The organism is Burkholderia sp. BDU5 (genome assembly GCF_001522845.1).
In the GTDB taxonomy this organism is placed as follows: Bacteria; Pseudomonadota; Gammaproteobacteria; order Burkholderiales; family Burkholderiaceae; genus Burkholderia; species Burkholderia mayonis.
Genome location: NZ_LOWC01000050.1, coordinates 1 through 56,586, shown reverse-complemented (window position 1 = coordinate 56,586; position 56,586 = coordinate 1). Strand labels below are relative to the sequence as shown.

The window sequence follows — 56,586 nt, the reverse complement described above, 5'->3', positions numbered from 1 at the left end:
TCCGTCACGTGCGCTCCTTCGGCTCCCGCAGCCCGAACAGCACCTTCGAGCGCACGGTGATGACCGTCTCACCCTGCTCGTTGACGCCTTCCCATTCGGTCGTCACGATCCCGCGATCGGGCCGGCTCGCGGACAGCCGCTTGTCGAGGACCTTGTTGTACATCGTGATCGTGTCGCCCGAGCGCACCGGCTTGATCCAGCGGATCTCCTCGATGCCGGGCGAGCCCAGGCTCGTCGAGCCTTGCAGCACGTTGCGCACGAGCATGCCCATGAACACCGAGCACGTATGCCAGCCGCTCGCGACGAGCCCGCCGAACATCGACGACTTCGCCGCTTCCTCGTCGACGTGAAAAGGCTGCGGGTCGTACGCCTGCGCGAACGTGACGATCTCGTCGGACGTGAATCGATGCTTGCCGACTTCGGTTTTACCGCCGACTTCCAGGTCTTCGTAACTGATACCCATCAAGCTTCTCCGTGAAATGAGTCGGGCGAGCGCGCCCGCTCAGGCATCCTGCAATGCCGCGAAATCCGGCAGCGACGCAAAGCGTGCGAGATGATGATCGACATCGCCGAGCGTCGTTTCGATGATCGACAGACGCTTGAACAGATGCGCGGCCGCGACCTCGTCGGTGACGCCCATCCCGCCGTGCAACTGCACCGCCTGCTGGCCGACGAAGCGCGCTGCCTGGCCGATGCGGACCTTCGCCGCCGACACCGCCTTGCGACGCGTGTTCGCATCGCCGCTCGCATAGCGCACCGCGGCGAGATACGCGAGCGAGCGCGCCTGCTCGACATGGATCAGCATGTCGACCATTCGGTGTTGCAGCGCCTGGAAGCGTGCGATCGGCATGCCGAACTGCTGGCGCGTCTTCGTATAGTCGAGCGTCGCGCGATTGAGCGCGTCGAGCGCGCCGATCGCCTCCGCGCACAGCAGCACGATCCCGTAGTCGGCGATCTTCTCGAGCGCGGCCGCGTCGCGCTCACCGCCCGCAAGCGCGCGCGCCGGCGTGTTCGACAGGCGGATCGTCGCCGCGCGCTGGCCGTCGATCGTCCGATAGTCGACGACGTCCGCGCCCGCTGCACCGCGCGCCACCGCGAACAGGCCGAGCGCGCCGTTCGGCAGCCGTGCGGGCGCGATCAGGACATCCGCCTGCGCGCCGTGCTGGACGATCGATTTGACGCCGTTCAGCGCGAATGCATCGCCGTCGGGCCGCGCGGTCGTCTCGATCGCGAACAGGTCGTAGCGCGCGTGCGGTTCGTGGAACGCGACCGCGAGCTTCGCGTCGCCCTGCGCCACGCGCTCGAGGAGCGCGGCGTCTTCGCCGCTGCCCGAGCCCGCGACGCGCACCGCCTCGATCCCGGCCGCGGTCGCCCAATAGGGCTCGACGACGAGCGCTCGCCCGAGTTCCTGCATCGCGACGAGCATGTCGACGGCGCCGCCGCCGAAACCGCCGTGCGCTTCCGGCACGGGCAGCGCGGTGAGGCCGAGCTCGGCGAACGCGCGCCACTGGTCGGCCGACACGCCGGCATCCGAATGGACGATCGCGCGCCGCGCGTCGAAGCCGTAGCGCTCGTCGAGATAGCGGCGCAGCGCGTCGGCGAATTGCTGTTGTTCTTCGCTGAAAGTGAAGTTCATGGCGCCGCTCCTCACAGTCCGAGAATCATCTGCGCGATGATGTTCTTTTGGATTTCGTTCGAACCGCCGTAGATCGACGTCTTGCGGTAGTTGAAGTAATACGCGGCGAGCGGCGCCGCGTCATCGTCGCCCGCGACGCTGTGCTCGCGCTCGCCTTCGAGGAACGGTGCGTCGAACGGCGCGGCGAGCGGCCCGATCGCGTCGATCATCAGCTCGGTCAGCGCCTGCTGGATCTCGGTGCCCTTGATCTTCAGCATCGACGCCTCCGGCCCCGGCCCGCGCCCGCTCGCCTCGCTGCTGACGACGCGCAGCACCGTGACTTCGAGCGCCATCAGCTCGATCTCGAGCGCGGCGATCTTCGCGGCGAAAACGGGATCGGCGATGAGCGGCTTGCCGTTCTTGCGCTCGCGCGACGCGATGCGCTTCAGGAAATCGAGTTCGCGCTTCGACGCGCCGACGCGCGCGATGCCGGTGCGCTCGTGTCCGAGCAGATATTTCGCGTAGGTCCAGCCGCGGTTTTCTTCGCCGACGAGATTCTCGACGGGCACCTTCACGTCCTCGAAGAACACTTCGTTGACTTCGTGATCCTCGTCGAGCGTGATGATCGGGCGAACGGTGATGCCGGGCGACTTCATGTCGATCAGCAGGAACGAGATGCCCTCCTGCTTCTTCGCCGCGGGATCGGTGCGCACGAGGCAGAACATCATGTTCGCGTACTGGCCGAGCGTCGTCCAGGTCTTCTGGCCGTTGACGACGTAATGATCGCCGTGTCGCTCGGCGCGCGTGCGCAGCGACGCGAGATCCGAACCCGAGCCGGGCTCCGAGTAGCCCTGGCACCACCAGTCGGTGCCATCGAGAATCCGTGGCAGATAATGCCGCTTCTGCGCTTCGCTGCCGTACTTCATCAGCACCGGCGCGACCATCGATACGCCGAACGGCAGCACGGGCGGCGCGCCGATCCGCGCGCACTCCTCTTCCCAGACGTGGCGCTGCGTCGCGTTCCAACCGGGACCGCCGTACTCGACGGGCCACGCGGGCGCGGACCAGCCTCGCGCGCCGAGCAGCCGATGCCAGCTCGCGAAGTCGTCGCGATTCAGACGCTTGTGATCGAGAACCTTGGCGCGCAGCGTGCGAGGCAGATTCGCCTCGAGCCATGCGCGGACTTCGGCGCGGAACGCGTCGTCGGCGGGGGAATAATCGAAATCCATGCGCAGTGTCTCCTCTGACCGCGCCGGCGGCCGCCGACGGCCGCGCAGCGATCAGCGATCGATCACTGCAAAGGCTCTTTCAGCGCGGCCGGAACCGGCAGCGGCATCACGTCGATGCCTTCTTCGGCCAAGGCTTGCGCGTCTTCGGGCGTGGTTACGCCGCGAATGCTGCGCGCGGGCGCTTCGTTGTAGTGAATGCGCCGCGCTTCCTCGGCGAAGCGCTCGCCCACGTTCTCGGTCTTCGCGAGCACCTCGCGCAGCGCACGCATTGCCTGCGCCTGCAGTTCGCGCGGATCGGCCGGCTGCGCCTGCGTCGCGCCCGACAGATTCAGGCGCGGCGCGGACGGCATGCGGCTGACCTCGGTCGCACCGCAAACCGGGCATTCGACCAGCTTGCGGGACAACTGCGCTTCGAACTCATCGGCCGAAGCAAACCAGCCTTCGAACCGATGGCCATCCGGGCATTGCAAATCGAGGACCTTCATGCTGAATCAGGGCGTGCTGCCAGTGTATCGCAAAAAGAAATTTTGTGAACGGTCGTGCTAAATCAAGTCTGAAAAAGGACGCGATCGAACGAACCGACGGCACCGATTGTATCCCTTCGCAAAGTCTCCCGCTCGGCCCGGCTTACGGCCGAATCGCATCGCCGAGCGGCCACGCGCCCGACATCGCCTTCTCGAGCCACATCGTGCCGATGATCGTCTTGACGTCGCTGATCTGGCCGGCGCGCACCCATTCGAGCAGATCCGGCAGCGTCGCCGTGAACGTCTCGAGGAACTCGCCATCGTCGAGCTTGCGCTCGCCCGCCGTCAGGCCGCGCGCGAGATAGATGTCGATGAATTCGGTCGAATACGAAATGATCGGATGAATCCGCGTGAGAAATACGTACTCGCGCGCGGTGTAGCCGGTTTCCTCGCGCAGCTCGCGGATCGCGCATGCGAGCGCGCCTTCGTCCGGATCGAGCTTGCCCGCCGGAAATTCGGCCATCACCTTGCCGATCGGATAGCGATATTGGCTCTCCATCAACACGCGGCCGTCGTCGAAGAGCGGAATGACCATCACGGCGCCCGGATGCGTCACGTATTCGCGCGTCGCATGCTTGCCGTCGGGCAGGCGAACCGTGTCGCGCTTGACCTTCAGGAACGAGCCGTCATACACGGGCTCGCTTTCGATGCAAGTTTCGGTGAGGGTGGCGTCGTGATTCGGCAAGTCGGCCATCGGCGGCTCCGCAGTGGGGCGCGACGGCCTACGCCGTCAGCGCCGTTTGACCAGATACTGGAACGTGAAGCCGGGAAACGCAAACACCACAAAAAGACTGAAGGTGATCGCGTAAAACTGCCAGCCCTGTTCGAAGCGATTGCCGGCGCGCGATTCGAGCCAGAAGCCCAATGCGCCGACGACGAAATACAGCACGATCAATTCGCCGATCCGGATCCACGCGCTCTTTTTCGCCGTCGCCCCGCTCTTGAGCGGCACGACGGCGAACAGGCGCTGGTTCAGGAACGGCAGGTTGGCGCCCGTGAGCGCCAACAGCACGATGAACCAACCGGCTGCCGACATTACAGCGGCAGCGTATGGCTGATCGCCTGCAGGCAGATCGTCATCAGCGGGCCCGGCACGATGCCGAGCACGACGACTGCGAGGCCGTTCAGCACGAGCACCGTACGCTTGCACGCGTCGCCCGCGATCGGGGTCGTGTCTTGCGGCGCGTCGAAGTACATCAGCTTGACGATGCGCAGATAGTAGAACGCACCGAACAGCGACGTGATGACGGCGAGCACCGCGAGCCATGTGAGGCCGGCGTTGACCGTCGCCTCGAGGACCGCGAGCTTCGCATAGAAGCCGACCGTCGGCGGAATGCCGGCGAGCGAGAACATCATCACCATCATCACGAATGCGAACACCGGGCTGCGCTTGTTGAGCCCCTTGAAGTCGTCGAGCGTTTCGGCTTCGAAGTCGCGGCGTGCGAGCAGCATCACGACGCCGAACGAGCCGAGCGTCGTCACGAGGTAGACGATCGTGTAGAACATCGCCGAGCTATACGCGCTCGCCGCCGACGACGGGTTGCCGTTGACGACGCCCGCGAGCAGTCCGAGCAGCACGAAGCCCATGTTCGAGATCGCCGAGTACGCGAGCATCCGCTTCACGTTGCGTTGGACGATACCCGTGATGTTGCCGACGATCAGCGACAGCGCCGCGAGGATCACGAGCATTTCCTGCCAGTCGACCGCGAGCGGCAGCAGACCCATCACGAGGAAGCGCAGGCCCCACGCGAACGCCGCGACCTTCGGGCCGCCGCCGACGAAGAGCGTCATCGCGGTCGGCGCGCCCTGGTAGACGTCCGGCACCCACATGTGGAACGGCACGGCGCCGAGCTTGAACGCAACGCCCGCGACGACGAAGATCACGCCGAACAGCAGCACCGCGTCGTTGATGCGACCCGATGCGACCGCCTTCAGCACTTCGTTGAGCTCGAGCGAGCCCGTCGCGCCATACAGCATCGAGATCCCGTACAGCACGAAGCCCGAAGCGAGCGCGCCGAGCACGTAGTACTTCATCGCCGCTTCGCTCGACTGCGCCGCGTCGCGACGCAGCGCGATCACCGCATACAGCGACAGCGACATCAGCTCGAGGCCGAGGTACAGCGTCAGGAAGTTGTTGCCCGAGATCATCACGAGCTGGCCGAGCAGCGAGAACATGCCGAGCAGGAACACGTCGCCGCGGAACAGATCGCGATCTTCAAGGTACTTGCGCGAGTAGACGAGCGTCACGGCGAAGCCGAGCGACACCACCGCCTTCATCACGCTCGCGAACGAATCGACGACGACCATCCGCGAGAAGAAGTAGTACTGCTGCGGATCGAGGGCTTGCAGCGCAAACCACACGCCGGCCGCGGCCGATGCGACGACCGCGATCAGGTACGTGAGGCGGCGGCCGGCCGCGCCGACGAAGGTGTCGTTCAGCCACGCGACGATGATGGCGACCATCACCAGCGCATCAGGCAACAGGACATTCATAGGTGCGTTTTGCATGATCTTTGTATCCTCCGCTCGCGCTTACTGGGCCAGCGGCAGTTTCGACTGCGCGACATGGGAGAGGAGGTTTTCCACGGAAACGTGCATCACGTCGGTGAAAGGCTTCGGATAGAGGCCCATCAGCATCGTGAACGCGGCGAGCACGGCGAGCATCACGAACTCGCGGCGGCTGATGTCCTTCAGCTTCGCAACGTGATCGTTCGCCACCGCGCCGAAGTACACGCGCTTGTACATCCACAGCGTGTACGCCGCACCGAGAATCAGCGTGAACGCCGCGCCGAACGCGATCCAGAAATTGAACTGGACGGCGGCGAGAATCACCATGAACTCGCCGACGAAACCCGACGTGCCCGGCAGACCGCAGTTGGCCATCGAGAACAGCATCGCGAACGCGGCGAACTTCGGCATCACGTTGACGACGCCGCCGTAGTCGGCGATCTGACGCGAGTGCAGGCGATCGTACAGCACGCCGATGCAGAGGAACATCGCGCCCGACACGAAGCCGTGCGAGATCATCTGGACGATCGCGCCTTCGACGCCGAGCTGGTTGAAGATGAAGAAGCCGAGCGTGACGAAGCCCATGTGCGCGATCGACGAATACGCGACGAGCTTCTTCATGTCCGCCTGCACCATCGCGACGAGGCCGATGTAGATCACGGCGATCAGCGACAGCGCGATCACGACGGGCGCGAAGAAGTGGCTCGCGTCCGGCGTGATCGGCAGCGAGAAGCGCAGGAAACCGTATGCGCCGAGCTTCAGCATGATCGCGGCCAGCACGACCGAGCCGCCCGTCGGCGCTTCGACGTGCGCGTCAGGCAACCAAGTGTGGACGGGCCACATCGGCACCTTCACCGCGAACGCGAGGAAGAATGCGATGAATAGCAGCACCTGCGGCGTCATCGCGATCTTCGCGTTCTGCCACGTGGCGAGGTCGAACGAATGCGTCTCCGTGTACAGGTAGATCAGCGCGACCAGCATCAAGAGCGAGCCGGCGAGCGTGTACAGGAAGAACTTGAACGCCGCGTACACGCGGTTCGGGCCGCCCCAGACGCCGATGATGATGTACATCGGGATCAGCGTCGCCTCGAAGAACACGTAGAACAAGAGGCCGTCGGCCGCAGAGAACACGCCGATCATGATCCCCGAGAGAATCAGGAACGCGGCGAGGTACTGCGACACGTGCTCGGTGATCACCTCCCAGCCGGCGATCACGACGATCACCGTGATGAGCGCGGTCAGCACGACGAACCACATCGAGATGCCGTCGACGCCCAGGTGATACGTGATGTTGAAGCGTTCGATCCAGGTCGTTTGCTCGACGAACTGCAGCGCAGCGGTGCTCGAGTCGAAGCCCGTGATCAGCGGGATCGTGACGGCCAGGCCCGCCAGCGAGCCGATCAGCGCGATCCAGCGCGCCGCGCCCGGATTCTTGTCGGAGCCGACCGCGAGCACGATGAGGCCGAAGACGATCGGCAACCAGATCGCGGTACTGAGAATCGGAAAAGAGTGCATTAGTCGTCCCCGCCTTATTTGCCGCCGAGCGTTACAAACAGGGTCAGGAGCCCCAGCATGCCGATGATCATGGCGAACGCGTAGTGATAGATGTAACCGGATTGGAGGAAGCGGATCACGCCGGCGAACCAGCCGATGAAGCGCGCGCTGCCGTTGACGAGGCCGTCGATCACCACGACGTCGCCCTCCTTCCACAGACCGCGGCCGATCGCGATCGAGCCCTTCGCGAACACGACCTCGTTGATCTTGTCCATGTAGTACTTGTTGTCGAGCAGCGTGTAGATCGGGCCGAACGCGCGACGGATCACGGTCGGCAGACCCGGGCGCTTCAGGTACAGGAACCACGCGGTCACGACGCCGGCGAGCGCGAGCCAGAGCGGCAGCGACGAGATCGAGTGCAGGCCGAGCGCCGCCCAGCCGTGGAATTCCTCCGCCATCTCGGCAAGCGCCGGGTGGTTCTGGCCGATGAAGATCACCTTGTCGAACGCGACGCCGTGCTGGAAGAAATCGCCGTACAGCATCGGGCCGATCGCGATCGCACCGATGACGACCGACGGAATCGCGAGCAGCACGAGCGGCACCCAGACGACCCAAGGCGTTTCGTGCGGCTCGTGCGCGTGGCCGTGGTCGTCGTCATGGCCGTGATGCGCAGCCGACTCGGCGCCGTGGTTGTTGCCGAATTCCTTCGGATGACGGAAGCGTTCTTCGCCGTGGAAGACGAGGAAGTACATCCGGAACGAGTACAGCGCGGTGACGAACACGCTCGCGACCACCGCGAAGTAAGCGAAGCCCGAGCCCGGCAGGTGCGACAGCTTCACCGCGTCGATGATCGAGTCCTTCGAGTAGAAGCCCGAGAAGAACGGCGTGCCGATCAGCGCGAGCGAGCCGACGAGCGACGTGATCCACGTGATCGGCATGTACTTGCGCAGGCCGCCCATGTTGCGCATGTCCTGATCGTGGTGCATGCCGATGATCACCGACCCCGCGCCGAGGAACAGCAGCGCCTTGAAGAACGCGTGCGTCATCAGGTGAAACACGGCGACCGGGTACGCGGACACGCCGAGCGCGACCGTCATGTAGCCGAGCTGCGACAGCGTCGAGTAAGCGACGACGCGCTTGATGTCGTTCTGGACGATGCCGAGGAAGCCCATGAAAAGCGCCGTGATCGCGCCGATCACCGTGATGAACGACAGCGCGGCGTCCGACAGTTCGAACAGCGGCGACATCCGCGTGACCATGAAGATGCCGGCCGTCACCATCGTCGCCGCGTGAATCAGCGCGGAGATCGGCGTCGGGCCTTCCATCGAGTCCGGCAGCCACACGTGCAGCGGGAATTGCGCGGACTTACCCATCGCGCCGATGAAGAGGCAGATGCACGCGACGGTCAGCAGGCCCCATTCGGTGCCCGGGAAATGCAGCGACGCGAGCTCTGCGCGCTTCGCGAACACTTCGCCGTAGTTCATCGAGCCGGCGTACGCGAGGATGAGGCCGATGCCGAGCAGGAACCCGAAATCGCCGACGCGGTTCACGAGGAACGCCTTCATGTTCGCGTAGATCGCGCTCTCACGTGTGAAGTAGAAGCCGATCAGCAGGTACGACACGAGACCCACCGCTTCCCAGCCGAAGAACAGCTGCAGGAAGTTGTTGCTCATCACGAGCATCAGCATCGAGAACGTGAAGAGCGAGATGTACGAGAAGAAGCGCTGGTAGCCGTCCTCTTCCGACATGTAGCCGATCGTGTAGATGTGCACCATCAGCGACACGAACGTGACGACGACCATCATCATCGCGGTCAGCGTGTCGACGAGGAAGCCGATTTCGAGCTTCAGCGAGCCGACGTTCATCCATTCGTAGACGGTCGCGTTGAAGCTCGCGCCGCCCATCACGTCGAAGAAGACGATCGCGGAAAGAATGAACGAGATCGCGACGCCGAGAATCGTGATCCGGTGTGCGCCCTTGCGCCCCACTGCGTTGCCGAACAGCCCCGCAATCAGCGAGCCGGCCAGCGGAGCGAGCGGAATCGCCAGCAGCAGGTTTTCATTGAGTGTCGTTGACATAACAGCGTTGCCTGAAATTAACCTTTGAGCTGATCGAGATCCTCGACATTGATCGTGTCGAGCTTACGGAACAGAGTCACCAGAATCGCGAGGCCGATTGCGGCTTCCGCCGCCGCGACCGTCAACACGAAGAACACGAAGATCTGGCCGTGCACGTCGCCCAGGTAATGCGAGAACGCGACGAAATTGGTGTTCACCGCGAGCAGCATCAGTTCGATCGCCATCAGGATCACGATGATGTTGCGGCGGTTCAGGAAGATCCCGACGATGCTGATCGCGAACAGGATCGCGCCCAGCACGAGGTAATGAGCCAAGGTCAACATAGATTCTTCTCCTCCGCTTAGCCGTTGTTCCCGCCCGACGCGGCGTCGCTCGCGGCGGTTTCCGGCTGCGGCTTGTCGGCTTGCATCTTCACGAGGCGCACGCGGTCTTCGCGGCGCACCTTCACCTGCTCGGACACGCGCTGGCGCTTGCTGTCCTTGCCCTTCTGCGCGGTCAGCGCGACTGCGGCGATGATCGCGACGAGCAGCACGAGGCCTGCGATTTCGAATGCGAAGATGTAATCGGTATAGATGACCTTGCCGATCAGCTTCGTGTTCGGCATGCCGGCGAGCGCGCCCGCGGCGATGTCGCGCACGGGCGAGGCCGTCGCGCCGTAGCCGCGCCACAGGATCAGGGCCGTCTCGACGATGATGATCGCGCCGACCGCGGTCGCCATCGGCACGAAGCGCTTGAAGTCTCGGCGCAGCACGTCGACGTTGATGTCGAGCATCATCACGACGAACAGGAAGAGCACCATCACCGCGCCCACGTAGACGAGCACCAGCAGGATCGCGAGGAACTCGGCCTCGAGCAGCATCCAGATCGCGGCCGCATTGAAGAACGCGAGCACGAGGAAGAGCGCAGACGCCACCGGGTTGCGCGAAGTGATCACCTTCAGCCCCGACACCACGAGGAGCAGCGAGAAGATGTAGAAGAGTACGGTCGTGAAGTCCATGATTACCGGTTCATCATTAGGCCATTGTCAGGCGCGGTTGGCTGGCACCGCCGGGCGTGCCGCGGCATCGCCGCGGCTTGGGCCGACCCGTCTTCCGGGCCGGCGCACGTCAATCACCGATACCGCGCATCGGCGGCCTTTGCGGCCGCGATCTCCTTCTCGTAGCGATCGCCCACCGCGAGCAGCATTTCCTTCGTGAAGTACAGATCGCCGCGCTTCTCGCCGTGGTACTCGAGGATCTGCGTCTCGACAATCGAATCGACCGGGCAGCTCTCTTCGCAGAAGCCGCAGAAGATGCACTTCGTCAGGTCGATGTCGTAGCGCGTCGTGCGGCGGGTGTTGTCCGCACGCGTCTCCGACTCGATCGTGATCGCCAAGGCCGGGCACACCGCCTCGCACAGCTTGCACGCGATACACCGCTCTTCGCCGTTCTCGTAGCGGCGCAGCGCGTGCAGCCCGCGAAAACGCGGCGAGATCGGCGTCTTCTCTTCGGGGAACTGCACGGTGAACTTGCGCTTGAACGTGTAACGTCCCGTCAGCGCAAGCCCCTTCAGCAGCTCGGTCAGGAAGAAGGTCTTAAAGAATTGTTGGATTGCCGTCATGATTTCGTCCGCCCCTTATTGCCAGATATTCAGCGGCGACATCATCCAGAAACCGACCACGACCACCCAGATCACGCACACCGGCAGGAATATCTTCCAGCCGAGGCGCATGATCTGGTCGTAGCGGAAACGCGGGAACGTCGCACGGGCCCAAATGAACACCGACAGCAGCGCGAAGACTTTCAGCACCAGCCAGAAGATGCCCGGAATGAACGACAGGAATCCGAACGGCGCATCCCAGCCGCCGAGGAACAGCGTCGCCGCCATCGCCGAGATCACGATCATGTTGATGTACTCGGCGAGGAAGAACAGCGCAAACGCCATGCCCGAGTAATCGATCATGTGACCCGCGACGATCTCCGACTCCCCTTCCACCACGTCGAACGGGTGGCGGTTCGTTTCGGCGATGCCGGAGATGAAGTAGATGACGAACACGGGCAGGAGCGGCAGCCAGTTCCACGACAGGAAGTTGACGCCGTGGCCCGCGAAGAAGCCGTGCTGCTGCGAGCCGACGATCTCCGACAGGTTCAGGCTGCCCGCCGTCATCAGCACGAGCACGAGGGCGAAGCCCATCGAGATTTCGTACGACACCATCTGAGCGGCCGCGCGCATCGCGCCGAGGAACGCATACTTCGAGTTCGACGCCCAGCCGGCGAGAATCACCGCGTAGACGCCGACCGACGAGATCGCCATCGCGTACAGCAGACCCGCGTTGACGTTCGCGAGCACCGCGCCCGCCTGGAACGGAATCACCGCCCACACGGCGAACGCCGGCACGACCGTCATCACCGGCGCGATCAGATACAGCCAGCGGCTCGCCGCCGTCGGATGAATCACTTCCTTCAGCAGCAGCTTCAGCACGTCGGCGATCGGCTGCAGCAAACCGGCGGGGCCGACGCGGTTCGGACCGAGACGCACGTGCATCCAGCCGATCAGCTTGCGCTCCCACAGAATCAGGTACGCGACGCTCAGCAGGATCACGACGGCGACGACGATGATGCGCACGAGCGCCCACACCGTCGGCCATGCGACGCCGAGAAGCTGGGCTCCGCCCGAGTTGATCGTATCGAACAAGCTCATTTACGCCTTCTCCACCACCAGTTCACCGGACAGGCTGCCGAGCGCTGCGCCGGCAGGCGTGGCCGCCGACACGCGAACGACCGTCTCCGCAAGGTTCTCGTCGCGCACGGCCGGCAACTGCACCGTGCGATCGCCTTGACGCACGCGCACCGCGTCGCCGTTCTTCAGGCCGAGCTTGTCGAACAGCCCGGCAGGCAGGCCCACCTTGTGTGCGACCTTCGACGCGGCCGTCAGGTGCAACGCGCCCGCGCGGCGCGACAGCGCGTCGGCGTGGTAGATCGGCACGTCGGCGAGGCGCTCGAGGCCGCCGTCGGCCGCCTTCGCGGCGGCGCGTGCGGGCGCTGCCGAAGTCTTGTTCGACAGGCGCGGCGCGATGTCCTCGTCGCCGAGCGCGGCGACGCGCACTTCTTCCGACGTCTCGTATTCGAAATTCGGCAGGCCGAGCAGGCTGCCGAGCACGCGCAGCACCTTCCACGCAGGACGCGTGTCGCCGAGCGGACGCACGACGCCGTTGAACGACTGCGCGCGCCCTTCCGCGTTCACGTACGTGCCGGCCGTCTCGGTGAACGGCGCGATCGGCAGCAGCACGTCGGCGTAGTCGAGGCCATACTTGAACGGCGACAGCACGACGACCGTCTCCGCCTGCTTCAGCGCGGCGAGCGCCTGCGCCGGATCGGCGGTATCGAATTCGGGTTCGACGTTGAGGAGCACGTAGCCCTTGCGCGGCTGCGCGAACGCGTCGCGCGCGTTCAGGCCGTTCGCGCCCGGCAGCGCGCCGACGAGGTGCGCGCCGACCGTGTTCGCCGCTTCCGTCAGGAAGCCGAGCGTCGCGCCCGCGGCATCGGCAATCCATTGCGCGGTTGCATGGATCTGCGCGAATTGCGGATGCCGGACCGCGCTGTTGCCGAGCAACACGACGCGGCGCTCGCCGTTCACGAGCGACTGCGCGACCGCTCGCGCGGCGCTCGACGCCTCGACGCCCGCGAGCGCATCCGGCAACGCGACGCCGCGCGCCTGTGCGACGGCGGCCGCGATGCCCGCGAGCTCGTCGAGCCATGCCGACGGCGCGGCGACGATGCGTTGCGCGGTCGGGATCAGCGAATCGTCGCCCGTCGCATGCAGGAAATGCAGCGTCGCGCCGCTCTTCGCCGCCTGGCGCAGGCGCGCTGCGAAGAGCGGATGATCGCGGCGCAGGAACGAGCCGACGACGAACGCGGCGTCGACGCCCGACAGATCGGCGATCGGCATCCCGAGCCACGGCGCGCCCTGGGCGGCCACCGAGAAATCGGTTTGACGCAGACGGAAATCGAGGTTCGGCGTCTTCAGCTCGTGCGCGAGCTGCTTGAGCAGGAACAGTTCCTCGACTGTGCTGTGCGCGCTGGCGAGCGTGGCGAGCGCGGACGCGCCGTGCTCGTCGCTGATGCCCTTCAGGCCGCGCGCGACGTATTCGAGCGCAGTCTGCCAGTCGACTTCGCGCCACTCGCCGCCCTGCTTGATCATCGGCTTCGTCAGGCGATCTTCGCTATTCAGGCCTTCGTACGAGAAGCGGTCCTTGTCCGAGATCCAGCACTCGTTGACGGCTTCGTTCTCGAACGGCAGCACGCGCATCACGCGGTTGTTCTTCACCTGCACGACGAGGTTCGCGCCGACGGAATCGTGCGGGCTCACCGATTTGCGGCGCGACAGTTCCCACGTGCGGGCGCTGTAGCGGAACGGCTTGCTCGTCAGCGCGCCGACCGGGCACAGATCGATCATGTTGCCCGACAGTTCGGAATCGACCGTCTTGCCGACGAACGTCGTGATTTCGGAATGCTCGCCGCGCCCCAGCATGCCGAACTCCATCACGCCGGCGATTTCCTGGCCGAAGCGCACGCAGCGCGTGCAGTGGATGCAGCGCGACATCTCTTCCATCGAGATGAGCGGGCCGACTTCCTTGTGGAACACGACGCGCTTCTCTTCCGCGTAGCGCGACGACGACTTGCCGTAGCCGACCGCGAGATCCTGCAGCTGGCATTCGCCGCCCTGATCGCAGATCGGGCAGTCGAGCGGATGGTTGATGAGCAGGAACTCCATCACCGACTGCTGCGCCTTCACGGCCTTGTCAGAGTTGGTGTGGACGATCATGCCGGCCGACACGGGCGTCGCGCACGCGGGCACCGCCTTCGGCATCTTCTCGACTTCGACGAGACACATCCGGCAGTTGGCCGCAACCGACAGCTTCTTGTGATAGCAGAAGTGAGGAATGTACGTGTCCGCCTTGTGCGCAGCCTGGATCACCATGCTGCCTTCGGGCACCTCGACCTTCTTGCCGTCTATTTCAAGTTCAACCATGATGGTGAATGGTCCTTAACCTATTACCGCTCGCCCGCGTCCGCTCGACCGGGCGCTCGAATTCTGCAATCGGGTTGCGCCGTCAGGCCGCGGCCGCATGCGCGTGGCCGCCGACCATGCAGTGCTTGTGCTCGACGTGGTACGCGAATTCGTCCCAGTAGTGCTTGAGCATGCCGCGCACCGGCATCGCCGCCGCGTCGCCGAGCGCGCAGATTGTGCGGCCCATGATGTTCTCCGCGACCGAGTTCAGCAGATCCAGGTCTTCCTGGCGACCTTCGCCGTGCTCGATGCGGTTCACGACGCGGTACAACCAGCCCGTGCCTTCGCGGCACGGCGTGCACTGGCCGCACGACTCTTCGTAATAGAAGTACGACAGGCGCAGGAGCGAGCGCACCATGCAGCGCGTCTCGTCCATCACGATCACCGCGCCGGAACCGAGCATCGAGCCCGCCTTCGCGATCGAGTCGTAGTCCAGATCGGTCTGCATCATGATGTCGCCCGGGATCACCGGCGCCGACGAGCCGCCCGGGATCACCGCCTTGATCTTCTTGCCGCCGCGCATGCCGCCGGCGAGTTCCATCAGCGTCGCGAACGGCGTGCCGAGCGGCACTTCATAGTTGCCAGGACGCTCGACGTCGCCCGACACCGAGAAGATCTTCGTGCCGCCGTTGTTCGGCTTGCCCATTTCGAGATAATTCTGCGGGCCGACTGCGAGCAGGAACGGCACCGCGGCGAATGTCTCGGTGTTGTTGATCGTGGTCGGCTTGCCGTAGACGCCGAAGCTCGCCGGGAACGGCGGCTTGAAGCGCGGCTGGCCCTTCTTGCCTTCGAGCGATTCGAGCAGCGCTGTTTCCTCGCCGCAGATGTACGCGCCGTAGCCGTGATGCGCGTGCAGCTGGAACGAGAATCCCGACCCCATGATGTCGTCGCCGAGGAAGCCGGCGCGGCGCGCTTCCTCGAGCGCGTCCTCGAAGCGTCGATACACTTCGAAGATTTCGCCGTGGATGTAGTTGTAGCCGACGGTGATGCCCATCGCGTACGCGCCGATGGCCATGCCTTCGATCAGCGCGTGCGGGTTCCAGCGCAGGATGTCGCGATCCTTGAACGTGCCCGGCTCGCCTTCGTCCGAGTTGCAGACGAGATACTTCTGGCCCGGGAACTGACGCGGCATGAAGCTCCACTTCAGGCCGGTCGGAAAGCCCGCGCCGCCGCGGCCGCGCAAGCCCGACGCCTTCACGTCGGCGATCACCTGCTCGGGCGGAATCTTTTCTTCGAGGATGCGGCGCAGCTGCGCGTAGCCGCCGCGCGCGACGTAGTCTTCGAGATGCCAGTTCTCGCCGGTGAGGCCGGCGAGGATCAGCGGTTTGATGTGACGATCGTGGAGGGACGTCATTTCGAGAGCTCCTCAAGCAGCTGGTCGATCTTCTCGCGGCTCATGAAGCTGCACATTTTGTGATTGTTGAGCAGCAGCACCGGCGCATCGCCGCACGCGCCGAAGCACTCGCCTTCCTTCAGCGTGAACTTGCCGTCCGGCGTCGTTTCGCCGAAGTCGATGCCGAGCTTCTGCTTCAGATATTCGGCCGTCGCTTCAGCGCCGCCGTGCGGCCCGAGCTGGCACGGCAGGTTCGTGCAGAGCGTGATCTTGTGCGTGCCGACGGGCGCGAGCTCGTACATCGTGTAGAACGTCGCGACTTCCTGCACGGCGATGGCCGGCATGCCGAGATAATCCGCGACGAACTGCATCAGTTCGGGCGACAGCCAGCCATGCTCTTCCTGAGCGACGGCCAACGCCGACATCACAGCGGACTGTTTCTGATCGGCGGGATACTTCGCGATCGCTCGATCGATTTCTTTCAGGCCTTCAGCTGAGATCATTTTCAGACACGACTCTTTCAATTCCTACCGCACGAACAACCTGCCGCATGACCGATGCGGCAGACCTGGCGCTCACTGTTGACAGCTTGTTGCGACGGCGCGCCCGAGGCGCGCGCCGCGTGTGACTCGCCGCGCGCGGCCCGGCCGGGCCGGCGAGCGGCGCGACCGTCAGCGGTCGACTTCGCCGAACACGATGTCCTGCGTACCGATGATCGTGACGGCGTCGGCGATCATGTGCCCGCGCGCCATTTCGTCGAGCGCAGACAGATGGGCGTAGCCCGGTGCACGGATCTTGAGGCGATACGGCTTGTTTGCGCCGTCCGACACGAGATAGATGCCGAACTCGCCCTTCGGGTGCTCGACGGCTGCATACGTCTCGCCTTCGGGCACGTGAAAACCTTCCGTGAAGAGCTTGAAATGGTGGATCAGATCCTCCATGTTCGTCTTCATGCCGACACGCGACGGCGCCGCGATCTTGTGATTGTCGGTGATCACGGGACCAGGATTCTTGCGAAGCCACTCAATACACTGTTTCGCAATACGCGTCGACTGGCGCATCTCCTCGACACGCACGAGATAACGGTCGTAGCAATCGCCGTTCACGCCGACCGGGATATCGAAGTCGAGGCGGTCGTACACTTCGTACGGCTGCTTCTTGCGCAGGTCCCATGCAATGCCGGAGCCGCGGATCATCGGCCCCGTCAGGCCGAGCTGCAGCGCACGTTCCGGCGTCACGACGCCGATGCCGACGAGACGCTGCTTCCAGATCCGGTTGTCGGTCAGGAGCGTTTCGTATTCGTCGACGCACTTCGGGAAGCGCGTGAAGAAATCGTCGATGAAGTCGAGCACCGAGCCCTGGCGCGCTTCGTTCATCCTCGCGAGCGCCTTCTCGTTGCGGATCTTCGACGCCTTGTACTGCGGCATCGCATCCGGCAGATCGCGATAGACGCCGCCCGGACGATAATACGCCGCGTGCATGCGCGCGCCGGACACCGCCTCGTACACGTCCATCAGGTCTTCGCGCTCGCGGAACGCATAGAGGAACACCGCCATCGCGCCAACGTCGAGCGCGTGCGCGCCGATCCACATCAGGTGGTTCAGCACGCGCGTGATCTCGTCGAACAGCACGCGGATGTATTGCGCACGCTCCGGCACGTCGATGCCGAGCAGCTTCTCGATCGCGAGCACGTAGCCGTGTTCGTTCACCATCATCGACACGTAGTCGAGACGGTCCATGTACGGCACCGACTGGATGAACGTCTTGTTCTCGGCGAGCTTCTCGGTCGCGCGATGCAGAAGGCCGATGTGCGGATCGGCGCGCTGGATCACTTCGCCGTCGAGTTCGAGCACGAGGCGCAGCACGCCGTGCGCGGCCGGGTGCTGCGGACCGAAGTTGAGCGTGTAGTTCTTGATTTCAGCCATGACGCCCTCTCAATGTTTCAGACCGCCATAGCGGTCCTCGCGGATCACGCGCGGCGTGATTTCGCGCGGCTCGATCGTCACCGGCTGGTATACGACGCGCTTCTCTTCCGGGTCGTAACGCATTTCGACATAGCCCGAAACCGGGAAGTCCTTGCGGAACGGATGGCCGATGAAGCCGTAGTCGGTGAGGATGCGTCGCAGGTCGGGGTGGCCTTCGAACACGATGCCGTAGAGGTCGAATGCTTCGCGCTCGTACCAGTTCGCCGAGTTCCAGATGTCGACGACCGACGGCACGATCGGCAGATCGTCGTCCGGCGCGAACACGCGCACGCGCAGACGCCAGTTGTTCGCGATCGACAGCAGGTGCAGGACAGCGGCAAAGCGCGGGCCGTCGTAAGCACCGTCGCCGTAGGTTTGATAGTCGACGCCGCAGAGGTCGATCAACTGCTCGAAGCCGAGCGTGCGATCGTCGCGCAACGCTTTCGCGACTTCGAGATAATCGCTCGCCTTCACGACGAGCGTGAGCTCGCCAACCGCTTCTACGAGGCTCACCGCGCGCGCGCCGAGCGCGGCTTCGAGGTTCGCCTTGAGGGTCTCGATTTTGCTTGCCATGTTGTGGGGTGCTCGATGCTTTATTGACGGGCGATGGTGCTCGTGCGACGGATCTTCGCCTGCAGCTGGATCACGCCGTAGACGAGCGCCTCGGCAGTCGGCGGACAGCCCGGCACGTAGACGTCGACGGGTACGATCCGATCGCAGCCGCGCACCACCGAATACGAGTAATGGTAGTAGCCGCCGCCGTTCGCGCACGACCCCATCGAGATCACCCAGCGCGGCTCGGCCATCTGATCGTAGACGCGGCGCAGCGCGGGCGCCATCTTGTTGCAGAGCGTACCCGCGACGATCATCACATCGGATTGACGCGGGCTGGGACGGAACACGACGCCGAACCGGTCGAGGTCGTAGCGGGCGGCTCCCGCATGCATCATTTCCACAGCGCAGCACGCGAGCCCAAACGTCATCGGCCACAACGAGCCGGTACGCGTCCAGTTGATCAGCTTGTCAGCCGTCGTGGTGACAAACCCTTCCTTCAAGACCCCTTCGATACTCATTTGCTTTCCACTCCAGACAGGCGGCGACGCGTGGCCGCCCATGCAAACCGGCGATTAGCCCGTCACTCCCAGTCGAGGCCGCCCTTCTTCCAGATATAGGCAAAGCCCAGCAGGAATTCGAGCAGGAAAATCATCATTGCGATGAAACCGGGCCAGCCGATCTCGCGCAGGGCGACGCCCCACGGAAACAGGAATGCGGTCTCGAGATCGAAGATGATGAACAGAATCGCAACGAGGTAGTAGCGCACGTCGAACTTCATGCGCGCGTCCTCGAACGCCTCGAAGCCGCACTCGTATGGCGCGTTCTTGTCGCTGTCGGGCTTGTTGGGACCGAGGATCTTGCCGATGCTGACCAGCGCTATACCTAAACCAGTGCCCACCAGGAGGAACAACAAGACGGGGTAATAGGCTGCGAGGTTCAAGGCAATCCTCTATTGGTTGGTTCCAAGCGTTCCGGAGAATAACACCGATCCGGGGAAAGGATCATTTCGGACTACCGTAGAACCCAAGCTGAGCGCAAGGGTAGCCCAGAAATGAAAAATGCCAGCCACATGAAGCGGCTGGCATTGAGTAACTTTGGTGCCGACGGCGAGACTCGAACTCGCACAGCTTTCGCCACTACCCCCTCAAGATAGCGTGTCTACCAATTTCACCACGTCGGCACTGCATGCAACCCGGGAAGAACTTTGCATCCCGCGAATCGCTTCAAGAATTAAATTCTAACCCGGCTCTTCAAATTGTTCAACGCACAAACGCGAAATTTTTGAAAATTTATTTCGGCACATCCTGACCGGGCGCAGACGCGGCCGACACGGCAGCCGGCGCGGACGCCGCAGGCGCTTGCGGCGCAGCAACCGACGACGCAGGCGCGGGAGCCGCGCCGAGCAGGCCGACCGACGGTGCCGACTTGTACGAACCGAGATACGTCAACGCGAGCGTCGCGACGAAGAAGATCGTCGCCAGGACCGCTGTCGTGCGTGACAGGAAATTTGCCGAGCCAGTCGCGCCGAAGAGACTGCCCGACGCACCGCTGCCGAACGCCGCGCCCATGTCGGCACCCTTGCCATGCTGCAGCAACACGAGGCCGATCACGCCGAGTGCGGACAGCAGTTGGACCACAATGATCAAGACTTTAAAATACGGCATACATTCACCTGTTTGGTTTAAGCAACCGGCGCACCTGCCGGCTGCCCCGATATCCTTCGCGCGCTCGCGTTGTGCGAACGCCTACTGCGCTGCCCGGCAGATCGCCAGAAAATCCCCGCTCTTCAACGACGCGCCGCCGATCAGGCCGCCGTCGATGTCCGGCTGACCGAACAGCTCGGCCGCATTGTCGGCCTTCACGCTGCCGCCGTACAGCAGCGACACGTGCTCCGCCCCTTTCGCGGCAAGCCGTGCGCGCAGGAACGCGTGTACCTGCTGCGCCTGCTCGGCCGTCGCGCTCTTGCCCGTGCCGATCGCCCAGACCGGCTCGTACGCGACGACAATGCGCGCCGCGTCGTCCGCCGACAACACCGCAAGCACTGCGTCGAGCTGCGCGCCGACGACCTGCTCGGTCGCCCCCGCTTCGCGCTCGGCGAGCGTCTCGCCAACGCAGACGACGGGCGTCAGGCCCGTGGCGAGCGCACGCTGCGCCTTCGTCGCGACGGCCTCGTTCGATTCGCCGTGATACGCACGGCGCTCCGAGTGCCCGACGATCGCGTAAGCCGCACCGAACTCCGCCACCATGCCGGCCGCGACTTCACCCGTGTAAGCGCCCTGCTCATGCGCGGATACGTCCTGCGAGCCCCACGCGACGCGACCGCCCTGGAGCTGCGCCTGCGCCTGCGCGAGATACGGGAACGGCACGCACACGCCGATGCCGACATTGTCGTGCACCGCCTGCGCGCCTTGCGCGACTTCGTTCAGCAATGCCTGGTTGCCGCTCAAGCGACCGTGCATCTTCCAGTTGCCGATCACCCGCTTGATTCTTTGTTTCGACATCGTTTGTCTCGTCGTTGACGCGCCGAAGCCGGGCGTCGTGTTCATCTGGCGAAGCGAACCCGCGATTTTACTGCGGCGCTCTAGAACCGGTCAAACCACGGGTGTCAAGCGTTCGCACCCCAATCGAGCATGATCTTGCCGACGTGCTCGCTGCTTTCCATCAGCGCATGCGCGTCCGACGCCTGCGCGGCCGACAGCACGCGGTATATGACGGGCTTCACGCGTCCGTCCTCGATGAGCGGCCACACGTGCTCCTTCAGCTGCGCGGCGATGCGCGCCTTGAACTCGACGGGACGCGGCCGCAGCGTCGAGCCCGTGACCGTCAGACGGCGGCGCAGGATCTCGCCCAGATTGATCTCCGATTTCGCACCGCCGAGAAGCGCGATCACGACGAGCCGGCCGCCGTCGGCGAGCGCCGTCAACTCGCGAGGCACGTACGCGCCCGCGACCATGTCGAGAATCACGTCGACGCCGCGGTCGTGCGTCAGCGATTTCACGACTTCGACGAAATCCTCAGTCTTGTAGTTGATCGCGCGCTCCGCGCCGAGCTGCTCGCATGCGCGGCACTTGTCGTCGGTGCCCGCCGTCGCGAACACGCGAAAGCCGAGCGCATGCGCGATCTGGATCGCCGTCACGCCAATGCCGCTCGAGCCGCCCTGCACTAGAAACGTTTCCTGCGCACCGCCCTCGCCCGCCCCCAGTTGCGCGCGATCGAACACATTGCTCCATACCGTGAAGAACGTCTCGGGCAGCGATGCGGCCTCGACGTCGGTCAGCCCCTTCGGCGCCGGCAGGCACTGCGCGAGCGGCGCGGCCACGTACTCGGCATAGCCGCCGCCCGCGAGCAGCGCGCAGACGCGGTCGCCGAGCTTCAGGCCGAACGGGTTCGTCGCGAGGTCGGAAAGGTCGCCGCCGACGATCTCGCCGGCGACCTCGAGGCCCGGCAGATCCGACGCGCCGGGCGGCGGCGCATAAGCGCCCTTTCTCTGGAACACGTCCGGACGGTTGACGCCGGACGCCGCCACCTTGATCAGCACCTCGCCGCGCTTCGGTTCCGGCTGCGGGCGCTCCGTCAGCTTCAGCACGTCGGGCGCGCCGAATTCGGTGATTTCGATCGCTTTCATGCACGTCGCTCCCAGAGCGTGACGGGTTTGCGCGCGCGATGCGCGCCCCGCAAACCGGTCCATCCTATGAAAAAACGGCCGGCGCGCATTCGCGCTGCCGGCCGTTTCATCGCCGCTTACTGCTGCGGCGGCGTATCCGACTGACCCGCCGCTTCGTTCAGCAGCGCCTTCGCCGACAGACGCACGCGTCCCTTCTCGTCCGTCTGGATCACCTTGACCTTCACCTGCTGACCTTCCTTCAGGTAGTCGTTGATGTCCTTCACCCGCTCGTTGACGATTTCCGAGATGTGCAGCAGGCCGTCCTTGCCTGGCAGCAGGTTCACGATTGCACCGAAATCGAGCAGCTTCAGCACCGTGCCCTCATACACCTGGCCGACTTCGATCTCGGCCGTGATGTTCTCGATGCGCTTCTTCGCTTCGGCCATGCCTTCGCTGTTCGTGCTCGCGATCGTCACGACGCCGTCGTCCGAGATGTCGATCGTCGTGCCGGTTTCCTCGGTCAGCGCGCGGATCACCGAGCCGCCCTTGCCGATCACGTCGCGGATCTTTTCCGGGTTGATCTTGATCGTAATCATGCGCGGCGCGAATTCGGACAGTTGCGTGTTCGCACCTGCGACCGCTTCCTTCATCTTGCCGAGGATGTGCATGCGGCCTTCCTTCGCCTGCGCGAGCGCAACCTGCATGATTTCCTTCGTGATGCCCTGGATCTTGATGTCCATCTGCAGCGCCGTCACGCCATCTGCCGTACCGGCCACCTTGAAGTCCATGTCGCCGAGGTGATCTTCGTCGCCGAGGATGTCGGTCAGCACCGCGAACTTGTTGCCTTCGAGAATCAGGCCCATCGCGATGCCCGCGACGTGCGCCTTCATCGGCACGCCTGCGTCCATCAGCGCGAGGCAGCCGCCGCACACCGACGCCATCGACGACGAACCGTTCGACTCGGTGATTTCCGACACGACGCGGATCGAGTAGCCGAATTCGTCTGCGCTCGGCAGGCACGCGACGAGCGCGCGCTTCGCGAGGCGGCCGTGGCCGATTTCGCGGCGCTTCGGCGAACCGACGCGGCCCGTTTCGCCGGTCGCGAACGGAGGCATGTTGTAGTGGAGCATGAAGCGTTCGCGGTATTCGCCTTCGAGCGCGTCGATGATCTGCTCGTCACCCTTGGTGCCGAGCGTCGCGACGACGAGCGCCTGCGTCTCGCCGCGCGTGAAGAGCGCCGAGCCGTGCGTGCGCGGCAGCACGCCCGTGCGGATCTCGATCGGGCGCACGGTGCGCGTGTCGCGGCCGTCGATGCGCGGCTCGCCGTTCAGGATCTGCGAGCGAACGATCTTCGCTTCGAGATCGAACAGGATGTTGCCGACCGTCGCCGAATCGGCGGCTTCGGCGTTCGACGCCGCCGATTCTTCCGCGAGCTTCGCGGTAGCGGCTGCGTAGACTGCCTTCAGCTTCGTCGAGCGCGACTGCTTTTCGCGGATCTGGTAGGCTGCCTGCAGGTCGGCTTGCGCGAGCTCGGTCACGCGCGCGATCAGCGCTTCGTTCTTGGCAGCCGGCTGCCAGTCCCACTCGGGCTTGCCGCCTTCGCGCACGAGTTCGTGAATCGCGTCGATCGCCTTTTGCATCTGCTCGTGGCCGAACACCACGGCGCCCAGCATCACGTCTTCCGGCAGTTGCTCGGCTTCCGACTCGACCATCAGCACGGCACGCTCCGTGCCCGCGACGACGAGGTCGAGGCGCGACGCCTTGATCTGCTCGCGCGTCGGGTTCAGCACGTATTCGTTGTCGATGTACGCGACGCGCGCGGCGCCGACCGGGCCGTTGAACGGCAGCCCCGACACGGCGAGCGCAGCCGACGCGCCGATGAGCGCCGGGATATCGGCCGGGACTTCCGGGTTCACCGACAGCACGTGGATCACGACCTGCACTTCGTTATAAAAACCTTCCGGGAAGAGCGGGCGCAGCGGACGGTCGATGAGACGCGACGTCAGCGTCTCGTGCTCCGACGGACGGCCTTCGCGGCGGAAGAAGCCGCCCGGAATCTTGCCGGCCGAGTAGGTCTTTTCGATGTAGTCGACGGTGAGCGGGAAAAAGTCCTGGCCCGGCTTCGCCGACTTCGCGCCGACGACCGTCGCGAGGACGACGGTGTCCTCGATGTCGACGAGCACGGCGCCGCTAGCCTGGCGCGCGATCTCGCCGGTTTCGAGGCGCACCTTGTGCTGGCCCCACTGGAATTCCTTCACGACTTTGTTGAACAGAGACATGGTCGCTCCTTTCGTTCTATGACTGGATCGCCGTGCGCGGACGAAGCCGGCATGGCGGCGGCGCGACCGGGCCACATGGGAAGAGGTGTGTTTTTTATGCCATTCCAGCGCCGTGCTCGCCGCTCGGCGTCGAGCGGGACGCGAACAGCGCGCTGGAATGACACAAAGCTCAACCCTTGTGCGCCTGGCCGGTTGTGGGCTTCGACAGCCCGACGGCATGCATCGTGCGTGCCGCGAAAAAACAAAATGCCTGTATCAGCAGACTGACACAGGCATCTTGCTGGAGGCGAGCAACGCCCCGCTTACTTACGCAGACCCAGCTTCTCGATCAGCGCGCGGTAACGGTCGGCATCCTTGCCCTTGAGGTAGTCGAGCAGCTTGCGGCGGCGGCTCACCATGCGCAGCAGGCCGCGGCGGCTGTGGTGATCCTTCGCGTGGGTCTTGAAGTGACCCGTCAGTTCCGTGATGCGCGCCGTCAGCAGCGCGACCTGCACTTCGGGCGAGCCCGTGTCGTTGGCGCCGCGCGCGAACTGAGCAACAACTTCCGACTTCTTGATATCAGCAACAGACATTTGATTTCCTTTCGACTGAACAGGCGGACACGGAAGAACGGCCGTGCCGTGATTTACAACCGGCGCGCATTGTAGCACAAGTCACCCTGCCGGCGAACCCCGCCTTTCACGGGCGTTTCATACGGCATTCAGCGGAAGCCGCGCCCTGCGCGGGCGGCAGCTCGAGCACCGTCCGGAAGCCGTAACCCGACCCCGCGTTGTCGAAGCGCACGCCACGCGCGCCCACGCGATCCATCTCGATCACGTAAAGGGGTTGGATCAATTGGTGGTCGGCCGCGCGCATCTGCGCCTGGTGGAAGCCGTCGTCGTAGCGCATCCCCTCGAGCGCCTTCGCGACCGCGACTGGATCGGCCAAGCCCGCGCGCGCCATCGCCGCGGCCAGCATCTCGATCATCAGACTCATCCGTCGCACCGGATAGTCGTCCTGCGGCGTCGGGAAGCGCGCGCGGAATGCGCGGTAGAACGCGTCGGACTGCGCGCCGCCCGCATTCGGATGCCAGTCGGCGACCGCGAGCACACGCTTCACGCCCGCGTCGCCGAGCGCGGCAGGCGCGTCCAGGCTGTTGCCGTAGAACGTGTAGAACTTCGTCGCGAGCCCCTGCTCGCGCGCCGCACGCACGAGCAGCGTCAGATCGTTGCCCCAGTTGCCCGTCACGACCGCATCCGCGCCGCTCGCGCGAATCTTCGCGACGTACGGCGAGAAATCTTTCACGCGTCCGATCGGATGGAATTCGTCGCCCACGATCGCGATGTCCGGCCGCCGCGCCGTCAACGCGGCGCGAGCGAGCGTGCTGACGTCGTGCCCGAAGCTGTAGTCCTGGTTCAGCAGATAGACCTTCCTGACCGCGCGATCGCGCGCGAGCACGTCGGCGAGCGCGTCCATCCGCATGCCTGCGTGCGCGTCGAAGCGGAAGTGCCAGAAGCTGCAGCCGCGGTCCGTCAGCGCGGGATCGTCGGCCGAATAGTTGAGGAACAGCGCGCGATGCTCGGGATCGCGCGCGTTCTGCTTGTCGAGCGCGGCGACGAGCGCCGCGGCGACGGCCGAGCCGTTGCCCTGCGCGACAAAGCCGATCCCCTTGTCGGTCGCGGCGCGCAACTGGACGAGCGCCTCCTCGACGCCGCCCTTGCTGTCGAGCACGACGAGCTCGAGCGGATGGGCGCCGTCGCGCAGCCGCACGCCGCCCTGCGCATTGACGCGCTCGACGCCGAAGCGCAAATTGCGCTCGACCGCCGCGCCCGCATTCGCGAACGGTCCCGACATCCCCTCGACGAGCGCGATCCGGATCGGCTCGCCCGCCGCGCCGGCCTGCGCGGGTGACAGCATCGTCAATGAGAGCGCTGCCGAGGCAGCGGCGGCAAAACGCATCCAATGGAAAGACATCGCGTGGTTTCCTGCGCAGTCCGTTCGTCGAGCGCAGGATCATAGGCGAGCGCGCGGCGGACAGGCAAGCAGGACGGCCGCGCGGACGGGTGGCGAGCGTCGAGCGATGATCGCCCGATCGGGCGCATCGACCGGACGGACGATCGGTCGGTCGATTGAATAACCCGGTCGACGCCAGCCCCATTCGTCCGCCCTCCCGATGCCGGTTCGGAATGGCGGCGCCGCCCCCCCGCCTTACTGCGGATGTCGAAGATGCCGAGCAGCGCAAACTTTTCCGCGCCGGTACGCGCGCGCATTCATTCGCCGTGATAAAACTTCGACATTCCCGCCTCATGGAGAAACGTATGTTCGCTCGTCTCCCGGTTCTGTTAGCTTGCGCGGCGGTGCTCCTCGCCGGCTGCGCCCAGCCGTGGCAGCAGTTTCACGCCGGAGAGGATTCGTCGGCGATCGTCGCCCGGATGGGTCCGCCGCGCGAAATCTACGACCTGCCGAACGGCGGCAAGCGCCTGATGTGGCCGACCCAGCCGATGGGCGAGGTCACGACGGCCGCCGACGTCGACGCCCGCGGCAGGATCGTCAACGTGCGGCAGGTGCTGCAGCCGCTCGAGTTCTATCGCGCCGAGATCGGCAAGTGGACCCGGACCGACGTGCTCGTGAACTTCGGCCGCCCGGTCGAAACGTCCTACTTCCCGCTGATGAAGCGCGAAGTGTGGACCTATCGCTACCTCGAGGACAACGTCTGGTACATGCTCTACAGCTTCTACTTCGACGATGCCGGCGTCCTGCGCCTCACGCAGAAGACGCCCGACCCGCTGCACGATCCCGATCGCCGCTCGCTATTCTGATACTTCCCGCCGCCGGCCGTTCGACCGGCGCATCCCTTCCAAAGTCATTTAGTGCGCTCGGCTTCTTAAATGACTTTTTTATCATTTTTCTCATTAGCTTTTTAAAATTCTTGTCATCTTTCATGACGCAGCAATATCCCGGTTGCCGCATCGGCGAAATCAAAAACAAAACACCCGCCTGATTCCCCTTGCCCCCACGGGACGGGCATCTCACGCCCATTTCGGTGCGATATGCACCCTTTGCAGCCATTCAATATTCACAGTTGGTGCGATCGTCCTAACCCCGAAAATAAATTGCAACAGAATATTTCAAATTGAACTTCGGATTCCGAGGTTCCCCTAATATCACACACAACAACCTTTCAATTTAGAAAGCAATTGGTTCCGTGCCGATGCATGTTTGCGTCGCCGATACCGCACGTATAAGAAGGAATCCTCAATGAATCTCCCAAAAAGCATGCTCGTCGCCAATATCGCCTGGGCCAGCGAGACGTCCGAGCGTTCGCCCGACTTCTTCGACGCGCTGTCGCGCGGACAGAACCCGCGCGTGCTGTGGATCGGCTGCGCCGACAGCCGCGTGCCGGCGGAAACCATCACGCAGAGTGCGCCCGGCGAACTATTCGTTCACCGAAACATTGCGAACATCTTCCAGCCCGACGACGACAACTGTGCAAGCGTGCTCGAATACGCGGTGCGGGTGTTGAAGGTCGATCACGTGATCGTCTGCGGGCACTACGGCTGCGGCGGCGTGCGCGCGTCGCTGCTGCCCCCGTCGCCCGAGTTGCCGCACGTGAGCCGCAGAATTGCGCCGCTTTGCGCGCTCGCCGGCCACCATCGCGCGGAACTCGACAGCGTTTCGCCCGACCAGGCCACCGACCGGCTCGCCGAGCTCAACGTGCTCGAGCAGGTCCGCCTGCTGCGCAGCTCTCCGATCATCCGCGACGCCGATCCCGCACCACTCGTGCACGGCTGGATCTTCTCGCTCGCCGACGGACGGCTCAAGGAACTCGCGTCCGGATACGCGGCCGCCGAACCGCAGCCGCAAGCCGAACGCGCAGAAGCCACGGCCGCCTGACCGGCCGGCGCCGCCGCGCCGCATTCCGCCTCAACCCGTTTTTTCCGTTCACTATGAAGAATCTACACGCTTCCTTCTCCACGTTTCCGCGCGACTTCGTGGCCGGTACCGTCGTGTTCCTCGTCGCGCTGCCACTCTGCCTCGGAATCGCCAGCGCATCCGGCGTCGAACCATTCGCCGGCCTCGTGTCCGGCATCGTCGGCGGTCTCATCGTCGCCGTACTGAGCGGTTCGCCGCTGTCCGTCAGCGGCCCCGCCGCGGGCCTCGTCGTGATCGTCGTCGACGGCATCGCCCAGCTCGGCAGCTTCCAGGCGTTCCTGCTCGCGGTGTTGTTGTCGGGCGTCATCCAGTTCGGCTTCGGTCTCCTGAAGGCGGGCCGGTTCGCCGCGTACGTGCCGTCGCCCGTGATCAAAGGGATGCTCGCCGCGATCGGGATTCTGCTCATCGTCAAGCAGATGCCGTTCGCGCTCGGCCTCGGCGGCGACGGCGACGCGCCGGGCCACGCGGTGCTCGCATCGAGCGTAATCGCGTTCGCGTCGCTCGCGCTCCTCGCCGTCTGGGAAACCCGCGCGATACGCCGCTTCGCGTTCGTGCGCCTCGTGCCCGCGCCGCTCGCCGTCGTGCTGCTCGGCATCGGCGCCACGGTCGCGCTCGGCTTCCTCGCCCCCCACTTCGCGCCGCCCGCCGAGCACCGGGTCGCATTGCCCGAGCTCGCGTCGTTCGCCGCGCTCGGCAATGCGCTGAAGACCGTCGACCTCGGCCCGAATTTCGCGCACCTGCTGAACCCCGACGTGTGGCGCATCGCGATCACGATCGCCGTCGTCGCGAGCCTCGAGACGCTGCTGAGCCTCGAAGCGGTCGAGCAAATCGATCCGAAGCGCCGCCCGAGCCAGCCGAACCGCGAGCTGAAGGCGCAAGGCGTCGGCAATCTCGTCGCGGGCGCGATCGGGGGGCTGCCGATCACGTCAGTGATCGTGCGCAGCTCGGTGAACGTGAACGCGGGCGCACAGAGCCGGATGTCGGCGATCGTGCACGGCGTGATGCTCGTCGTCAGCGTATTCGCGCTCACCGGGCTCCTCAACCTGATCCCGCTCGCGAGCCTCGCGGCGATCCTGATCCACACGGGCTTCAAGCTCGCGAAGCCGGCGCTCTTCACGTCGGTCGCGAAGCAAGGCCCCGGCGCGTTCCTGCCGTTCGCGGTGACGATCGCGGGCGTGCTCGCGATCGACCTCCTCGCCGGCATCGCGCTCGGCCTCGCCTGCTGCGTGCTGGCCGTCGCGTGCGCAAACCTGCGCAGTCCGGCAACGCTCGCGCAGCACGACGACCACTACCTGCTGTCGTTCCGCAAGGACGTGTCGTTCCTCGGCAAGGTGCAGATCAAGCACCATCTCGCGCAGATCCCGGATCGCGCGGTCGTCATCATCGACGCGACCCGCGCCGACTACATCGACCACGACGTGCGCGAGATGCTCGATGCGTTCGTCGCGGAGGCGCCGCTGCGCGAGATCACGGTCGACTACCGGCGCCAGGTCCAGCACGCGCGCGGCCGCGGCATCCGCTGGTTCTTCCGCAGTCCGAGCGCGCAGTGAGCGCTCGAGCCGGCGCATGCCGGCTCACCATGCGGTAGAAAAAACAACGCCCCGCGAGGCCATTGGCCCACGGGGCGTCGTTCATTCGGAACGCGGCGGCGATGCCGCCGCGCACGCATGGCGTGTGCTACGCGCGCTGCGGATTCAGCTTGTCGGCGTTCGAGTACAGCTTGTTCAGCGCGGCGATATACGCCTTCGCCGACGCGGCGACGATGTCCGGATCGGTGCCGACGCCGTTGACGATCCGTCCGCTCCTCGCCAGACGCACCGTCACTTCGCCCTGCGCCTGCGTGCCCGTCGTGATCGCGTTGACCGAATACAGCAGCAACTCGGCGCCGCTGCCCACTTCGGTCTCGATCGCATTGAACGTCGCGTCGACGGGGCCGTTGCCGCTCGCCTCGCCCGCCACTTCGCCGCCGTCGACCGCGAACACGACCTTCGCCTGCGGCCGCTCGCCCGTCTCCGAGCGCTGCGACAGCGACACGAACTTGTAGTGCTCATGCTCGTGCGCGAGCGCCGATTCCTCTTCGGTGACGATCGCGATGATGTCTTCGTCGAAGATCTCGGCCTTGCGGTCGGCGAGATCCTTGAAGCGCGCGAACGCGGCGTTCAGGTCGGCTTCGCTGTCGAGCGCGATGCCGAGCTCCTGCAGGCGCTGCTTGAACGCGTTGCGGCCCGACAGCTTGCCGAGCACGATCTTGTTCGCGGTCCAGCCCACGTCTTCCGCACGCATGATCTCGTACGTATCGCGCGCCTTCAATACGCCGTCCTGGTGGATGCCCGACGCGTGCGCGAACGCGTTCGCGCCGACGACCGCCTTGTTCGGCTGCACGACGAAGCCGGTGATCTGCGACACGAGCTTCGACGCCGGCACGATCTGCGTCGTGTCGATGCCGAGATCCAGGCCGAAGTAGTCCTTGCGGGTCTTCACGGCCATCACGATCTCCTCGAGCGACGTGTTGCCCGCGCGCTCGCCGAGGCCGTTGATCGTGCATTCGACCTGGCGCGCGCCGCCGATCTTCACGCCCGCGAGCGAGTTCGCGACCGCCATCCCCAGATCGTTGTGGCAATGCACCGAGAAGACCGCCTTGTCCGAGTTCGGGATGCGCTCGCGCAACGTCTTCACGAGGTTGCCGTACAGCTCCGGCACGCCATAGCCGACCGTATCCGCGATGTTGATCGTCGTCGCGCCCTCGGCGATCACGGCCTCCAGCACGCGGCAGAGGAAGTCCATGTCCGAGCGGCTGCCGTCTTCCGGCGAGAATTCGATGTTGTCGGTGAATTTGCGCGCGAAGCGCACCGCGAGGCGCGCCTGCTCGAACACCTGATCCGGCGTCATCCGCAGCTTCTTTTCCATGTGCAGCGGCGACGTCGCGATGAACGTATGGATCCGAAAGCTGTTCGCGGGCTTCAGCGCATCGGCCGCGCGCTGGATGTCCTTGTCGTTCGCGCGGGCGAGCGAGCAGATCGTGCTGTCCTTCACTTGCGACGCGATCGTGTGGATCGCGTCGAAGTCGCCGTTCGAGCTGGCCGCGAAGCCGGCTTCGATCACGTCGACCTTCATGCGCTCGAGCTGCTTCGCGATGCGGATTTTCTCTTCCTTCGTCATCGACGCACCCGGCGATTGTTCGCCGTCGCGCAACGTCGTGTCGAAAATGATCAGCTTGTCTGTCATGGGGACTCCAGGTGTCGAATGGGGAAACACACGTGATGAAGCTCGCGCCACCGCAGGCGACGCTAGACAACAGACGAAGCTCGACGGAGGGCGAAAACGATCAGCGCGGCAGGCGCGCTAGCGCTAGCGCGCGTAGCGGCGCACCGGCTAGAAGAAGGGGGAGGCGGGAAAATGCGGTCATGCCGACGAATATAGCGGCATTCCCGGCCGCGCGCAATCGGCAGCTTTCTCGGGAGCCCGAACGCCGCGCCGCGCGGCATCCGGACGAGAAAAACGGCGGCTACGCGAGCCGCCGTCCTCGGTGCGCCCGGCGCGAGCCGGACTCGATTCGACGTCACGCCAGGCCAGGAAGAGCCCGTCAGTGCTCCCGCTGCGACGAGCGCGCCGGATTGGCCCTGCCGCGCACGGCCATATAGGCCCAGAACACGTAGCCGGACAGCCCGTACAGCACGAAGAGGCCAAACAGCATCAGCGGCGGATCGGACGACACGAGCACGAACGCGACGACGACGAGCAGGATCGCCGCGAACGGCACCCGATGCCGGACGTCGAGCGCCTTGCCGCTGTAGAACGGCGCGTTCGACACCATCGTCACGCCCGCGTAGACCGTGAACGCGAACGCGACCCACGGCAGCCAGCCGAGCTTCATCGGCACGCGGTTGTCGGTCGCGAGCCATACGAAGCCCGCGATCAGCGCCGCGGCGGCCGGGCTCGGCAGGCCCTGGAAGAAGCGCTTGTCGACGACGCCGATGTTCGTGTTGAAGCGCGCGAGACGCAGCGCGGCGCCCGAGCAATAGACGAACGCGGCGAGCCAGCCCCAGCGCCCCAGATCCTTCAGCACCCATTCGTACATCACGAGCGCGGGCGCGACGCCGAACGACACCATGTCCGACAGACTGTCGAACTGCTCGCCGAACGCGCTTTGCGTGTGCGTCATCCGCGCGACGCGTCCATCCATCCCGTCAAGCACCATCGCGGCGAAGATCGCGATCGCCGCGGTTTCGAAGCGCACGTTCATCGCCTGCACGACCGCGAAGAAGCCGCAGAAGAGCGCGGCCGTCGTGAACGCGTTCGGCAGCAGGTAGATGCCGCGCGTCCTCAGGAACCGCTGACGCGCGGCGCGCCGGCTCTCGACGGGCGCGACGTCCTGCGCGACCGATTTGTTGTGACGAAACGACCGCGGCCACGGAGCATTGCCGTTGCGCGGCCGGCGCGGTTTGAATGCGGCCATCGATACGTGTTCCCGATTACTGTTGTTCGGGCAGTTCGGCGAGGATCGTCGACGATGCGGACACCTTCTCGCCGATCGACACGCGCGCGCGGCTGCCCTTCGGCAGATACACGTCGACGCGCGATCCGAAGCGGATGAAACCGTAGCGTTGGCCGCGCGACACGGGCTCGCCCGCGCGCACGTAGCAGAGGATCCGGCGGGCGACGAGGCCCGCGATCTGCACGGCCGTCACGGTCTGGCCGGCCGCCGTCTGGATCACGACCGCGTTGCGCTCGTTCTCGGCTGACGCCTTGTCGAGCGCGGCGTTCAGGAACGCGCCCGGGAAATACTCGACCTTCTGCACCGCGCCGTCGACGGGCGAGCGCTGCGAGTGGACATTGAACACGTTCATGAACACGCTGATCTTCAGCGCTTCGCGATTCGCATACGGATCGTGCGCCATTTCGACCGCGACGATACGGCCGTCGGCCGGGCACAGCACTGCGTTCGCCTGCGTCGGGATCGCGCGCGGCGGATCGCGGAAGAACTGGACCACGAAGACGAGCAGCAGCCAGAACGGCCATGCGAGGCCGAACCCGCCGATGGCATGGATCAACAGCGCGACGACGGCCGCGATCGCGATGAACGGCCAGCCTTCGCGCGCGATGATCGGATGAGGATAGTTCATGGTTCGTTCTTCGTTGAATTGCAAAGCCCGTAGGATAGCAAAAGCCGCCCTCGGCTCCGGTGCCTTCGGGCGGCTTTTTGATGCCGACCCTCGATTCGGGGGCCGGATGGGACGCGCAGCTTAGTTCTTCGACTGGTCGACGAGCTTGTTCTTCGCGATCCACGGCATCATCGCGCGCAGCTTCGCGCCGACCTGCTCGATCTGGTGCTCGGCCGTCAGGCGGCGGCGCGATTGCAGCGTCGGTGCGCCGGCCTTGTTCTCGAGAATGAAGCTCTTCGCGTATTCGCCGGTCTGGATGTCGGTCAGGCACTGCTTCATCGCCTTCTTCGTCTCTTCGGTGACGACGCGCGGGCCCGTCACGTACTCGCCGTACTCGGCGTTGTTCGAGATCGAGTAGTTCATGTTCGCGATGCCGCCTTCGTAGATCAGGTCGACGATCAGCTTCAGCTCATGCAGGCACTCGAAATACGCCATTTCCGGCGCGTAGCCCGCTTCGACCAGCGTCTCGAAACCGGCCTTGATCAGCTCGACGGTGCCGCCGCACAGCACGGCCTGCTCACCGAACAGATCGGTCTCCGTCTCCTCACGGAAGTTCGTCTCGATGATGCCGGCACGGCCGCCGCCGTTCGCCGCCGCGTACGACAGCGCGATGTCGCGCGCCGCGCCCGACTTGTCCTGCGCGACCGCGATCAGGTGCGGCACGCCGCCGCCCTGCGCGTACGTGCCGCGCACCGTGTGGCCCGGCGCCTTCGGCGCGATCATGATGACGTCCAGATCCGCGCGCGGGATCACCTGGCCGTAATGGACGTTGAAGCCGTGCGCGAACGCGAGCGTCGCGCCCTGCTTGATGTTCGCGTGCACTTCCTGCGCGTAGACGGCGGCGATCTGCTCGTCGGGCAGCAGCATCATCACGACGTCCGCGCCCTTGACGGCTTCGGCCACTTCCTTGACCGCGAGGCCGGCGTTCTCGGCCTTGCTCCACGACGCGCCGCCCTTGCGCAGGCCGACCGTCACGTTCACGCCGCTGTCCTTCAGGTTCAGTGCGTGCGCATGGCCTTGCGAGCCGTAACCGATGATCGTGACTTGCTTGCCCTTGATGAGGGAGAGGTCGGCATCCTTGTCGTAGAAAACTTTCATGATTGTTCCTTCGCTGATTCAGTGAAATTCGTTAGTGAGACCGGGCCCTGACGGCGCACCCGGCTCGTTCGGCGCGGCGGCGTCAAACCTTCAGAATGCGCTCGCCTCGACCGATGCCCGAGCTGCCGGTGCGCACGGTCTCGAGAATCGAGCCCGCGTCCAGCGCCTGAATGAATGCGTCGAGCTTGTCGCTCGCACCCGTCAATTCGATCGTGTAGGTCTTCTCGGTCACGTCGATGATACGGCCGCGGAAAATGTCCGCCATCCGCTTCATTTCTTCGCGCTCCTTGCCCACTGCCCTCACCTTGATGAGCATCAGCTCCCGCTCGATGTGTGCACCGTCGGTCAGGTCCACCACTTTCACCACCTCGATCAGGCGGTTCAGATGCTTCGTGATCTGTTCGATCACGTCGTCGGAGCCGATGGAAACGATGGTCAGGCGCGACAGCGACTGGTCTTCGGTCGGCGCCACCGTCAAGGTTTCGATGTTGTAGCCGCGTGCCGAGAACAGACCGACGACGCGCGACAACGCGCCCGGTTCGTTTTCCAGCAGGACGGAAATGATGTGTCTCATGTTCGCTTCTTCCAGAATTATCCCGTGTCGATTGCGTATCGCAGCGCACCGCCGCGTGCCACACCGCCCTTCGTGAAGGCGGCCGCCCGCGGGCTCGGGCGCGCATCGCGCCTTTACAGATCTTCCGATCCGAGCAGCATCTCGGTGATGCCCTTGCCGGCCTGGACCATCGGCCAGACGTTCTCGGTCGGGTCGGTCTGGAAGTCGAGAAACACGGTGCGGTCCTTCAGGCGTAGCGCTTCCTTCAGCGCCGGCTCGACGTCCGCGGATTTTTCGATGCGCATGCCGACATGGCCGTACGCCTCGGCGAGCTTCACGAAATCCGGCAGCGCATCCATGTACGAATGCGAATAGCGCTTGCTGTATTCGATCTGCTGCCACTGACGGACCATGCCGAGGTAGCGGTTGTTCAGCGAAATGATCTTCACCGGGGTGTCGTACTGCTTGCAGGTCGACAGCTCCTGGATGCACATCTGGATCGAGCCTTCGCCCGTGATGCAAAGCACGTCGTCGTCGGGATGCGCCATCTTGACGCCCATCGCCGCCGGCAAGCCGAAGCCCATCGTGCCGAGGCCGCCCGAATTGATCCAGCGGCGCGGCTTGTTGAAGCGGTAGAACTGCGCGGCCCACATCTGGTGCTGGCCGACGTCCGAGCAGACGAACGCGTTGCCGTCCGTCAGTTCCCATGCCTTCTCGACCACGTACTGCGGCTTGATGATCTCGCTTTCGCGGTCGTATTTCAGGCAGTCCTTCGCGCGCCAGCTTTCGATGTCCTTCCACCATTGCGCGAGCGCTTCGGTGTCCGGGCCATGCTCGGCCGTCTGCAGCTGCTCGATCAGATCCTTCAGCACTTCCTTCACGTCGCCGACGATCGGGATGTCGACCTTCACGCGCTTGCTGATCGACGACGGATCGATGTCGATGTGGATGATCTTGCGGGGACGCGACGCGAAGTGGCCCGGATCGCCGATCACGCGGTCGTCGAAGCGCGCGCCGATCGCGATCAGCACGTCGCAGTGCTGCATCGCCATGTTGGCTTCGTACGTGCCGTGCATGCCGAGCATGCCGAGGAACTTCTTGTCTGATGCGCGGTAGCCGCCGAGGCCCATCAGCGTGTTCGTGACAGGATAGCCGAGCAGGTCGGCGAACTGGTTCAGCTCGCGCGACGCGTCGGCGAGGATGATGCCGCCGCCCGTATAGATGTACGGCCGCTTCGCGGACAGGAGCAGCGCGACCGCCTTGCGGATCTGCCCTGAGTGGCCTTTCGTGACCGGGTTGTACGAGCGCAGCGACACGCTCTTGACGGGCTCGTACTCGCACGGCGTCTTCGACACGTCCTTCGGGATGTCGATCAGGACGGGACCGGGCCGGCCGGTGCGCGCGATGTAGAACGCCTTCTTGACGGTTTCCGCGAGCTCGCGCACGTCCTTCACGAGGAAGTTGTGCTTCACGCACGGCCGCGTGATGCCGACAGTGTCGCACTCCTGGAACGCGTCCTGGCCGATCGCCGCGGTCGGCACCTGGCCGCTGATCACGACGAGCGGGATCGAATCCATGTAGGCAGTGGCGATGCCCGTCACCGCGTTCGTCACGCCCGGGCCGGACGTGACGAGACACACGCCGACCTTGCCCGTCGAGCGCGAGTACGCGTCCGCGGCGTGCACGGCGGCCTGCTCGTGGCGCACGAGCACGTGTTGAATCTTGTCTTGCTTGTACAGCTCGTCGTAGATGTAGAGGACCGAGCCGCCAGGGTAGCCCCAGATGAATTCGACGTTCTCGTCGGCCAGTGCCTTCATGAGCACGGTGGCGCCGATGGAGCCGGTTTTCTGAGGGGAAAGGGATTCCGACGTGGAGAATTCCGCGCTGGGCATGTTCATCGATAACCTTTCGAATTTTCGGCAAAAAATTGATCGGGTGCTCTCTGCTGGGCTTGTGGCTCAGGTTCAAGCGGCGCGTCCAGTTGAAAGGCGGGCTTCATGGGCCAGCCTCAAATGTGACCATCACTTATGTTGCGAACTGGCAACGATAGCGGGTCCCCGACAGGCGGTCAAGCGGAAAATCCCGCGGCGCATCAATCCTCCTGCCGAAGCGAACGCGAACGTCCCGCCGAGGCCCGCGGCGAACCGCCACGCGCGCCCGTTTCTGCGGCCTGACAGCCCGATCAGGATGCCGTCGACGGCGAAATTTGTTAGCATCCGCGGGTTTTACGAAATTTTTCCGATCTTTTCACGCCGCAAGAACGCAGCGCAGACCTTCACGGAATGGCATCAGACAAGGAACTCGCGGACTTTCTGGCGGGCGTCGAAAGGCGCGCGTTCAAGCAGGCTGCTTACGCGGTGCGCGACGACGACGCGTCGCTCGACATCGTGCAGGATGCGATGATCCGGCTCGCGGAGAAGTACGGCGACCGCGCGGCCGCCGAGCTGCCGCTGCTTTTTCAGCGGATCCTTCAGAACGCGATCCACGACCATTTCCGCAGACAAAAGGTGCGCAACACCTGGGTCAGCCTGTTCTCGTCGCTGAACAATACCGACGACGAAGATTTCGACCCGCTGGAGACGCTCGAATCGGCGGACGGCGGCGGTGTCGAGAGCAGCGAGACGCGGCTCGAGCGCGAGCAGGTGCTCGCCCTCATCGACCATGAAATCCAGAAGCTCCCGGCGCGTCAACGGGAAGCCTTCCTGATGCGTTATTGGGAGGATATGGATGTCGCCGAGACAGCCGCCGCCATGGGGTGCTCAGAAGGCAGCGTCAAGACGCACTGCTCCCGAGCCACTCACGCACTGGCGGCCGCGCTCAAGGCCAAAGGAATCACGCTATGAGCTCCGCTCCCGCAACGAAAGAAGAAACCGATTTCGCCTTCAAGGTGCGTCGCGCGCTCGACGAGCGCGCGACCGCGCTGCCCGCCGCGACGACGGAGCGGCTCGCCGCCGCGCGTCGCGCCGCGCTCGCCCGCAAGAAGCCCGACGCCGCGATCGTGCTCGTGCCGGCGCTCGCCGGCAACGCCGGCACGCTCGAGCTGCGCCCGTCTGCCGAACCGCGCCGCAAGTCGCTCGCGCGCCGGCTGATCCGCGCGTGGCCGCTCGCGCTGCTGCTCGCGGGGCTCGTCGGCATCGCGTACTGGGAAGACATGCAGCGCACGGCCGAGCTCGCGGACATCGACGCGGCGATGCTGAGCGACAACCTGCCTCTCACCGCGTATCTCGACCACGGGTTCAACGCGTATCTGTCGCACACTCACTAACGCCAACGCATCAAGAAGAGGAACGCACGGGTGAGTCAAAAACGGGGATTGGCTGTCTTTTTCGGTTGCGTGATCGCGCTCATCGTCGCGTACGCCGCCACCTACCCGCGCTTTCACCCACAACCGGCCGCGGTGGCGGCGGCGAGCGCACCGGCGATCGCGTCGGCCGCGATCGCCCTCACGACCGACTTCCCGGCGCTGCCGCCGTCGAGCCCGCTGTCCTGGGCGCGCCTCACGCCGCCGCAGCGCGTCGCGCTCGCGCCGTTCGCGAATCAATGGGATTCGTTCAGCGACGAGCGCAAGCGCAAATGGCTGAAGATCGCGGCGCGCTTCCCGAAGATGTCGTCTGAAGCGCAAAAGCGCCTGCAGGAACGGATGACCGAGTGGGTCCGCATGACGCCCGAGCAGCGCCGCGTCGCACGCGAGAACTACCTGGTGTCGAAGGATCTGTCCGCGCAGGCTCGCGAGAAAGCCTGGAAGGCTTACCAAGAGCTGTCGCCCGAGCAGAAGGAGAAGCTCGCGGCGGCCGAGCGCCGGCGCCGGCCGACCGTCGTCAGCGCGCCGCCCACCGGCAAGACCGACCGCGACGTCAACCGGCTCGTCAACGCGCACGACCGTCATCCGGCGAGCGCGGCCGCCGCGAGCATCGCGCCGCCCGCCGCCAGCGCGCCCGCCGCGGCGCCCGCTCCGGCATCGACGACGACGGGCGCCGTCACGCCGGCCGTGCCCACGCCCGTCTCGCCGTCCGAGGCGCCGTCACTCTTCAACGGTTCGTAAACGGCCGTGACGGCGCCCGCGATTCCGTCCGAGCCGCCGCCGAGTGTGCGCCGCCGGCTCGCCGCGCTCGTCTACGAAAGCCTGCTGCTGTTCGGCGTCGTGTTCTTTGCCGGCCTCGCGTTCGGCGTAACGCTCCACCAGCGCAACGGCCTCGACCATCACAATCTGCTCGCCGCGTGGATCGCGGCCGTCGTCGGCGTTTATTTCGTCTGGTTCTGGACGCACGGCGGCCAGACGCTGCCGATGAAGACCTGGCGGCTGCGCATCGAAACCGCGCGCGGCGCGCCGCTGTCGGTCGGCCGGGCGATCGTCCGCTACGCGCTCGGCTGGCTGTGGTTCCTGCCGCCCCTCGCGCTGCACCCGCTCGCGGGCTTCTCCGTGCCGCGCACGCTCGCGGCCGCGACCGCCTGGTTCGCGCTGTGGTCGCTCGCCGCGCGACTGCACCCGACGCGCCAGTTCCCGCACGATCGCCTCGCCGGCACCCGCATCGTCGCCGCGCCCCGCCACGGCTGATTCCCCGTAATAAGAACGTCTCGTGACTGTCACGGCACAGTCACGCCCGCATGGCGCAATGCCGATAACCTCAATCGGCGCGAGTCATGCATGGGCCAGAAAAAGTCCGCGACCTCCTTCTTTCGTGATCCTGCTGGCCTGCACGCCGCCAGCGCCTTCCTGTCCGGCTCCGCAGCGAGCGAAGTGCTCGCGCCGGCCCGTCCTCCCGCCGCGAGCGCCACGCGGCACGACGACCACGAGCCCGCCACGCACCACTACCGGACGATCTGGCTGTCGGACATCCACCTCGGCACGAGCGGCTGCCAGGCCGGGTATCTGCTCGACTTTCTCAAGCACAACGAATCGGAATACCTGTACCTCGTCGGCGACATCATCGATGGCTGGCAGCTCAGAAAGGGCTGGTACTGGCCGCAAGCGCACAACGACGTCGTTCAGAAGATCCTGCGCAAGGCGCGCAAAGGCACGCAGGTCGTGTACATCCCCGGCAACCACGACGAAGCCGCGCGCCAGTTCTGCGATCTCGCGTTCGGCGAGATCCACGTGCGCGGCGAGGCGTTCCATACGACGCTGTCGGGCAAACGTTTGTGGGTCGTCCATGGCGACCTGTTCGACGGCGTGATCCAGCACGCGAAGTGGCTCGCCTATCTCGGCGACACGCTGTACACGCTGATCCTCGTGCTGAACCGCTGGTTCAACCGGATCCGCAGCCGCTTCGGCTTTCAGTACTGGTCGCTGTCGCAATACCTGAAGCACCAGGTGAAGAACGCCGTGAACTTCATTTCGTCGTTCGAAGCGGTGATGACCGACGAAGCGCGTCGCCGCGGCTGCGACGGCGTCGTCTGCGGCCACATCCACAAGGCCGAGATCCGCGACATCGACGGCGTGCTCTATTGCAACGACGGCGACTGGGTCGAGAGCCTGTCCGCGCTCGTCGAGACGATGGAGGGCGAACTGAGGGTCGTCTACTGGACCGTGCTGCACACGCCGCCCGCCGCGCAATCGCGCAAGACGAAAGCCGCCACCGCCTGACCTCCGAAAGGATTGCCTGCGATGAAAATCATGATCGTCACCGATGCGTGGGAGCCGCAAGTCAACGGCGTCGTGCGCACGCTGAAGAGCACCGCGCGCGAGCTCATCGCGCTCGGCCACCGCGTCGAGCTCGTCACGCCGCTCGAGTTCCGCACGGTGCCGTGCCCGACCTATCCCGAAATCCGCCTGTCGATCCTGCCGTACAGGCGGCTGCGCGAGCGCCTGAACGCGTTCGAGCCGGACGCGCTGCACATCGCGACGGAAGGCCCGCTCGGCCTCGCCGCGCGCCGCTACGCGCGCGCCCGCAAGCTGCCGTTCACGACCGCGTACCACACGCGCTTTCCGGAATACGTGCAGGCGCGCTTCGGCGTTCCGCTGTCGGCGACCTACCGTTTCCTGCGCTGGTTCCACGGCGCGTCGCTCGCGGTGATGGCGCCGACGCCCGTCGTCAAGAGCGACCTCGAGCAATACGGCTTCGACAACGTCGTGCTGTGGACGCGCGGCGTCGATCTCGACGTCTTCCGGCCGATGGAGTCGAAGGTGCTCAACACCGTGCGGCCGATCTTCCTGTATGTCGGCCGCGTCGCGATCGAGAAGAACGTCGAGGCGTTCCTGAAGCTCGACCTGCCCGGCTCGAAGTGGGTCGCGGGCGAAGGGCCCGCGCTCGCCGAGCTCAAATCGCGCTATCCTGAGGCCAATTACCTCGGCGTGCTGACTCAGGCGGAGCTCGCCAAGGTATACGCCGCCGCCGACGTGTTCGTGTTCCCGAGCCGCACCGACACCTTCGGGCTCGTCCTGCTCGAGGCGCTCGCGTGCGGCACGCCCGTCGCCGCGTACCCGGTCACGGGGCCCGTCGACGTGCTCGCCGACGGCGGCGCGGGTGCGATGAACGACGACCTGCGCGAAGCGTGCCTCGAGGCGCTGAAGATCGACCGGCGGCATGCGCGCGCCTGGGCCGAGCGCTACTCGTGGCTCGCGGCGTCCGAGCAGTTCGCATCGCACCTGAAGCCGCTGCCGAAAACCGCCTGTCCACACACCGAAGGCGCAGCCGTTTGAAACCAGCCATGCGCGCGAAAGCGCCCCCGACCCATTCGCCGCGGAGGCCGGCCGCACGTGCGGCCGCCGCGCACCCTGTCCACGTTCCGTTCCCTTCGTCTGAAACGCACGAGCCGCACGAGCCGCTCGGCCCGGACGATCCGCTCGCGCTGCCGCACAATCCGTACAAGGGCAATCGCGGCCTGATGCGCGCGTGGCATGCGCTCAAGAACTCGTACAACGGCTTTCGCGTCGCGATCCGCGAAGAAAGCGCGTTCCGTCAGGAGCTCACGCTCGCGGCAATCATGCTGCCGATCGCGGCGTTCGTGCCGGTCGAGCCGGCGTCGCGCGCGCTCCTCATCGGCACCGTGCTCCTCGTGTTGATCGTCGAGCTGCTGAACTCGAGCGTCGAGACGGCGATCGACCGGATCTCGCTCGAACGCCACGAGCTGTCGAAGCGCGCGAAGGATCTCGGCAGCGCGGCCGTCACGGTCGCACTCTGCGCGTGCCTGACGACCTGGGGCCTCATACTCGGCCCGCTCGTCTGGCACCGGCTCGCCGGCTAGGCGCATCGCGGCAGCCGACGTCCGGCCGGCCCCCGCCGCGACTCGCGCCGCTTGACCCGCCTCTTGTGTGCGACGCAACACCGCCGGGTATGCCCCGATGACGAAATACGCCGGACGCGCAAGGTAGCGGTTTATAATCGGCCGACAGCCTTCAACACAGCAACCCGAGCCGGACTACGATTCACGCAGCAAGCAACATTGGCAGCGCCCGCCAGTCCGGCAAACACAGGGCCGGACGACATGGAAGCGAAACCCCCCCGCCGCACGCGCGAACGGATTCTTGAGTTGTCGTTGAAACTCTTCAACGAGATCGGCGAGCCGAACGTCACGACAACGACGATCGCCGAGGAAATGGAAATCAGCCCAGGCAACCTGTACTACCATTTCCGCAACAAAGACGACATCATCAACAGCATCTTCGCGCAGTTCGAACAGCAGATCGAACGGCGCCTGCGTTTTCCCGAGGATCATCGGCCGACGATCGACGAAACGTGGTCGTACCTGCAGTACATGGCCGACTTCATGTGGACCTACCGTTTCCTCTATCGCGACCTGAACGATCTGCTCGCGCGCAACCGCACGCTCGAGACGCACTTCAAGCAGATCATCAGCCACAAGGTGCGCTTCGCGCGCGAGATGTGCGAGCTGCTCGCGGCCGACGGCGAGCTCGTCGCGACGCCTGCCGAGATCGAGGTGATCGCGACCAACATGGCCGTGATCGCCACCTACTGGCTGTCGTATCAATACGTGATGCACCCGCGCAAGTACAACGACCAGGACGCGATCCGCGAGGAGCTGCACCAGGTCAGCATGCACGTGATCTCGGTGATCGCGCCGTATCTGCGCGGCCGCTCGCGGCAGATCTTCGACGATCTCGTGTCCGGCAAGCTGCCGAAGCGCGAGTTCCACGACTTCCTGCCGCCGCGCGACGGTTCGCCGCGCAAGGATACGAAGCAATGAAGGCCGTCTGCGTCTATTGCGGCTCGGCCAACGGCGTCAAGCCCGTCTATACGGAAGCGGCGCGCGCGTTCGGCCGCGTGCTCGCGCAATCCGGCCTCACGCTCGTCTACGGCGGCGGGCGCGTCGGCCTGATGGGCGTGATCGCCGATGAGGTGATCACCGCCGGCGGGCGGGCGATCGGCGTCATCACGGAGTTGCTCTTCGACAAGGAAGTCGGCCACACCGGCTTGACCGAGCTGCACGTCGTGCCCGACATGCATCATCGGAAGAAGATGATGGCCGAGCTCGCCGACGCGTTCGTCGCGATGCCGGGCGGCGCGGGCACGCTCGAAGAGTTTTTCGAGGTCTACACGTGGGCGCAGCTCGGCTATCATCGCAAGCCCGTCGCGCTCTACAACGTCGACGCGTTCTACGAGCCGCTCATCACGCTCCTCAAGCACACGGTCGACGAAGGCTTCATGCAGCGTACGTACTTCGATGCGCTGTGCATCGACGCGGTCCCCGGCGCGCTCATCGATCAGCTCGTCCAGTATCGTCCGCCCGCGCGCGACAAATGGACGTTCCTGTCCGAACAGGAATCCTGAGCCGCCGCGATGGATCGCGGACGCGCGCCGCGATCCGGCATGCTGCCTCGCACCGCTTCTCCTGATGCACGCGCCGCGCTTCGCGCGCCGGTCTCGTCTTCCGCGTCGACCGGCGGCGTCGCGCAGTTGCCGCGCAGTCTCCGCTTTCCCGCCGTTCCTCTTTTTCGCCCGAACGCGCATTCCGCCCGGGCCGAGGTTCAAGCAATGACGAACACGCCGCCCAAGGTCGTCCTCATCACCGGCGCGAGCCGCGGCATCGGCCGCGCGACCGCGCTGCTCGTCGCTGCGCGCGGCTGGTCAGTCGGCGTCAATTACGCGCACGACGCGAACGCCGCCGAAGCGACCGCCGACGCGGTGCGCGCCGCGGGCGGGCAAGCGTGCGTCGTGCGCGGCGACGTCGCGAACGAAGCCGACGTGATCGGCATGTTCGACGCGGTGCGGTCCGCGTTCGGCCGACTCGACGCGCTCGTCAACAACGCGGGAATCGTCGCGCCGTCGCTGCCGCTCGCCGACATGGACGTCGCGCGCCTGACACGCGTGTTCGACACCAACGTGCTCGGCGCGTATCTGTGCGCGCGCGAGGCCGCGCGGCGGCTGTCGACCGATCGCGGCGGCGCGGGCGGCGCAATCGTCAACGTGTCGTCGATCGCCGCGCGGCTCGGCTCGCCGAACGAATACGTCGATTATGCGGGCTCGAAGAGCGCGGTCGACACGCTGACGCTCGGTCTCGCGAAGGAACTCGGCTCGCACGGCGTGCGCGTGAACGCGGTGCGCCCGGGCCTCATCGCGACCGAGATCCATGCGAGCGGCGGCCAGCCCGGCCGCGCCGAGCGGCTGGGCGCACAGACACCGCTCGGTCGCGCGGGCGAAGCCGACGAGGTAGCCGAAGCGATCGTCTGGCTGCTGAGCGACGCGGCGTCGTACGTGACGGGCGCACTGCTCGACGTCGGCGGCGGGCGCTGACGCCCGCGCACGCTGCACCTTCGCTCGCCGAGCGACGAGCGGCAAGGCCATCTCCATTCATTCGGGCTTCGAACGATTTCACGCGCTCGCCTGTGCGCTCGGGCCGCCAATCGTCGTTTTTTCACATCGACCGCCGCACAATGCGGGCCTGACACGATCTGCGACACGAAAGCCCGCCGTATCGGCCACACAAAACTTCACAATTCTCCGAAATATTTAGCGTTTCATAACAATTTTCGTAAACGTTCGTAATAATCTCGTGGTCTACTAACGCCCATTGCGACGTATGCCGTCGCACGCCCGTCATCCGCCCCCTCGCGGTCACGAAATCGGCCGAACCCACGCAGCTTGGCCCGCACATACGAAGAGATCAACCAGATGCAGGGAAATGCAACGCCCGGCGGCCGGCACGCGCCCGGCTCGGCGCATCACGTCCGCCCATCGGAAGCCAATTCGCCGACGCCGTCCGCCGCGGCGCTCGCCGTCCGTGCACCGAGCGCTGCGGGCGCAGCAGGCGGCCGTGCCGCGGATGCGCGCGGAACGTCGTCCGTCGCCCGCGCGCCGCTCGCCGGGCTGCGCGCATGGCTCGTCGCCGCGGCCGTGCTGTGCGCATATCTGCTGCCGGGCGTCCTCGGCCACGATCCGTGGAAGCAGGACGAGACCTACACGTTCGGCATCATCCAGCACATGCTCGAAAGCGGCGACTTCGTCGTGCCGACCAACGCGGGGCAGCCGTTCCTCGAAAAGCCGCCGTTGTACGACTGGGTCGCCACTGGCCTCGCGTGGCTCTTTTCCCGCTACCTGCCGCTACACGACGCAGCGCGGCTCGCGAGCGCCCTCTTCGCCGCGCTCGCGTTCGGCTTCGCCGCGCGCGCCGCCCGCATCGCGACCAGCGCGACGCGCTGGCTCGAACTGCCGGTGATCGGCACCGTCGCGCTGTACGCGGGCTCGCTCATCGTCATCAAGCATTCGCACGATCTGATGACCGACGTCGCGTTGATGGCGGGCACGGCGATGGGATTTTGCGGACTGCTCGAACTCGTGATCCGGCACGCCGGCAGCGCGAACGGCGCCAACGCCATGCACCGCGCGCCCGCGAACCGCTTCGCGGCGCCGCTCTTCGGCTTGGGCGTCGGCGTCGCATTGATGTCGAAGGGGCTGTTCGTGCCGCTCGTGTTCGGCGCGACCGTCGTCGCGACGCTCGTCCTCTATCCGGCCTGCCGCAGCCGCGCGTTCTTCCGCTCGCTCGCCGTCGCCGCGCTCGTGTGCGCGCCGTTCGCGCTGATCTGGCCGACCGCGCTGTTCTTGCGCTCGGAATCGCTGTTCCTCGTCTGGTTCTGGGAAAACAACGTCGGCCGCTTCTTCGGCTTCTCGGTGCCGACGCTCGGCGCCGAAAACGACAAACCGCTCTTCATCTGGCGCGCGCTGCTGACGGTCGGCTTCCCGGTCGCCCCGCTCGCACTCGTCGCGCTCACGCGCGGCCTCTGGCGCGAGTGGCGCGCGCCGGGCGTCGCGCTGCCGCTCGCGTTCGCGGGAATCGGGATGGCCGTGCTGCACATTTCCGCGACATCGCGGCAACTGTACGTCCTGCCGTTCATCGCGCCGCTCGCGCTGGTCGCCGCACAGGCGATTCCGCGCCTGCCCCAGCGGCTGCACACCGCGTGGGACTATGCGAGCCGGCTGCTGTTCGGCGCGGTCGCGGCGCTCGCATGGGTCGTCTGGTCGCTGATGTCCGATCACAACGGCCCGCGCGCCGCCCTGCAATGGCTCGGCCGCTGGCTGCCGCTCGACTGGACGATGCCGATCGAGCCCGCGCTCGTGCTGTCGGCGCTCGCGATCACGATCGGCTGGGTCGGCCTGCTGCCGTCGCTGCGGCTCGCGGGCAAATGGCGCGGTGCGCTGTCGTGGGCGATGGGCGCGCTCGTCGCGTGGGGGCTCATCTACACACTGCTGCTGCCTTGGCTCGACGTCGCGAAGAGTTATCGTTCGGTGTTCGAAGATCTGAACCGCCAGCTTGCGCTCGAATGGAACGACGGCGACTGCATGGCGAGCGTCGATCTCGGCGAGTCGGAAGCGCCGATGCTCTACTACTTCTCGGGCATCCGGCACCAGCCCGTCGCGCAACCGAACGCAAGCGCTTGCACGTGGCTCATCGTGCAAGGCACGCGCGCGAACCCGCCCGCGCTCGACGGCGAATGGAAGCCGTTCTGGTCCGGCGCGCGTCCGGGCGACGAGCAGGAAATGCTGCGCGTCTACGTTCGCACGCCGACGCCGCCCGCCGCGACCCGCCTCCGTCCGTAATGCCCGCGTGTGCGCGACGCCTTCGCCGCGCACCGTCTCTCCTCCATTTGCGCGGCGCCTGCCGCGTCCTATGCTGCTCCGGTTCGCGCCGTCCGTGCGTCGCACCCGTTCGTGCCCGCGTCTGCCGGTCCGGTACGGGAATGGCTCCGCCCATTGGTCGGCTCTTTCTTGCGCTTACCCAACCGGACGGCCCCACGCAACTTCGCACATTCCGCTACTTTCAGGAATTCGCGCACTGCGCGTCGCTGCGCAAAGCGCCCGAGCAGCCGCACGTCGCGCCGACCGCGATCAACCGGCAGATCGAGCAACTGGAACACCATTTTGGCGCACCTTTGCTCGAACGCGGACCGCGCGGCATTCGCTTGACCGCCGAAGGCGAATTCGTCGCCGAGCGCATCGGCACGGTGCTGCGCGAGATCGGCGAAGTGAAGACGATGATCTCGGAGCGGCGCAATCTCGAAACGGGATCGGTTTCGGTCTATGCGTCGGAGGAGATCGTGTCTGGACTGCTCACGCCCGTTCTCGCCGACTTCACGCGGCGCTCGCGCATCCGCTTCGACATCGCCGTCGCGAGCGCACGGCACACGCTCGACACGCTCTGCCAGGGCCGCGCGAACCTCGACGTCGGCTTCTGTCCACCGCATCGGGCGGGCGTCGAGAAATTCGAAACTGTCGATGTGTGGCAGCGCGCGCTTGTGTCGTCGACACATCCGACACAAAGCGCCGCGTAGCGCCCGGCGCGCGCGAGTCCATCGAGTCGTCGGTATTTCATTTGGATTCCGATGTGACTGGAAGCGATCAAGAGCGGAACACGATGGATTGCGCGCTAACGCGCGGCGCGCCGGGCCGGCCAGGTCTCGACGGCGAACCAGCCTGCCGCGATGCAGATCGCATTCGCGACGAGCAGGTAGCCCGTCGGCGCCACAGGATTGCCGGTGCTGCCGATGAGCCAGGTGACGATGCTTTGCGCGGTGCCGCCGAACAGCGACACCGCGACCGCGTAGACGATCGAGAATCCGGTCGAGCGCACCCGCCGCGGGAAGCTCTCGGCGATCAGCACGATGAGCGCCGCGCCGCTCATGCCGTGCAGGCCGGACAGCACGGTCAGCGTGACGAGGAAAACGGCGGGCGTCGGGTGCGACACGATCAGTTGCAGCGCCGGGAAAATCAGCAGCAACAGCAGCACGCGCGGCCAGATCAGGACCGCGCGGCGTCCGAAGCGATCCGATAGACTGCCGCCGGCGAGCGAGCACACCGCGAGCGCCGCGCCCGTCGCGAGCGTTGCGAGCATCGCGACGCCGCCCGGCAGATGCAGCTCGGTCAACGCGAACGTCGTCATGTAGTTGAGGAAGTACTGCGTGATCGTGCTGCCGAGCAGGATCATCAGGCCGATCGCGATCGGCCGCCGATGCCGCGCGTTCAGTTCGCGCAGGATCTCGCGCGTCGAGCCATACGCGCCGTGCGCATCGATCGTGTCGGACAGCCGGCGGCGGATGTAGATGCCGATCGGCAGCGCCAGCAGGCCGAACACGAACGGCACGCGCCAGCCCCATGCATACAGATCGGCCTCTGACAGCGAAACCGTCAGCACGTAGCCCGCGAGCCCCGCCGCGACCGCTGCGAAGCCCTGCGTCGCGACCTGCCAGCACGCATATGCGCCGCGCCTGTCCGGCGGCGCCGCCTCGAGAATGTAGGTCGTCGCGGGCCCGGCTTCGCCGCCCCACGCGAGCCCCTGGATCAGCCGCGTGACGACGAGCAGGATCGGCGCGGCCACGCCGATCGTCTCGTATCCCGGCAGCACCGCGATCGCGCCCGTGCCGGCCGCCATCATCACGAGCGTCAGCATCATCGCGGGCTTGCGGCCCGCCCGGTCCGCGTACGCGCCGATCACGAGCGCGCCGAACGGCCGCACGACGAAGCCGAGCCCGAACACGGACACCGACAGCAAAAGGCTCGTGAACGCGCTCTTCGACGGGAAGAACGTGTGGCCGATCATCACCGCGAAAGTCGCATAGGTGCCGAAGTCGAAGAACTCGACCGCGTTGCCGAGCGCGACCGCCGCGACGTTGCGGCGTGCGTCGGCTTGCGTCGCGGCCGGGCCGGTCTCGGCAGGCATCGGCCGATAGGCGGGTTCCAGTAGATCTTCCATGGCGAGTCCTCGATCGAAGCGACGACGATACCGGGCGCCGGCGCGACGCAAGCGATGTCCGCCACCGGGCTGGATGCAGTGTCAGGGTGATAGGCGAAAAATCGACGGAACGCGCAGAGCGCGCAAACGCGCGTGCGCAACTGCGTTAGTGAGGCGGCGCGGGCCAGCGCGGCATCGCGCCGCGCCAGTTCTCGTACGCCTTGCCGAGCTGCAGCACGAGGCGGTCGGCAAAGCGCGGTCCGACGATCTGCAGGCCGATCGGCATCCCGTTGCGCGCAAAGCCGCAGTTGATCGACAGCGCCGGTTGCTCGCCCATGTTCCACGGAACCGTGAACGCGATGTGCTCGAACGGCCGCGTCGGGTCTTGAGTCGGCCCCGCCCATTCGGCCGGGAAGCCGGCGACGACGTTGGTCGGCGACAGCACCGCGTCGACCGACTGGAACAGCCGCGCGGCGGCCGCGCGCATCTCGAACGTCGCGCCGAAGCCGCGCACCGCGTCGACGCCGGACACCGACGCGCCCTGCCCCGCCCATGCGAGGATGTACGGCAGGATGCGCTCGCGCGCCGCGTCGGGCAGGCGTTCGAGGTCGGCCCATAGCCGCGCACGCCAGAAACGGTCGAGTCCGTCGAGCATCCCGCGCGACACGACCGGCGGCGCCGCGACGATCCGCGCGCCGTGCGCGGCGAAGCACTCGGCCGCCGTCTCGACCGCCGCGACGATCTCCGGTTCCGGCGCGATCCCGCAGCCGGCGTCGAGCATCAGGCCGATCCGCATGCCCTTCACGTCGGCGGGTGCGATCGACCAGTCGATCGTCTCGGGCGGCAGACTCGTCGCGTCGCGCCAGTCCGGGCGCGACAGGAAGCGCATCAGCAGCGCGGTGTCATCGAGCGTGCGCGTCATCGGCCCCGCGCAGCGGCCCGTGTAGTACGGATCGATCGGAATCCGTCCGTTCGACGGCTTGAAGCCGACGATCCCGCACCAGCCGGCCGGCAGCCGGATCGACCCGCCGATGTCGGTGCCGACGTGCAGCGGCCCGTAGCCCGCGGCCGCGGCCGCGGCCGCCCCGCTGCTCGATCCGCCCGGATTGAGATCGAGCCGCCACGGGTTGCGCGTGATGCCGTACAGGCTCGACAGCCCCGACGACAGCATCGCGTAATCGGGCACCGCCGTCTTGCCGATCACGACCGCGCCCGCCTCGCGCAGCCGCATCGCGGCGGGCGCGTCGACGGTTGCGGGCGGCGCGTCGGCGGCCGCGGCCGAGCCTTGCGCGACCGGATCGCCCTGCGTCGCGATCAGCTCCTTGATCGTCACTGGCACGCCGTCGATCTCGCTCAACGGCGCGCCCGCCGCCCAGCGGCGCGTCGACGCGAGCGCCTGCGCGCGCACGCGCTCCGGATCGAAGCGGCACAGCGCGTTCAGATGCGGCTCCCAGCGCGCAATGTGGTCGAGCAGCGCGTCCGCGTAATCGGCGGGCGTCACGCTGCGGGTCTTGAACAGTTCGGCAAGCGAGCAGGCGGTCAGGTCGAGCAGCTCGGACATGGATTCGGCCTCGCAAGGTTGGAGACGGGCGGCCACGCCGGCTTCGGCGGTCGCCCCTCGTCGGTGGAACTCACGATAGCAACACAAAAAACGGCGACGGATAGCGCGATTGATATCGGACGACGCACACATCTTTCGAGCACTCGCGGCGGCCCGCCGCATGCGCGAAGACGCCGTGCCAGCGCGCCGAGCGCACATCCGGAGCGGCCGCGCTGGCACGGCCGAACCTGCTTAGAACGACGAGCCGGGCTCCTTCAGGAATGCGATTTCCTCGTCGGTGGACGACCGGCCGAGGATCGCGTTCCGATGCGGAAAGCGCCCGAAGCGCTCGATCACGACCGCGTGGCGCAGCGCGTAATCGTGGTAGCCGGCGCAACCCGCCTCGTCCTTGATCCGTGCGCAGAGGCGCACCGCTTCGCGCTGGCTGTCGGGCGACTCGTCGTGCTCGAACGGCAGATACGCGAACGCACGGTGATGGCCCGTCGGCAGCGCGCGGTCGCCGCCCGACGCGACGAGCGCTTTCGCGTGCGCGAGCGCTGCGCGATCGGCCGCGAACGCGAGCGGCGTGCCACGGTGGATGTTGCGCGAGAACTGGTCGAGCACGACGATGAGCGCAAGCGCGCCGAGCGGCGTGCGCGTCCATGCGTCGAGCTCGCCCGCCGTCGCCGCGTCGACGAGCGCGCCGAACCGCTCGCGCAATTGCGCGTCGAGCGCCGGACCGCCGCTGAACCATATCTTGCGCGCCGTGCCGAACGCCGGATCGCCGGGCGCGCCGAACCAGAAGCCGAGCACGTCGCGCGCGCGCGGGTCGAGCGCCGCGTCGTCGTGAGCGGCGGCGTCGTGCGCGCCGCCTCGCGCGTGCAGCGCCGTCATGCGAGCTCCAGCACGAGGCGGCGCGTGCGCGCGCTCTTCTTCTCGAGCTTCGCGACGCGCAGCCCGCCGATCTCCGCCGTGCTGCGCACGTGCGTGCCACCGCACGGCTGCAGGTCGATGCCGCCGATCCGCAGCAGCCGCACGCGCCCGAGTCCCATCGGTGGCTTCACGCTCATCGTCCGCACGAGGTCCGGACGCGCCGCCATCTCGTCGTCGGTGATCCACTCGGTCGTCACCGGATGCGAGCCGCCGACGAGCTCGGCCAGGCGCGCGTCGACGAACGCGCGGTCGATCGGCTCGACCGTCGCGAAATCGATCCGCGCGTAGTCGGCGGTCACGCTGCAGCCGTCGACCGGATACGGCAGCACCGCGCACAGCAGATGGCTCGCCGTGTGCAGCCGCATCCGGCGGTGCCGCAGCGTCCAGTCGATTTCGGCGACGACCGCGTCGCCCGGCTTCACGTTCGCCGCGAGCGCCTCCTGCCCCGGCGCGAGCACGTGCACCGCGTCGTCGGGCGTCGCGCCTTCGAACTTCGCCTTGCGCGTGTCGGCGACGGCGAGCGTCGCGCCGCCCGGCAGCGTCAGCGTGCCGCTGTCGCCCGCCTGGCCGCCGCCGAGCGGATAGAACACGGTTCGATCGAGGTGGATGCCGGCTTCGTCGACGGCGGTGACGACCGCGTCGCAGTGCGTCAGATAAGCGTCTTCGCGAAAGAGGGCTTGGGTGGCCATGGGGCGTCTCGGATGTCGTTATGGGTGATCGGAAGCGATCAGTATGCGGTGCGCCACGCGCGCCGCGACAGGCGCAATTGCGCGCGGCGCGCACGGAAGCGTACCGGAATTTCAACCGGGACGGTTTCGCATCCTGCTGCTCTGAATACCACTTACTGTTAGCATGACCTAAGCTACTGTATTTTAACGATTTTATTAAACTAACAAACCCTTGCTGGCACATTTGTCCGCTAGGTGTCTTGGCTTTGTCTATCGTTAGGTTACATATCTACGGCGAAGTTAGAGGGGGTGCAGGGGGAGATCATATGTAAGCGGTCGCGAGCCGACGACATCGCTCGGTTACTACCGCATCGCTTGGCACCCGCCGTTGCCTGATCGCCGCTAGCCAGCTTGCTCCCGTGCCATCGCCAGGCGCTTACACCACGTCTGCCGGCAGGCTCAGTCGGTCAGACCGATGCCAGTATTGCCGGTGCGAAGCACCCTACTCACATGTGTGCGGGGGCGTGATCGCACTTCATGCGCGCTCCACTGACCACTGCGCCATCTCTTCCGCAAGGAACTTTGCCAGCGGGCGGATTTCCCCGTGTACGCTCGCTTGCTCAAGGGATTTCATGTATTCGGCACGCCGGCTCACTCGAACCACCGTCCACGGATACCCGCCGGAGGCGAGGAGCACGTTCATCAGGAACCGGCCGATGCGTCCGTTCCCGTCAAAGTACGGGTGGATGAACACAAAGAGGTGATGTCCGAGTACTGCGCGCACGGCGGGATGCGTCTCTGCCCTGATCAGTTCAAACAACACTTCGAGGCTGTCGAGGATCGCATCGCGCGGTACCGGGGTGTGCATCGAGTTGCGGATGAAGATCGGGCCGGTGCGATAGCCAGCCAGCTGGTGCGTCGCGAGTATGCCCGCCTTCACCGATGGTCCAAAGAGTTCCGCGTACCAGGTGTGGTGGTCGCGCTCCACGACATCGCCCACGTTTTCGCCGGCAAAGAGTTGCCCGATACTCGTCTTGACCGCTTGGAACGTCTGGTAGTAACCGCGTGCCGCCAGCGCGTTCTTGGTTTTGAGATGCTCGGGATCGCCGTCAGGGTCCCAGTCGCCCCGCGCGACCCGCTCGATCAGCTCGTCCGTGACCTGGTAGCCTTCGATGGAGAGGGAGTTGTAGGCGTCAGAGACATAACGCTCGTCGACGTCTGCCAGATAGGCCCCCGCATCCTGCGCGACGCCGGGCGGCGCGGGAAACTCCTCGATCACGGCCGTGCGCCATCTCGCCCACATAGACTGCAACCTGAGGACGTACGGGGACCGCTCGCGGCTTGGCAGGAGCGACGGCTCCTCGCGCTCGAACGGGTTGAGCGGCTTGATGGGTGTGCCCGCCGCAGCGAAGCTGTCGACGATGCGCTTAGCCTCGTTGGGCCGCTTCATGAACTCGAACGCGCCCGCCAGCCGCTCTGCCGCCGCCTTCTTGCCACCGTCCGCGAGAAGCGTGGTGAGGACCTCGCTCGCGCCACGCACCAGCGAGAGAGCGATCTCGGCATCGGCCGCATTGTTCACGAAGAACTGTGGGCCGACCATGCACAACGCCTCGGCTATCGGCCACACCTGCAGGCCTCGGGCCTCGACGCGCGAATTGGGAACCCGCTTTTCGTCCGCGTAGACCGCCAGCGACGTGTTGGACGGCAAAGTAAGGACTGTCGAGCCGCCTTCCTTGGCGACGGCGTACACCTGCCCCGGAATGGTGGTATTGCCGGTGTGCAGCAGCAACGACGCTTCGGGATTTAGGCAGTAACGTTTGTTGAACCGCTTGCCGAGATAACGCGCGATGAACGCCCAGTACGTGGCGTACCAGATCGTCGACTCGCCGTCCGCCTCCGCGGGGTTGCTGCAGAAATACCAGCCCTTCATGGCTGGACGCAAAAAACCGGTGTCGACGAGGAGTATGCGCTGCTCGTCCGTCAAATCGGTGTGCTCGACGACACCCTGATGCTTGTCCTGCAGCCGCTTGAGTGTTCTGAGCGCCGCGGCGAGCTTGGCGGGCGGTTTTGTCTGGGAAGAGGAAGCCATGGGTGACGCTGTGGTGTGGTGTTGCCGCGAAATTTACTTTGGGATAAGCCTAGATTTTACTTTGACTTGCCTGGATCGTTTACTTTGACTTGTCGTCATCATTTACTTTGACATGCAATCAAGACCCGCATGTAACTATATGATATGCCGTAAAAAGTGTGGATTCAAGCGTTCCTAATGTGACTCCTCTTTTTGGAGAAATCTCATGCGAAAACAAGCGAGATTTCCGGGACAGCGGAACGTCAAAACTGGCGGGTAAGCTGGTCAGATCGTCCTCAAATTCCCTTCGGCCGAGGCAAGCGCGACATCTGCCCCCCCAAAGATAGCGCCCGTCGCAAAGTCACTGCCACGGCAGCAATCGTGGCGCGTTAATAAATTACAAATAATCAAACAATCTCGCATATATTGCATCCAGACAACGCAAACGCCCTCGTCCAGATGAGGAACAAGACAGTCCAGCGACTCCTGCAAGAAAGCCGGCGCGGCTACCCGATTGATTCCGGCATGCTCAGGGACATGGGGGTGAGTGCCGCGCTCGCGGCGCATATGGTCAAATCCGGCTGGCTGCAGTGTCTCTCGCAGGGGTCTACCTTTTGACCGGCGACACGCCATCAAGAGACGGCTCGATCGCCTATCTGGGCCGACGCATACCCGGCCTTCACGTCGGTGGCAAAACGGCCCTTTCCTGGCAGGGCGTATGCCACAACATCACCTTCCGGGAAAAAGTCGCCTTATGGGGACAGAAATCGTACCGCATCCCTCCATGGGTGGCGAAACACCTGAGCTACTTGTATCAGACTACCCCCTCTTCGACGGCGATTTTCCTTACGGGAAGGGCCTGAAACCGCTTCCGGCCGGCGACCCTGGGGTACTGGTTTCCGTGCCCGAGCGAGCCATCCTGGAGCTCGCCAGCGACATCGGGAAGGGACAATCGATGGAGGAAGCGAGCAACCTGATGGTCCGCTTGCGCAATCTGCGCCCCGACGTGCTGGACGAGTTTTTGAGCCACTGCAAACGGGTGAAGGTCGTAAGGCTCGTGCGCGACCTCGGACTGGAGGCCGATTTTTCATGGGCGCGAGACCTTCAGAAGCATGTTGACCGTCTTGGCGCCGGGAAAAGATGGTCGAACAAAAACGGCCGGCTAACACTCAACCCACGATGAACGAGAAAGTCCCCACACCACTACTATTGGGCCGCGCCACGAATAACCATATCGCGGGCATGGCTTCTTGCTTTTTCCGGCTCTCGCCTCGGTTTGATAGATGAAAGGGGTCGATGCACACAGCTATGTAGGAAACCATATGCGAACTCGCGACTCGGCCCATGAGGCCGAACTGAAACAGATTGCGGCTCTCCCGGAAGAGCAACTGCTACGCCGCATCCAGCTGGACCACACCGAGGTCGGGCATGTCCCGTCCGAGGTGCTCGCCACCATCGTGCGCACGCACTTCGGACGGGCGGCGGGGGTGATCGCGGCTGCGGTGGCGATGCTCAATCGGCGGATCCAGCTGATCGTTGGCAAGCGCTGGCAGGGAGCGAAGGATCGGCCGGAGGTTGAGCGCCGGGGCGGTCAAGCGTTCACTGATGCTATTGACTACATTTGGCTCAAGTTCTTCGAGGACAAAGCGCCTCTGTCGAACGCGGAAGTCCGCTTCGGCGTATTCGTGCGAGACCGATTGGACGATTTTTTGCGCCACCTGCGCACCGAAATGAATAGTATGGACTCGGTGGATGGCATGCAGGAGGCTCACGAAGGCGCCGCGATTCTCGAAGGGCTTGAGGATCCGGATGGAGAGTCGCCCGAAGAAGCGCTGGAGAAAAAGCAGCTCAGCGCTGCGGCCGTTAAGGCTTTGATGAACCTGCCAAGACAGGAACGAGATGCCTTCTACTTCCGTGCCGAGCTGAGGTACGAGTGGAAGCAGGTCGCCCAGCTACTACGATGCTCGGTGCCCACGGCACGCAGTCGCTAACGGCCGCGACATCGAGCGTAAGTCCGGTATCTACGGCAGGCAGCACGTCGGGCAGTTCGATGACACTCAGCGAGTTCGATACTTACGCAAAGTGCCCCCTCCAGCATCTTTACCGATATGAATTAGGGCTCCCGACGGCCGTTGTCAAGGACGTGTCGGTGCGCGCACAAATGGCAATTTCACAGGCATTGCGCACCTGGCCTCGGGACATCGCACCCGCTGCGGCTGAACGTAAGCGATCGATGAACCACGCACTGTTCGTGTGAAGCTAGAGCGGCGACGATTGTGTCCACTTGAACGAGGAGGTG

General features: G+C 65.4%; 53 protein-coding genes, 1 tRNA gene and 1 pseudogene. 17 read left to right on the top strand and 38 right to left on the bottom strand.

The features are described 5' to 3' along the window. Positions 1-4 precede the first annotated feature (4 nt). The 27 genes from WS69_RS09975 to WS69_RS09845 form a co-directional block, all read right to left on the bottom strand. Positions 5-463, bottom strand: a complete 459-nt coding sequence (locus WS69_RS09975; protein WP_059470613.1) for a MaoC family dehydratase — start codon at positions 461-463, stop codon at positions 5-7. Between the two features lie 39 nt (positions 464-502). After that, complete coding sequence (locus WS69_RS09970; RefSeq protein ID WP_059470612.1) at positions 503-1,636, bottom strand: acyl-CoA dehydrogenase family protein; 1,134 nt, start codon at positions 1,634-1,636, stop codon at positions 503-505. An 11-nt stretch (positions 1,637-1,647) separates the two neighbouring features. Further along, positions 1,648-2,844: an acyl-CoA dehydrogenase family protein gene (locus WS69_RS09965; RefSeq protein WP_059470611.1), complete on the bottom strand. Its 1,197-nt coding sequence runs from the start codon at positions 2,842-2,844 to the stop codon at positions 1,648-1,650. Positions 2,845-2,906: 62 nt separating this feature from the next. Next, positions 2,907-3,329: a DUF1178 family protein gene (locus WS69_RS09960; RefSeq protein WP_059470610.1), complete on the bottom strand. Its 423-nt coding sequence runs from the start codon at positions 3,327-3,329 to the stop codon at positions 2,907-2,909. Between the two features lie 142 nt (positions 3,330-3,471). After that, positions 3,472-4,062: an NUDIX domain-containing protein gene (locus WS69_RS09955; RefSeq protein ID WP_059470609.1), complete on the bottom strand. Its 591-nt coding sequence runs from the start codon at positions 4,060-4,062 to the stop codon at positions 3,472-3,474. Between the two features lie 36 nt (positions 4,063-4,098). Continuing rightward, entirely contained in the window at positions 4,099-4,404 is a 306-nt protein-coding gene (locus WS69_RS09950) for a DUF2818 family protein (protein ID WP_059470608.1), read from the bottom strand. Continuing rightward, on the bottom strand, positions 4,404-5,861 hold the full coding sequence (gene nuoN / locus WS69_RS09945; RefSeq protein ID WP_059470607.1) for an NADH-quinone oxidoreductase subunit NuoN: 1,458 nt from the start codon (positions 5,859-5,861) through the stop codon (positions 4,404-4,406). The genes WS69_RS09950 and nuoN overlap by 1 nt, the downstream gene beginning before the upstream one ends. 39 nt (positions 5,862-5,900) lie before the next feature. Beyond that, positions 5,901-7,391: an NADH-quinone oxidoreductase subunit M gene (locus WS69_RS09940; RefSeq protein WP_059470606.1), complete on the bottom strand. Its 1,491-nt coding sequence runs from the start codon at positions 7,389-7,391 to the stop codon at positions 5,901-5,903. A 14-nt stretch (positions 7,392-7,405) separates the two neighbouring features. Continuing rightward, entirely contained in the window at positions 7,406-9,448 is a 2,043-nt protein-coding gene (gene nuoL / locus WS69_RS09935; protein ID WP_059470605.1) for an NADH-quinone oxidoreductase subunit L, read from the bottom strand. 17 nt (positions 9,449-9,465) lie between these two features. Next, positions 9,466-9,771, bottom strand: coding sequence for an NADH-quinone oxidoreductase subunit NuoK (gene nuoK, locus WS69_RS09930; protein ID WP_010102528.1), 306 nt, complete (start codon positions 9,769-9,771; stop codon positions 9,466-9,468). A 17-nt stretch (positions 9,772-9,788) separates the two neighbouring features. Further along, positions 9,789-10,445, bottom strand: a complete 657-nt coding sequence (locus WS69_RS09925; RefSeq protein ID WP_059470604.1) for an NADH-quinone oxidoreductase subunit J — start codon at positions 10,443-10,445, stop codon at positions 9,789-9,791. 113 nt (positions 10,446-10,558) lie between these two features. After that, positions 10,559-11,047, bottom strand: coding sequence for an NADH-quinone oxidoreductase subunit NuoI (nuoI, locus tag WS69_RS09920; protein WP_010102524.1), 489 nt, complete (start codon positions 11,045-11,047; stop codon positions 10,559-10,561). Between the two features lie 15 nt (positions 11,048-11,062). Further along, positions 11,063-12,127, bottom strand: coding sequence for an NADH-quinone oxidoreductase subunit NuoH (gene nuoH, locus WS69_RS09915; RefSeq protein ID WP_059470603.1), 1,065 nt, complete (start codon positions 12,125-12,127; stop codon positions 11,063-11,065). Then, positions 12,128-14,458, bottom strand: a complete 2,331-nt coding sequence (nuoG, locus tag WS69_RS09910; protein WP_059470602.1) for an NADH-quinone oxidoreductase subunit NuoG — start codon at positions 14,456-14,458, stop codon at positions 12,128-12,130. It abuts the gene before it with no gap. An 82-nt stretch (positions 14,459-14,540) separates the two neighbouring features. Next, entirely contained in the window at positions 14,541-15,851 is a 1,311-nt protein-coding gene (nuoF, locus tag WS69_RS09905; RefSeq protein WP_059470601.1) for an NADH-quinone oxidoreductase subunit NuoF, read from the bottom strand. Then, positions 15,848-16,333 carry an NADH-quinone oxidoreductase subunit NuoE gene (nuoE, locus tag WS69_RS09900; RefSeq protein ID WP_010102520.1) on the bottom strand — a complete coding sequence of 162 codons (486 nt, stop codon included), beginning with the start codon at positions 16,331-16,333 and terminating at the stop codon, positions 15,848-15,850. The genes nuoF and nuoE overlap by 4 nt, the downstream gene beginning before the upstream one ends. A gap of 168 nt (positions 16,334-16,501) precedes the next feature. Continuing rightward, positions 16,502-17,755: an NADH-quinone oxidoreductase subunit D gene (locus WS69_RS09895; RefSeq protein WP_059470600.1), complete on the bottom strand. Its 1,254-nt coding sequence runs from the start codon at positions 17,753-17,755 to the stop codon at positions 16,502-16,504. A 9-nt stretch (positions 17,756-17,764) separates the two neighbouring features. Continuing rightward, a complete protein-coding gene (locus WS69_RS09890; RefSeq protein ID WP_059470599.1) occupies positions 17,765-18,367 on the bottom strand; it encodes an NADH-quinone oxidoreductase subunit C in 603 nt (200 codons plus the stop codon). A gap of 20 nt (positions 18,368-18,387) precedes the next feature. Beyond that, positions 18,388-18,867, bottom strand: a complete 480-nt coding sequence (locus WS69_RS09885; protein ID WP_004186402.1) for a NuoB/complex I 20 kDa subunit family protein — start codon at positions 18,865-18,867, stop codon at positions 18,388-18,390. 62 nt (positions 18,868-18,929) lie between these two features. Then, positions 18,930-19,289 (bottom strand): NADH-quinone oxidoreductase subunit A, encoded by a 360-nt coding sequence (locus tag WS69_RS09880; RefSeq protein WP_010102516.1) that lies wholly within the window; start codon positions 19,287-19,289, stop codon positions 18,930-18,932. A 155-nt stretch (positions 19,290-19,444) separates the two neighbouring features. Next, positions 19,445-19,529, bottom strand: a tRNA-Leu gene (locus tag WS69_RS09875). 109 nt (positions 19,530-19,638) lie between these two features. Continuing rightward, entirely contained in the window at positions 19,639-20,013 is a 375-nt protein-coding gene (secG, locus tag WS69_RS09870; protein WP_059470598.1) for a preprotein translocase subunit SecG, read from the bottom strand. Positions 20,014-20,094: 81 nt separating this feature from the next. Beyond that, the gene (gene tpiA / locus WS69_RS09865) at positions 20,095-20,895 is read right to left on the bottom strand and encodes a triose-phosphate isomerase (RefSeq protein WP_197419235.1); all 801 of its coding nucleotides are present in this window, start codon (positions 20,893-20,895) and stop codon (positions 20,095-20,097) included. Between the two features lie 59 nt (positions 20,896-20,954). Next, a complete protein-coding gene (locus tag WS69_RS09860) occupies positions 20,955-21,974 on the bottom strand; it encodes an NAD(P)H-quinone oxidoreductase (protein ID WP_059470597.1) in 1,020 nt (339 codons plus the stop codon). A gap of 116 nt (positions 21,975-22,090) precedes the next feature. Continuing rightward, positions 22,091-24,232 (bottom strand): polyribonucleotide nucleotidyltransferase, encoded by a 2,142-nt coding sequence (gene pnp, locus WS69_RS09855; protein ID WP_059470596.1) that lies wholly within the window; start codon positions 24,230-24,232, stop codon positions 22,091-22,093. Between the two features lie 302 nt (positions 24,233-24,534). Continuing rightward, entirely contained in the window at positions 24,535-24,804 is a 270-nt protein-coding gene (gene rpsO / locus WS69_RS09850; RefSeq protein WP_004185828.1) for a 30S ribosomal protein S15, read from the bottom strand. Between the two features lie 106 nt (positions 24,805-24,910). Further along, entirely contained in the window at positions 24,911-26,185 is a 1,275-nt protein-coding gene (locus WS69_RS09845; RefSeq protein WP_059470595.1) for a branched-chain amino acid ABC transporter substrate-binding protein, read from the bottom strand. Between the two features lie 332 nt (positions 26,186-26,517). Here WS69_RS09845 and WS69_RS09840 point away from each other — a divergent pair, with 332 nt between their 5' ends. From WS69_RS09840 to WS69_RS09830, 3 genes are all read left to right on the top strand, one after another. After that, complete coding sequence (locus tag WS69_RS09840) at positions 26,518-27,030, top strand: hypothetical protein (RefSeq protein ID WP_059470594.1); 513 nt, start codon at positions 26,518-26,520, stop codon at positions 27,028-27,030. A 439-nt stretch (positions 27,031-27,469) separates the two neighbouring features. Then, on the top strand, positions 27,470-28,105 hold the full coding sequence (locus WS69_RS09835) for a carbonic anhydrase (protein ID WP_059470593.1): 636 nt from the start codon (positions 27,470-27,472) through the stop codon (positions 28,103-28,105). Positions 28,106-28,158: 53 nt separating this feature from the next. Continuing rightward, complete coding sequence (locus WS69_RS09830; protein ID WP_059470592.1) at positions 28,159-29,694, top strand: SulP family inorganic anion transporter; 1,536 nt, start codon at positions 28,159-28,161, stop codon at positions 29,692-29,694. Positions 29,695-29,821: 127 nt separating this feature from the next. Here WS69_RS09830 and WS69_RS09825 read toward each other — a convergent pair whose 3' ends face one another. From WS69_RS09825 to WS69_RS09800, 6 genes are all read right to left on the bottom strand, one after another. Then, complete coding sequence (locus WS69_RS09825) at positions 29,822-31,369, bottom strand: 2-isopropylmalate synthase (RefSeq protein ID WP_059470591.1); 1,548 nt, start codon at positions 31,367-31,369, stop codon at positions 29,822-29,824. Positions 31,370-31,727: 358 nt separating this feature from the next. Further along, positions 31,728-32,600, bottom strand: a complete 873-nt coding sequence (gene pssA / locus WS69_RS09820) for a CDP-diacylglycerol--serine O-phosphatidyltransferase (RefSeq protein WP_059470590.1) — start codon at positions 32,598-32,600, stop codon at positions 31,728-31,730. Between the two features lie 16 nt (positions 32,601-32,616). After that, the gene (locus WS69_RS09815) at positions 32,617-33,267 is read right to left on the bottom strand and encodes a phosphatidylserine decarboxylase (protein ID WP_059470589.1); all 651 of its coding nucleotides are present in this window, start codon (positions 33,265-33,267) and stop codon (positions 32,617-32,619) included. 120 nt (positions 33,268-33,387) lie between these two features. Beyond that, positions 33,388-34,404: a ketol-acid reductoisomerase gene (gene ilvC / locus WS69_RS09810; protein ID WP_059470588.1), complete on the bottom strand. Its 1,017-nt coding sequence runs from the start codon at positions 34,402-34,404 to the stop codon at positions 33,388-33,390. 82 nt (positions 34,405-34,486) lie between these two features. Continuing rightward, positions 34,487-34,978, bottom strand: coding sequence for an acetolactate synthase small subunit (gene ilvN, locus WS69_RS09805; RefSeq protein WP_004186134.1), 492 nt, complete (start codon positions 34,976-34,978; stop codon positions 34,487-34,489). Positions 34,979-35,091: 113 nt separating this feature from the next. After that, entirely contained in the window at positions 35,092-36,855 is a 1,764-nt protein-coding gene (locus WS69_RS09800; RefSeq protein ID WP_059470587.1) for an acetolactate synthase 3 catalytic subunit, read from the bottom strand. A gap of 384 nt (positions 36,856-37,239) precedes the next feature. On the opposite strand from WS69_RS09800, the gene WS69_RS09790 reads away from it, so the two are divergent. From WS69_RS09790 to WS69_RS09735, 12 genes are all read left to right on the top strand, one after another. Further along, positions 37,240-37,800, top strand: coding sequence for an RNA polymerase sigma factor (locus WS69_RS09790; protein WP_059470586.1), 561 nt, complete (start codon positions 37,240-37,242; stop codon positions 37,798-37,800). After that, positions 37,797-38,222, top strand: coding sequence for a DUF3619 family protein (locus WS69_RS09785; protein ID WP_059470585.1), 426 nt, complete (start codon positions 37,797-37,799; stop codon positions 38,220-38,222). The genes WS69_RS09790 and WS69_RS09785 overlap by 4 nt, the downstream gene beginning before the upstream one ends. Before the next feature lie 30 nt (positions 38,223-38,252). Further along, positions 38,253-38,999 carry a DUF3106 domain-containing protein gene (locus tag WS69_RS09780; RefSeq protein WP_059470584.1) on the top strand — a complete coding sequence of 249 codons (747 nt, stop codon included), beginning with the start codon at positions 38,253-38,255 and terminating at the stop codon, positions 38,997-38,999. A gap of 6 nt (positions 39,000-39,005) precedes the next feature. After that, positions 39,006-39,512, top strand: a complete 507-nt coding sequence (locus WS69_RS09775) for an RDD family protein (protein ID WP_059470583.1) — start codon at positions 39,006-39,008, stop codon at positions 39,510-39,512. A 90-nt stretch (positions 39,513-39,602) separates the two neighbouring features. Further along, positions 39,603-40,541, top strand: a complete 939-nt coding sequence (locus WS69_RS09770; protein ID WP_059470582.1) for a UDP-2,3-diacylglucosamine diphosphatase — start codon at positions 39,603-39,605, stop codon at positions 40,539-40,541. A gap of 21 nt (positions 40,542-40,562) precedes the next feature. Continuing rightward, positions 40,563-41,597: a glycosyltransferase family 4 protein gene (locus tag WS69_RS09765; RefSeq protein WP_059470581.1), complete on the top strand. Its 1,035-nt coding sequence runs from the start codon at positions 40,563-40,565 to the stop codon at positions 41,595-41,597. An 8-nt stretch (positions 41,598-41,605) separates the two neighbouring features. After that, the gene (locus tag WS69_RS09760; RefSeq protein WP_059470580.1) at positions 41,606-42,142 is read left to right on the top strand and encodes a diacylglycerol kinase; all 537 of its coding nucleotides are present in this window, start codon (positions 41,606-41,608) and stop codon (positions 42,140-42,142) included. 240 nt (positions 42,143-42,382) lie between these two features. Beyond that, on the top strand, positions 42,383-43,102 hold the full coding sequence (locus tag WS69_RS09755; protein ID WP_059470579.1) for a TetR/AcrR family transcriptional regulator: 720 nt from the start codon (positions 42,383-42,385) through the stop codon (positions 43,100-43,102). After that, positions 43,099-43,686, top strand: a complete 588-nt coding sequence (locus tag WS69_RS09750) for a TIGR00730 family Rossman fold protein (RefSeq protein WP_059470578.1) — start codon at positions 43,099-43,101, stop codon at positions 43,684-43,686. Before WS69_RS09755 ends, WS69_RS09750 begins: the two co-directional genes overlap by 4 nt. Before the next feature lie 204 nt (positions 43,687-43,890). Continuing rightward, positions 43,891-44,649 (top strand): SDR family oxidoreductase, encoded by a 759-nt coding sequence (locus tag WS69_RS09745; RefSeq protein ID WP_059470577.1) that lies wholly within the window; start codon positions 43,891-43,893, stop codon positions 44,647-44,649. Between the two features lie 378 nt (positions 44,650-45,027). Further along, the gene (locus WS69_RS09740; protein ID WP_059470626.1) at positions 45,028-46,950 is read left to right on the top strand and encodes an ArnT family glycosyltransferase; all 1,923 of its coding nucleotides are present in this window, start codon (positions 45,028-45,030) and stop codon (positions 46,948-46,950) included. Between the two features lie 140 nt (positions 46,951-47,090). Next, on the top strand, positions 47,091-47,681 hold the full coding sequence (locus WS69_RS09735) for a LysR family transcriptional regulator (RefSeq protein WP_231747108.1): 591 nt from the start codon (positions 47,091-47,093) through the stop codon (positions 47,679-47,681). A 95-nt stretch (positions 47,682-47,776) separates the two neighbouring features. Here WS69_RS09735 and WS69_RS09730 read toward each other — a convergent pair whose 3' ends face one another. The 5 genes from WS69_RS09730 to WS69_RS09710 form a co-directional block, all read right to left on the bottom strand. Next, a complete protein-coding gene (locus tag WS69_RS09730) occupies positions 47,777-49,099 on the bottom strand; it encodes an MFS transporter (protein WP_059470576.1) in 1,323 nt (440 codons plus the stop codon). A 145-nt stretch (positions 49,100-49,244) separates the two neighbouring features. Then, entirely contained in the window at positions 49,245-50,639 is a 1,395-nt protein-coding gene (locus WS69_RS09725; RefSeq protein WP_059470575.1) for an amidase, read from the bottom strand. A 231-nt stretch (positions 50,640-50,870) separates the two neighbouring features. Further along, a complete protein-coding gene (locus WS69_RS09720) occupies positions 50,871-51,512 on the bottom strand; it encodes a DUF924 family protein (RefSeq protein WP_059470574.1) in 642 nt (213 codons plus the stop codon). Further along, positions 51,509-52,240: an alanyl-tRNA editing protein gene (locus WS69_RS09715; protein WP_059470573.1), complete on the bottom strand. Its 732-nt coding sequence runs from the start codon at positions 52,238-52,240 to the stop codon at positions 51,509-51,511. Before WS69_RS09715 ends, WS69_RS09720 begins: the two co-directional genes overlap by 4 nt. Before the next feature lie 514 nt (positions 52,241-52,754). Next, positions 52,755-54,308 carry a Fic family protein gene (locus WS69_RS09710; RefSeq protein WP_059470572.1) on the bottom strand — a complete coding sequence of 518 codons (1,554 nt, stop codon included), beginning with the start codon at positions 54,306-54,308 and terminating at the stop codon, positions 52,755-52,757. 438 nt (positions 54,309-54,746) lie between these two features. On the opposite strand from WS69_RS09710, the pseudogene WS69_RS09705 reads away from it, so the two are divergent. Together WS69_RS09705 and WS69_RS09700 are read left to right on the top strand one after the other, a co-directional pair. Continuing rightward, positions 54,747-55,470, top strand: a pseudogene (locus tag WS69_RS09705) (type IV toxin-antitoxin system AbiEi family antitoxin domain-containing protein). Between the two features lie 100 nt (positions 55,471-55,570). Next, on the top strand, positions 55,571-56,278 hold the full coding sequence (locus tag WS69_RS09700; RefSeq protein ID WP_156438054.1) for an RNA polymerase sigma factor: 708 nt from the start codon (positions 55,571-55,573) through the stop codon (positions 56,276-56,278). Positions 56,279-56,586: the final 308 nt, after the last annotated feature.

Excerpts from the sequence above, each read along its gene's own strand:
- WS69_RS09975 (WP_059470613.1), bottom strand. The coding sequence starts at position 463 with ATGGGTATCAGTTACGAAGACCTGGAAGTCGGCGGTAAAACCGAAGTC.
- WS69_RS09970 (WP_059470612.1), bottom strand. The coding sequence starts at position 1,636 with ATGAACTTCACTTTCAGCGAAGAACAACAGCAATTCGCCGACGCGCTG.
- WS69_RS09965 (WP_059470611.1), bottom strand. The coding sequence starts at position 2,844 with ATGGATTTCGATTATTCCCCCGCCGACGACGCGTTCCGCGCCGAAGTC.
- WS69_RS09960 (WP_059470610.1), bottom strand. The coding sequence starts at position 3,329 with ATGAAGGTCCTCGATTTGCAATGCCCGGATGGCCATCGGTTCGAAGGC.
- WS69_RS09955 (WP_059470609.1), bottom strand. The coding sequence starts at position 4,062 with ATGGCCGACTTGCCGAATCACGACGCCACCCTCACCGAAACTTGCATC.
- WS69_RS09950 (WP_059470608.1), bottom strand. The coding sequence starts at position 4,404 with ATGTCGGCAGCCGGTTGGTTCATCGTGCTGTTGGCGCTCACGGGCGCC.
- nuoN (WP_059470607.1), bottom strand. The coding sequence starts at position 5,861 with ATGAATGTCCTGTTGCCTGATGCGCTGGTGATGGTCGCCATCATCGTC.
- WS69_RS09940 (WP_059470606.1), bottom strand. The coding sequence starts at position 7,391 with ATGCACTCTTTTCCGATTCTCAGTACCGCGATCTGGTTGCCGATCGTC.
- nuoL (WP_059470605.1), bottom strand. The coding sequence starts at position 9,448 with ATGTCAACGACACTCAATGAAAACCTGCTGCTGGCGATTCCGCTCGCT.
- nuoK (WP_010102528.1), bottom strand. The coding sequence starts at position 9,771 with ATGTTGACCTTGGCTCATTACCTCGTGCTGGGCGCGATCCTGTTCGCG.
- WS69_RS09925 (WP_059470604.1), bottom strand. The coding sequence starts at position 10,445 with ATGGACTTCACGACCGTACTCTTCTACATCTTCTCGCTGCTCCTCGTG.
- nuoI (WP_010102524.1), bottom strand. The coding sequence starts at position 11,047 with ATGACGGCAATCCAACAATTCTTTAAGACCTTCTTCCTGACCGAGCTG.
- nuoH (WP_059470603.1), bottom strand. The coding sequence starts at position 12,127 with ATGAGCTTGTTCGATACGATCAACTCGGGCGGAGCCCAGCTTCTCGGC.
- nuoG (WP_059470602.1), bottom strand. The coding sequence starts at position 14,458 with ATGGTTGAACTTGAAATAGACGGCAAGAAGGTCGAGGTGCCCGAAGGC.
- nuoF (WP_059470601.1), bottom strand. The coding sequence starts at position 15,851 with ATGACGTCCCTCCACGATCGTCACATCAAACCGCTGATCCTCGCCGGC.
- nuoE (WP_010102520.1), bottom strand. The coding sequence starts at position 16,333 with ATGATCTCAGCTGAAGGCCTGAAAGAAATCGATCGAGCGATCGCGAAG.
- WS69_RS09895 (WP_059470600.1), bottom strand. The coding sequence starts at position 17,755 with ATGGCTGAAATCAAGAACTACACGCTCAACTTCGGTCCGCAGCACCCG.
- WS69_RS09890 (WP_059470599.1), bottom strand. The coding sequence starts at position 18,367 with ATGGCAAGCAAAATCGAGACCCTCAAGGCGAACCTCGAAGCCGCGCTC.
- WS69_RS09885 (WP_004186402.1), bottom strand. The coding sequence starts at position 18,867 with ATGAGTATCGAAGGGGTCTTGAAGGAAGGGTTTGTCACCACGACGGCT.
- secG (WP_059470598.1), bottom strand. The coding sequence starts at position 20,013 with ATGCCGTATTTTAAAGTCTTGATCATTGTGGTCCAACTGCTGTCCGCA.
- tpiA (WP_197419235.1), bottom strand. The coding sequence starts at position 20,895 with ATGAACACGACGCCCGGCTTCGGCGCGTCAACGACGAGACAAACGATG.
- WS69_RS09860 (WP_059470597.1), bottom strand. The coding sequence starts at position 21,974 with ATGAAAGCGATCGAAATCACCGAATTCGGCGCGCCCGACGTGCTGAAG.
- pnp (WP_059470596.1), bottom strand. The coding sequence starts at position 24,232 with ATGTCTCTGTTCAACAAAGTCGTGAAGGAATTCCAGTGGGGCCAGCAC.
- rpsO (WP_004185828.1), bottom strand. The coding sequence starts at position 24,804 with ATGTCTGTTGCTGATATCAAGAAGTCGGAAGTTGTTGCTCAGTTCGCG.
- WS69_RS09845 (WP_059470595.1), bottom strand. The coding sequence starts at position 26,185 with ATGTCTTTCCATTGGATGCGTTTTGCCGCCGCTGCCTCGGCAGCGCTC.
- WS69_RS09840 (WP_059470594.1), top strand. The coding sequence starts at position 26,518 with ATGGAGAAACGTATGTTCGCTCGTCTCCCGGTTCTGTTAGCTTGCGCG.
- WS69_RS09835 (WP_059470593.1), top strand. The coding sequence starts at position 27,470 with ATGAATCTCCCAAAAAGCATGCTCGTCGCCAATATCGCCTGGGCCAGC.
- WS69_RS09830 (WP_059470592.1), top strand. The coding sequence starts at position 28,159 with ATGAAGAATCTACACGCTTCCTTCTCCACGTTTCCGCGCGACTTCGTG.
- WS69_RS09825 (WP_059470591.1), bottom strand. The coding sequence starts at position 31,369 with ATGACAGACAAGCTGATCATTTTCGACACGACGTTGCGCGACGGCGAA.
- pssA (WP_059470590.1), bottom strand. The coding sequence starts at position 32,600 with ATGGCCGCATTCAAACCGCGCCGGCCGCGCAACGGCAATGCTCCGTGG.
- WS69_RS09815 (WP_059470589.1), bottom strand. The coding sequence starts at position 33,267 with ATGAACTATCCTCATCCGATCATCGCGCGCGAAGGCTGGCCGTTCATC.
- ilvC (WP_059470588.1), bottom strand. The coding sequence starts at position 34,404 with ATGAAAGTTTTCTACGACAAGGATGCCGACCTCTCCCTCATCAAGGGC.
- ilvN (WP_004186134.1), bottom strand. The coding sequence starts at position 34,978 with ATGAGACACATCATTTCCGTCCTGCTGGAAAACGAACCGGGCGCGTTG.
- WS69_RS09800 (WP_059470587.1), bottom strand. The coding sequence starts at position 36,855 with ATGAACATGCCCAGCGCGGAATTCTCCACGTCGGAATCCCTTTCCCCT.
- WS69_RS09790 (WP_059470586.1), top strand. The coding sequence starts at position 37,240 with ATGGCATCAGACAAGGAACTCGCGGACTTTCTGGCGGGCGTCGAAAGG.
- WS69_RS09785 (WP_059470585.1), top strand. The coding sequence starts at position 37,797 with ATGAGCTCCGCTCCCGCAACGAAAGAAGAAACCGATTTCGCCTTCAAG.
- WS69_RS09770 (WP_059470582.1), top strand. The coding sequence starts at position 39,603 with ATGGGCCAGAAAAAGTCCGCGACCTCCTTCTTTCGTGATCCTGCTGGC.
- WS69_RS09765 (WP_059470581.1), top strand. The coding sequence starts at position 40,563 with ATGAAAATCATGATCGTCACCGATGCGTGGGAGCCGCAAGTCAACGGC.
- WS69_RS09760 (WP_059470580.1), top strand. The coding sequence starts at position 41,606 with ATGCGCGCGAAAGCGCCCCCGACCCATTCGCCGCGGAGGCCGGCCGCA.
- WS69_RS09755 (WP_059470579.1), top strand. The coding sequence starts at position 42,383 with ATGGAAGCGAAACCCCCCCGCCGCACGCGCGAACGGATTCTTGAGTTG.
- WS69_RS09750 (WP_059470578.1), top strand. The coding sequence starts at position 43,099 with ATGAAGGCCGTCTGCGTCTATTGCGGCTCGGCCAACGGCGTCAAGCCC.
- WS69_RS09745 (WP_059470577.1), top strand. The coding sequence starts at position 43,891 with ATGACGAACACGCCGCCCAAGGTCGTCCTCATCACCGGCGCGAGCCGC.
- WS69_RS09740 (WP_059470626.1), top strand. The coding sequence starts at position 45,028 with ATGCAGGGAAATGCAACGCCCGGCGGCCGGCACGCGCCCGGCTCGGCG.
- WS69_RS09735 (WP_231747108.1), top strand. The coding sequence starts at position 47,091 with ATGGCTCCGCCCATTGGTCGGCTCTTTCTTGCGCTTACCCAACCGGAC.
- WS69_RS09730 (WP_059470576.1), bottom strand. The coding sequence starts at position 49,099 with ATGGAAGATCTACTGGAACCCGCCTATCGGCCGATGCCTGCCGAGACC.
- WS69_RS09725 (WP_059470575.1), bottom strand. The coding sequence starts at position 50,639 with ATGTCCGAGCTGCTCGACCTGACCGCCTGCTCGCTTGCCGAACTGTTC.
- WS69_RS09720 (WP_059470574.1), bottom strand. The coding sequence starts at position 51,512 with ATGACGGCGCTGCACGCGCGAGGCGGCGCGCACGACGCCGCCGCTCAC.
- WS69_RS09715 (WP_059470573.1), bottom strand. The coding sequence starts at position 52,240 with ATGGCCACCCAAGCCCTCTTTCGCGAAGACGCTTATCTGACGCACTGC.
- WS69_RS09710 (WP_059470572.1), bottom strand. The coding sequence starts at position 54,308 with ATGGCTTCCTCTTCCCAGACAAAACCGCCCGCCAAGCTCGCCGCGGCG.
- WS69_RS09700 (WP_156438054.1), top strand. The coding sequence starts at position 55,571 with ATGAAAGGGGTCGATGCACACAGCTATGTAGGAAACCATATGCGAACT.